We start from the raw sequence: 55,626 nt of genomic DNA on the forward strand, positions 1-55,626 counted from the left end.
CAGTCGTACTCGGTGAGGAACCGGCCCGCGGTGCCCGCCCAGACGGCGCCGAGCATCGGGAGCACGGCGACGAGGGCGGCCCAGGGGCTGGAGCTGACCCACCACACGACGACCGGCACGGTCAGCCCGGGGACCAGCAGGGCCCAGACGCCGAGGTTGAGCAACAACGACACGACGATCTCGCGCGGGGTCACGCGCAGCAGTTCGCGTTCGGGGGCCTCGCCCAGGCTCACGGCCTCCTCGGGGGCGAAGCCGGCCGCGCGGGCCAGGAGCTCGGCGCGCAGGGCGACGGCCTCCTTCTCGCCGAGGAAGGCCAGCTGGTCCTTCTCCTCGGTGCCGATGACGTCGAGCCGCAGGCTCGCGACGCCGGTCAGCCGGGCCAGGAGGGGCCGGGTGACGTCCACGGCCTGGAGCCGGTCGAGGCGGATGTGCGCGGTGCGGCGGAAGAAGAGCCCGCTGCGGATGCGCAGTTCGGTATCGGTGACGGCGTAGTGGGTGAACCACCAGCTGAGGAATCCGTAGGTGCCGAAGACGATGATCAGGCCGGCCACGGAGGCCACCCGCAGGAGGGCGGGCAGGTCGGCCACCCATCTCCCGGCCTGGTCGCCCTGGTGGGCGAGCATGCCGACGGTCGCGGCGATCGGCACCCAGGCGCGGCGCAGCGGGGTGAAGGGGTGCAGCCGGCGCTCCACCGGGCCGCCCGCGGCGAACTCGGCGGGGGGTTCCCCGGGGACGGGCCGGGGCGCGTGAGCGGCGGAGGCCCCGCCGGCGGCGGGCTTCGCCCGCACGGGGTCGTCCGGCGCCGACGGCTCGGGCGCGGTCTGCGCGTCGCGTGCCTCGGGGCGGGGATCCGAGCCCTGCGGACCGGGGCTCACAGGCCCGCCGACCTTGCCTGGCCGAGGGCGGTGAGCCGGTCGCGCAGCCGCTCCGCCTCGGCCGGCGCCAGCCCGGGGATCTTGGCGTCGCTGGCCGCCGCGGCCGTGTGCAGCTGTACGGACGCCAGGCCGAAGCGGCGCTCCAGCGGGCCGGAGGTGACCTCGACCAGTTGCATCCGCCCGTACGGCACCACGGTCTCCTCCCGCCACAGCACGCCCCGGCTGATCAGCAGGTCGTCCGCGCGTTCGGCGTAGCGCCAGGACCGCCAGTTCCGGCCGAGGAGGACCCAGCCCCAGGCCAGGACCACGAGCCAGATCGCCCCGAGGGCCGCCCATGCCGGGCCGAGCACGAGCCCCGGTACGACGGCGGTCACGACGGCGAGCGACAGCGTCCATATCAGCAGCAGCGTCCGCCGCAGTGTGAGCAGCCCGCCGGGCAGCCCGACCCACGCGGGACCGTCCGTCTCACCCATTGTCCCCGTTTCCATGCGCCCACCCTAGGGCTGAGACAATGCCCGCATGACGGAGACCACGGTCGGTATCGGCGGCGCGGCGGAGAGCACCGACATGGTGCTCAACATCGGCCCCCAGCACCCTTCCACGCACGGCGTGCTGCGCCTGCGCCTCGTCCTGGACGGCGAGCGGATCGTCAGTGCCGAACCGGTGGTCGGCTACATGCACCGCGGTGCGGAGAAACTCTTCGAGGCCCGCGACTACCGGCAGATCGTGATGCTCGCGAACCGCCACGACTGGCTGTCCGCGTTCTCGAACGAGCTGGGCGTGGTCATGGCCGTCGAGCGGATGCTCGGCATGGAGGTCCCCGAGCGGGCCGTGTGGATGCGCACCCTGCTGGCCGAGCTGAACCGGGTGCTGAACCACCTGATGTTCCTCGGCTCGTACCCCCTCGAACTGGGTGGCATCACCCCGATCTTCCACGCGTTCCGCGAGCGCGAGGAGCTCCAGGCCGTGATGGAGGAGATCTCCGGCGGCCGGATGCACTACATGTTCAACCGGGTCGGCGGCCTCAAGGAGGACCTCCCGGCCGGCTGGCTCGGCCGGGCCCGTGCGGCGATCGCCGACGTCCGGACCCGGATGGACGTCTACGACAAGCTGGTCCACGGGAACGAGATCTTCCGCGCCCGTACGCGCGGGGTCGGCGTGCTGTCCGCCGAGGCGGTGCACGCGTACGGGGTCTCCGGCCCGATCGCCCGCGCCTCCAGCGTCGACTTCGACCTGCGGCGCGACGAGCCGTACCTGGCCTACGGCGAGCTCCAGGACGTCCTGAAGGTGGTCACGCGCACCGAGGGCGACTGCCTGGCCCGTTTCGAGTGCCTGCTGGACCAGACCCACAACGCGCTCGACCTGGCCGTGGCCTGCCTGGACCGGATGGACGACCTCCCGCCGGGGCCGATCAACCAGCGCCTGCCCAAGGTCCTGAAGGCGCCTGAGGGGCACACGTACGCGTGGACGGAGAACCCGCTCGGCATCAACGGCTACTACCTCGTCTCCAAGGGCGAGAAGACCCCGTACCGGCTGAAGCTGCGCAGCGCCTCGTACAACAACATCCAGGCACTGGCGGTGCTGCTGCCGGGGCAGTTGGTCGCCGACATGGTGGCGATCCTGGGCTCGCTCTTCTTCGTGGTCGGCGACATCGACAAGTAGCCCCGAGCCCCGTGCCGTGAGAGGTCCGACCTAATGTAGGTTCATGATCATCTCTGGCACATATGCCGCGTACCTGGGGCGGATCGGCATCACCGAGCCCGGATCCCCCTCCGTCGAAGGGCTGTTCGCACTCACACGGGCCCACCTGGAGCGGATCCCGTTCGAGAACACGGAGATCCAGCTGGGCCGGCCGCCGGGCATCGACCCCGAGCTGTCCGTGCGCCGCATCGGCGCCGGGCGCGGCGGCTACTGCTTCCACCTCAACGGCGCCTTCGCGGCGCTGCTGGAGCACCTCGGGTACGACGTGACCCGCCACGTCGGGGGCATGTGCGCGGACGCGGACTCGCGGGAGGTGAGCGGCGACCACCTCACCCTGACCGTACGGATCGACGGGGAGGCGTACTTCGTGGACGTCGGCCTGGGCGACGGCCCGCCCGAGCCGCTGCCGCTGCGCGAGGGCCGCTACGAGCGCGGCTTCCGGTACGGCCTGCGGCCGCTCGGGAGCGCGGACGGGCCCGACACGGGCTGGACCTTCCTCAACGAGGACTCGCCCTTCCCGGCGATGAACTTCCGCTCGGCCCCCGCCACCATGGCCGACTTCGAGGCCGAGCACCTGCGGTTGTCCACCGCCGAGGACTCCCCCTTCCTGCAGTCCTTCTTCATGCTGCGACGCGACGCCGGGGTCATGAACCGCCTGCACGGCAGGATCCTGCTGACCCTCGACCCGCAGGGCGGGCGCGGCGAGCGGGACCTGGCCTCCCCGGAGGAGCTCTTCGAGGTCATGGCCACGGTCTTCGGGCGGGAGCTCGACGACCTGACGTCCGCGGACCGGGCCGCGCTGTGGGACCGGGTGCAGCGGGCGCACGAGGCCTGGCTCGCCGCACAGCCGAGCTGAGCCCGCCGGCCGGCCGAGCTGATGTCGGTGCGGCAGGGCACACTGGGCGGCATGTCCCATTCTCCCCGCCGGGCCTGCCCCTCCTGCGGCCGCGACTGCGCCGTCACCGCCGGACGGATCGCCCGCCACGATCCGCCGTCCGGGCGGGGGCGCGGTGACCTGGTGTCCTGCCCCGGATCCCGGGCCCGGGTGGTGCTCGGCGCCTCCGCGCCGACCCTGGACGGTTTCGTCCTGTCCGAACACCCGGGGCAACTCCCGCTGTTCTGACGGCACCTGCCGGGCGGGGGTTAACCCCCGCGACCGCCGGGTGCCGCCCGGATGTCGAGCCGCCGCGGGCGTCCGTAGCGTTCCCGACATGACGATCACGCAGCACAGCAAGCAGCGGCGCCGGCAGTGGCTGCGGCGCGGCGCCGCGACGGTGGCCCTCGCCGCCGTACTGGGTGGGATCGCCGCCCCTGCGGCGTCGGCCGCGCCCGCCGCACGGACCGCAACGGCCGCCCCCGCCCGGGGCGGACTGCTCTCCGTCGCCCCGCTGGACACCCTCGACCGCGGGCAGGTCGTCGCCGAACTCGCCACCCTGGGCATCGACCCCGCGACCGTCCGGTACGGCGTGCGCGCCTACCGGCTGACCTACGCCACCGTGGACCCCCAGGGCCGGCCCACCACCGCCACCGGGTTGCTCGTCCTGCCGCGCGGCGGCCCGCACCGCCTCGACCTGGTCTCCGACACCCACGGCACGGTCGCCACCCGCGACGACGCCCCGTCCGGCGGCCCCGGCGCCAACCGCCTCACCCCGTACCTGCACGCTTCCGCCGGGCGGGCCGTCGCCGCCCCCGACTACCTGGGCCTGGGCGGCGGCCCGGGCAACCACCCGTACATGGACACCCGGTCCTCGGTCACGGCCTCCGTCGACATGCTGAAGGCCGCCCGCACCGCCGCCGACCGGCTGGGGCGCCCGGTCAGCAGGGATGTGTACGCCACCGGCTTCTCCCAGGGCGGCCAGGTGGCGATGGCTCTGGGCCGCGAACTCTCCCGCGGGCGGGACGGCCTGCGGCTGCGGGCGCTGGCCCCGATGGCCGGGCCGCACGACCTGCTCGGCACCGAGTTCCCGGGGCTCACCGACGGCCGGGTCGATCCGCGCGTCGGCGTCTTCTACCTCTCGTACTTCCTCACGGCCCAGAACCGGCTCCACCCGCTGTACAAGGACCCCGCCGAGGTGTTCCGCGCGCCCTACGCACAGGCTGTGGAAGGGTTGTTCGACGGGAGCCACCCGGTGCAGGACATCGTGGCCGCGCTCCCGGCGACGCCGCAGGAGCTGCTGACCCCGCAGTGGACCGAGAACGTCCGGAGCCCGCACGGCGCCCTGCTGGAGGCCGTCCGGGCCAACGACGGGGTCTGCGACTGGAAGCCCGCCGCGCCCGTACGCCTCTACGCGGGCGAGGGCGACACCGACGTACCGATCGCCAACTCCCGCGCCTGCGCCGCCGATCTGGCCCGCCACGGGGTCCGGGCGAAGGTCGTGGACCAGGGCCCGGACGCCGACCACACGGCCACCGCGGTCCGCTCGGCACCACAGGTGGTCCGCTGGTTCGACGCGATCCGCCAGGGCCGGACCGGCTAGGCGGTTCCGGACCTGCCGCCCAGCAGGCCGATCAGGCGGGAGCTGCTGTCGGCGCCGAAGCCCGCCTCGACACCGCGCCGGTAGAGCTCGGCGTGCGCGGTCAGGATCCCGGTGTCCACACCGGAGTCGGCGGCCGTGTGCAGGATGTGCTCGACGCTCGCGGTGCACATCGCGAGGCGCTCGTGCTCGCCCCCGTGCTCGTCGGCGTCGATGAGCGGGGCGCCCGCGGTGTAGAAGCCGCGCATGGTGTCGGCCGTGTAGCCGGCGTACGGAAGGATGTCGGCCGCCGTCAGCCCGTTGGCGCGGGCCACGGCGACGGCCTGGTACCAGCCGGTGTAGGCGGTCCAGAAGAGGATCATGTTGAGCTGGTAGTAGAGCTGCGCGTGGCCGGGGTCGGCGCCGCGGTGGTCGGTTGCGGCGAGCAGGTCGAGCGTCGCGCGGTGCTCCTCGTAGACCTCCCGCGGGCCGCTGATGAAGATCGAGGACCCCTCCTGCCCGATGCCGGTCGGCGGTACGTTGACCCCGCCGGTGAGGTACGCGGCCCCGCGCTCCTCGGCCCAACGGGCGGCGGCGCGGGCCTTGTCCGGGACGTCCGAGGACAGGTTCACCAGCACACGGCCGCCGAGGTCGGTGTCGCCGAGCGTGCCGTACATGGCCTCGACGTCGATGAGGCTGAGCACGGTCAGCGGGCTCGCGGCGACGGCCTCGGCGATGCCGGCGGCGCGGTGGGCCCCGCGGGCGACGAGCTCGTCGTCCTTGCCCGCGCTGCGGTTCCACACGGTGACCCGGTAGCCGGCGTCGAGATAGGCGGCGGCCATGGCGCGGCCCATCGGGCCGAGCCCCACGACGGTGACCGCGGCGACCGCGGCGCCCCCGGCGCCCTGGGCTCGGGTGGTACGGATCTGGTTCATGACGGAGTTCTCCCCACACATCGTCTAGAACGAACGCTCTATCCAGCGCTCGGGACGACCGTAACATGAGCTAGAACGAACGCTCTATCCAGATTCGGCGGTAGCATCACGCCCATGGCGACAGCAGCGACGACGACAGCAGCGGCACCCGGGACACGCGAGCGGCTGGTGCGCACCGCATCGCGCCTCATGCAGCGCGGCGGATACGAGAACACCCCGGTCAAGCAGCTCGTCCGCGAGGCCGAGGCCACCCTCGGCTCGCTGTACCACTTCTTCCCGGGCGGCAAGCAGGAACTCGCGGTGGCCGCGATCCACTTCGGCGACGAGGAGTTCGCGGAGCTGCTCCGCGAAGGGCTCGCCGCCCACACCGACCCGGCCGAGGCGGTCGAGAGCGTGGCGACCGCGCTCGCGCGGGCACTGGAGGACTCCGACTGGCGGGACGGCTGCCCGGTGACGGCCACGGCCCTGGAGACGATCGGCCGCCTGCCGGAACTCCAGGCCGCCTGCGCGCAGGCCTTCGCCAACTGGCAGCACCTGGTGGCCGCGAAGCTCCTGGCCTCGGGCTATCCGGAGTCGGAGGCCCGCGATCTGGCGATCACCGTGATCAACACCTTGGAGGGCGCCGAGACGACCTCACAGGTCACCATGAGCCGCACCCCGCTCCTCGTGGCGGGCCGGCACCTCGCCCGGCTGGTGGCCTCGTACCGGGACCGACCCCTGGCCGGCTAGGAGATGGCGGTGCGGAGCCGGACCACGTCGATCGGCTCGGTCTCGTCGTGGGCCGTCAGGTCGATGACCTGACCCACCGCGCGGGTCTCGTCCGTCGCCGGCTTGAACTCCGGCTCGACCACGGCCTGGACCGACTCGGCCTTGTGCACGGCGAGGGCCTCCGCGCCGACCACGTCGGCCAGGTCCTCGTTCTGCACCGCCTCGATCACCGCGCGGGCCTGCGCCGCGTTCTTGGTGCCGAAGAAGTCGAAGCCGCCCTCGATCCGCGAGGCCGTCCGCCGCTGGGCCGCGTACGGGGCCACCGCGGCCGCCGGGCGACGCGCGGGGAGCGAGGCGGCGGGGGCGGGAGCGTGGCCACGCCCCGGACCGGGGCCGGGATCGGGCTCCGGGGCCGACGGCCCCGCGGGCAGCGCCCGGGCCTCCTGCCGCCGGCGGGCCAGCGCCTCCAGGGCCGAGTGGGCCCGGGCGTAGCCGACCCCGGTGGGCGCGCCCGCCGAGGTGCGCTCCTCGGTGACGGCCGGAAGTTGCTTCTGCGCGGCGGCCGGCGCCGCAGAGGCCTCGATGGCCAGCAGCCGGCGGCCCTCCAGGGCGCTGGCGCGCTCGGTCTCGGCGGTCGCGTACCGCCGCAGCAGCGCCGCGTGCTCGCCGCGCAGGCCCGCCAGTTCGACCCGCTTGGCGCGCAGCTTGGCGTCGAGCCGGGCCCGCAGCATCCGAGCCTCTTCGAGGTCGGATTCGAGCTCGGCTATCCGCTCGTCCGTCTTCCACTCGTCCTTGACCCGCTCGCGCGCGAGTTCGGCGACCCGGCGGCCCGCCGAGCGGTCCCAGGCGCGCATGACGACGGCGCCGGCGACCCCGGCGGCCGCCGTGACGGCCACGAGGAGCCGCAGCGCCATCGGTTCCGCCAGGAGCCAGGCCGCGCCGGCGCCGACGACGGATACACCGGCCACGGTCGTCGGCGTGAGCAGCCGGTGCAGGGGTTCGGGATTGCGGTGGCGTCCACGGGGCATGGCCCGAAATTTACAGTGCATGGAGGTCGAGTGGGATACCCGCCCGGCAAACTCTTCCCGGGCAGTTAAGCCACTTTTCTCCATCAACCCGTGCGCGCTACTTCTTCAGCAGGCCCTTGGACTCCAGGTAGGCCTTGGCGACGTCGGCCGGCTTGGCGCGCTCGGCGTCCACCTTGCGGTTCAGATCGACCAGATCGGCCGTCGTGAGCGCCTTGGTCAGCTTGTCGAGCGCGGCCGCGACCTCCGGGGTTCCGGCGTCCTTGGCGTTGACCACCGGCAGGACGTTGTCGGCGTTCTGGAGCTTCTTGTCGTCCTCCAGCAGGACCAGACCGAAGCTGTCGAGGGTGGCGTCGGTGGTCGTGGTGAGCACGAGCTGGTCGGCGCCGTCCTTGACCGCCTGCTTGGCCTGGGGGGTGCCGACGCCCTTCGGGTCGATACCGGAAACTTGAATTCCGTACGTCTTGGTCAACCCCGGCGCGCAGAAGGGCCGGACGTTGCATTCGTCGCCCGCCGCGATCTTCACCTTCAGTCCGGACTTACCAAGATCGGAAAGCGTCTTCAGGTTGTTCTTCTCGGCGAATTCCTTGGTCACGGCGAATGCGTTCTGGTCGACCGCCTCACCGGCGGCGAGCGCCTTCAGCCCGAGCGGGCCCGCGAGCTTCTCCAGGCCCGCCACCGTCGCCGCGACGTCGCTGGAGGCGACCGGCTTCTCCTCGGGCGCCTTCGGGCCGTTGACCTTGGCGTTGAGGAACTCCGCGAGCGTGGCCGCGTACTCCGGGACGACGTCGATCTCGCCCTTCTCCAGCGAGGGCTCGTACAGCTCGCGGTTGTTGACCGTCTTGATCGAGGTGCTGTAGCCCGCGTCCTTGAGGACCTGCGCGTACAGCTCGGCGAGCACGTTCGACTCGGTGAAACCGGCCGCGCCGATCACCAGGCCGCCCTTGGCGCCGCCCGCGCCGGAGGAGGAGTCGGCGGAGGCCGAGCCGCCGTCCTTGCTCTTCTCCAGGCTGTCACCGCCGCACGCGGCGAGCGACACCGTCAGGGCCAGGGTGCCCAGGGACGCGCCGAGGACGCGCGTGGTCTTGGTCATGGAGGTACTCCGTTCGAGGCGATGGACAGGAATCAGCGGGACGCCGCCGCCCGCGGCAGCAGCAGCCGGTCCGCCGCCACCAGCACGCCCTCCACCAGCAGGGCGAGCGCGGCCACCAGCAGGGCGCCCGCGACGACCTGCGGGGTGTCGTACGTGTTGAAGCCGGCGGTGATGATCCGGCCGAGGCCGCCCTGGCCGACCATGGCGGCGATCGTGGCCGTGGCGATGACCTGGACGGCACCCGAGCGCAGCCCGGTCATCACCATGGCTCGCGCGAGCGGAAGTTCGACGCGCAGGAAGAGCTGGATCCCGGACATGCCCATGCCGCGGGCGGCCTCCACGACCGAGCGGTCCACCTCGCGCATGCCGACGTAGGCGTTGGTCAGCAGCGGCGGGACGGCGAAGAGCACGAGCGCGGCGATGGTGGGGAGGTAGCCGGCGTTGCGCAGCGGGGAGACCATGAACAGGGCCAGCACCGCGAAGACGGGGACGGCCCGGCCGATGTTGGAGATGTTGATCGCGAGGGTGCCGCCCTTGCCGAGGTGGCCGAGGAACAGGCCGATCGGCAGTGCCACCGCGCAGGCGATCGCGAGCGCGACCGCGCTGACGTAGACATGCTCGCCGAGCCGGTGCCAGACGCCGCTCTCCCCCGACCAGTTGGCGCCGTTCGCCAGCCAGTCCCAGGCCCCTCCGATGACGCCTCCCACGGTCTCAGACCCCCTTCGCCGGAGCCGGGGCCGAGGTCGTCTCCCGGGTCGGTGCCGCGGATCGGCCCCGGCCCCGGGCACCGGCCCGGGTCCACGGGGTGAGCAGCCGCTGCACGCCGAGCAGCAGCAGGTCGGCCACGAGCGCGAGCAGCACGCACAGCACCGAGGCGGTGAGCACCTGGGCCTTGAAGGAGCTGTTCACGGCCGGGGCGATGAGGTTGCCGAGGCCGCCCTTGCCGATGATGGAGCCGACCGTGGTCAGCGCCACCGTCGAGACGGTGGCGATCCGTACGCCGGCGAGCAGCGCGGGCAGCGCGAGCGGCAGTTCGACCTGCCACAGCAGCCGCCCCGGGCCGTACCCCATGCCGCGCGCGGCCTCCCGTACGTCCTCGGGGACGGCCTCCAGGCCGGCCAGGACGTTGCGGACCAGGATCGTCAGCGAGTACAGCACCAGCCCGGTCACCACCAGGGCCGCCGAGAGTCCGAAGACGGGCAGCAGCAGGGAGAACATGGCGAGCGAGGGGACCGTGTAGAGGAGGGTGGTCAGGCCCAGGACGGGCGCCGCCCAGTGACGGCCGCGGCGGGCCAGCAGGGCGAGCGGCACGGACACGGCGATGCCGATCAGGACCGACACGCCCGTGAGCCAGATGTGTTCGAGGGTGGCGTCGGTCAGTTCCTGGGAGCGGGAGGTGACGTAGTCCCAGCAGATCCAGTCGTTCGCCACCAGGCAGTTCGGTGCCGCCACGCCCCTCACCCCCCGTCATTCGAACGCACGTCTTCACACTCACCCGTTACAGCGACCCTAACCCCCACCACCCTCAATGGCCGGAATCCTTCGCACCGGGGCAACACGCCCTTCACAAATCAGCGACCGGCGTGCGGAAGGATGGGTTTGTGATCCGATTCGAGCATGTGACCAAGCGCTACCCCGACGGGACCACAGCCGTCGAGGACCTGTCCTTCGAGGTGGCGGAGGGGGAGCTGGTCACGCTCGTGGGACCGTCCGGCTGCGGCAAGACGACCACGATGAAGATGGTCAACCGGCTGATCGACCCGACCTCCGGCCGGATCCTGCTGAACGGCGAGGACATAGCGGCCGCCGACCCGGTCGAGCTGCGCCGCCGGATCGGGTACGTCATCCAGCAGGTCGGGCTGTTCCCGCACAAGACGGTGCTGGAGAACACGGCGACCGTGCCGCAGCTGATCGGCACCCCCAAGGCGAAGGCCCGCGCCCGGGCGGCCGAGCTGCTCGAACTGGTCGGCCTGGACCCGGCCGTGTACGGGGGCCGCTACCCGGAGCAGCTGTCCGGCGGGCAGCGCCAGCGCGTCGGCGTGGCCCGCGCCCTCGCCGCCGATCCGCCGGTACTGCTGATGGACGAGCCCTTCGGCGCGGTCGACCCGGTGGTGCGCGAGCGGCTGCAGAACGAGTTCCTGGCCCTGCAGAAGACGGTGCGCAAGACGATCCTGCTGGTCACCCACGACCTGGAGGAGGCGATCCGGCTCGGCGACCGCATCGCGGTCTACGGCACGGGCACCATCGAGCAGTTCGCCCACCCAGCGGCGGTCCTCGGGGCTCCCGCCACCGCGTACGTGGCCTCCTTCGTCGGCTCCGACCGGGGGCTCAAGCGGCTCGCCGTCACCCCGGTCGAGGCGGCCGACCTGGCCGAGGCGGACGGGAAGGCCCCGGCGGCCTCGGTGGCGCTGGGCGCGACGCTGCGCGAGGCCCTCGCCGCCCTGTTGCAGGAGGACTCGGGGCGGATCGGGGTCACGGACCCGCGCTCCGGTGAGCTGGTCGGCGTACTGACCCCGGAGGGGGTCCACCGGGCGCTGCGCCGGGCCCAACTGCAGGAGGCCTGAACCCCGAACGACCGTGACCGGCCCCGAAGGGCCGGTCACGGTCAGGTCGGCGCCGGATGTCGGCGGGCGGCGGATCAGGCCTCGATGCGGCCGCTCATCCACGTCAGCATCGGCGGGATCTCACGTCGCCACGTGTTGAAGTTGTGGCCACCGCTGTCGAGGATGATGGAGGAGACCCGGTCCGGGCCCTTCACCTTCTTGATGAACTTCTTGGTGTCGGCGAGGTTCGGCTCGCCCTTCTCGCTGCTGGTCACGAGGAAGGACGTACCGGCCGGCTTCTTGTTCTCCATGACGTGCAGGATGTCCGCGCGCTTCTTCAGCTTCTCGTCGCCGTGGAACAGGTCACCGGTCGTCGGGTCGTCCGGAGCGTCGTAGTAGGCGGACAGGCCGGCGGCGGCACCGAAGGTCTGCGGGTAGTGCGCGGCGATCTTCAGGGCGCAGTAACCGCCCGTGGAGTTGCCGATGAAGCCCATGTTCTGGGGCTTCTTGCCGACCCGGAAGGTGTCCTGGATGGCTTGCGGGAGATCCACCCCGAAGAAGGTCTCGGTCTGCGGGCCGCCGGGGACGTCGACGCACTCGGTGTCACGCGGCGGCGCCACGGTCGGGCGCAGCATGACCAGGATCATCGGCTTCATCTTGCCCGACTTGGACAGGCTGAAGGCCTTCATCGGGTAGTCGAGCCCTTTGATCAGGTTCTCGGCGGTGCCCGGGTAGCCCGTCAGGACGACGGACGCCGGAAAGTTCTCGTCCTTGTGCTGCGGCTGGAAGTACTCCGGCGGGAGCCACACGTAGCCGGGGCTCGTTATCTTCGACTTCTGCCCGGATATGGCAACCTTCAGGATCTGACCGCCCACCTGGGGCTTGGCGCCACCGGGTACGTCCAGCTTCTGCTTGTCGACGACCTTGATGTCCTTGCTGCTCATCGAGTGGTCGACGACCTTGCCCATGGACGTCTCCTGGCCGAACAGGTCGGCCCAGGAACCGTAGAAGAGGAACGACTTGTTAGCCGCGAGCCCCACAGCCGAGAACAGCGCCAGCTGGGTCGCCAACAGCAGACCGATACGGCCGGCGAACGCGCGCCAGGTGCGGCCCGAGAGCTTCGGCCAGAACCACACCGTGGCCGCGAAGAGCAGCACACCGGCGATGATGGCCAGCGCCAGAACCGTATTACTGGTGAGACCCATGAGCAGTCAGTCGACTTTCTTGTGGCAGGACTGTTTTTTTCCGACGAAAGAGTGAACCCGCTCCTCGTCGATGTCGTCCTAAGGGACGCACCACACACCGGAGGCTGTCGCGGCCTTCGGCCACTTGATCTCTCGCGGAGCAACGGGAAGCGATGTCTAGCAGGATAGATGGCGATAAGTCGGGACAGGTTCCGAGCAGGGTCCGCCGAATCCTCCGAGGTCCACAGCCGGAGTCGGTGCCCGGCCTGGTAGGTACGGCCGTCATGATCGTCGGCCTTCTGGACATCGCGGCAGGGGTGTTCCCGCGGTTCCGGCACAGCCGGATCCACGCGGTCGCCGAGGTGCTGCCGGTGTTCGGCCCCTTCGCAGCGGCCCTCGCCATCAGCGCGGGCGTACTGCTCCTGCTGCTCGCGCACGGCCTCAAGCGCCGCAAGCGCCGGGCCTGGCGGGCGGCGGTCGTGCTGCTGCCGGCGGGTGCCGTGGCGCAGTTCCTCTACCGGCACTCGATCGTCGGCGTGATCATCGCGGCCGCGCTCTTCGCGCTGCTGCTGCGCCACCAGAGTGAATTCAAGGCGCTGCCCGACCCCCGCAGCCGCTGGAAGGCCCTCGCCAACTTCGTCCTGATGAGCGCCGGCTCCATCGGGCTCGGCCTGCTCATCGTCAACGTCCACCCGAACCGGGTCGTCGGCAACCCGGGCCTGTACGAGCAGATCACGCACGTCGTCTACGGCCTCTTCGGCTTCGAGGGCCCCGTCGACTACGCGGGCCAGGTGTCCTGGACCGTCGGGTACTCCCTCGGCGCCCTCGGCATGCTGACCGCCCTCACCACCATCTACCTGGCCTTCCGCCCCGAGCACCCGGCCGCCCGGCTCACCGCCGACGACGAGGGCAAGCTGCGCGAGCTGCTCGCCAAGCACGGCGGCCGCGACTCGCTCGGCCACTTCGCGCTGCGCCGCGACAAGGCCGTCGTCTTCTCCCCCAGCGGCAAGGCCGCCGTCACCTACCGCGTCGTCTCCGGCGTGATGCTCGCCTCCGGCGACCCCATCGGCGACGTCGAGGCCTGGCCCGGCGCGATCGAGCGGTTCATGGAGGAGGCCAAGGCCCACTCCTGGACCCCGGCCGTCGTGGGCTGCAGTGAGACCGGTGGCGAGGTCTGGACCCGCGAGACCGGTCTGGACGCCCTGGAGCTGGGTGACGAGGCGATTGTCGATGTCAAAGACTTCTCCCTCGCGGGCCGTCCCATGCGCAATGTCCGCCAGATGGTGAAGCGCATCGAACGCAACGGCTACACCACCCAGGTCCGCCGGGTCAGCGAGCTGACCGAGGAGGAGCTGGAGCGGGTCCGCGGCGCGGCCGAGGCCTGGCGCGGCACCGACACCGAGCGCGGCTTCTCGATGGCCCTGGGGCGGGTCGGCGAGGAGGGCGACGGCGACTGCTTCATCGCCACCGCGCACCGCGTGGAGGAGGGCGACACCAGCCCCTTCGGCGACCTGAAGGCCGTCCTGCACTTCGTCCCGTGGGGCAAGGACGGCATGTCGCTGGAGCTGATGCGCCGCGACCGCGCCGCCGACCCCGGCATGAACGAGCTGCTGATCGTCGCCTCCCTCCAGGCCGCCCCCGACCTGAAGATCGAGAAGGTCTCGCTGAACTTCGCGATGTTCCGCGCGGCCCTCGCCCGCGGCGAGAAGATCGGCGCCGGACCGGTCCTGCGGATGTGGCGCAACCTGCTGGTCTTCCTCTCCCGCTGGTTCCAGATCGAGTCGCTCTACAAGTTCAACGAGAAGTTCCGCCCCCGCTGGGAGCCGCGCTTCATGGTCTACCGCAACAGCCGCGACCTGCCCCGCATCGGCTTCGCCGTGATGCAGGCGGAGGGCTTCGTCACCGTGGCCCTGCCCCGGCTCTTCGCGAGCCGCCGCCGGCCCAAGCCGGTGCGCACCTGCACGCACACCCACATGACGTCCGTGCCCAAGCAGCAGGAGCGCGAGGTCCAGGCGGCGTAACCACCCGCGCACGCCCGTCCAGGGCCCCGGCGGTCGCGAGACGCCGGGGCCCTGTCGTATCCAGGTCAGCCCTACCCTTGGACCTATGAACACGAAGCGCGGAGCCACCGGCAGGGGCCGGGTCGCAGGTCTGCCGGACTGGGACCGTTGCGCGGTCATGGGCGTCGTCAACGTCACGCCCGACTCCTTCTCCGACGGCGGTCGCTGGTTCGACACCACCGCCGCGGTCAAGCGCGGCCTCGACCTCGTCGAGCACGGCGCCGACCTCGTCGACGTCGGCGGCGAGTCCACCCGCCCCGGTGCCTCCCGCGTCGACGAGGAGGAGGAGCTGCGCCGGGTCGTCCCCGTGGTCCGGGGCCTGGCCTCCGAAGGCGTCACCGTCTCCGTCGACACGATGCGCGCCGTCGTCGCCGCCCGGGCCGTCGAAGCCGGCGCGGCCCTGGTCAACGACGTCAGCGGCGGCCTCGCCGACCTTGGGATGATCCCGGCCGTCGCCGCCGCCGAGGTGCCGTTCGTGGTGATGCACTGGCGCGGCTTCAGCGCCGGCATGAACAGCCTCGCCGTCTACGAGGACGTGGTCGGCGAGGTCACCGCCGAACTGCGGGCCCGGATCGACGCGGTCGTGGCCGGCGGCATCGCCCCCGAGCGGATCGTCGTCGACCCCGGGCTGGGCTTCGCCAAGAACGCCGAGCACGACCTGGCCCTCGTGGCCCACCTGCCCGAGCTGCGCGCACTGGGCTTCCCGCTGCTGGTCGCCGCGTCGAGGAAGCGTTTCCTCGGCCGGGTCCTGGCCGGCGGCGCCGACACCACCCCGCCGCCCGCCCGCGAACGCGACGCCGCCACGGCCGCCGTCTCCGCGATCGCCGCCCACCAGGGCGCCTGGGCCGTGCGGGTGCACGAGGTACGGGCGACCGCGGACGCCGTACGGGTGGCCCGCGCCGTCGAAGGGGCACTCTGATCCTCACCCACCGACAAGGAGCACCGTGAGCAGAACCGACATCGAGGCGGTCGAAGAGGTCAACACGGCCTTCTACGAGGCAATGGAGCGGGGGGACTTCGACTCACTGTCGGCGCTCTGGCTGGAGGACGAGATCTCCTGCGTCCACCCCGGCTGGCCGGTGCTCTCGGGCCGCGGCGAGGTCCTGCGCTCGTACGCGCTGATCATGTCGCACACCGACTACATCCAGTTCTTCCTCACCGACACCAAAGTGGCCGTAATAGGTGATACCGCCCTGGTGACGTGTACGGAGAACATCCTCAGCGGCGGCCCCGCCGAGGACGGCGGGGAACTCGGCCCGCTCGTCGGTCAGCTCGTCGTGGCGACGAATGTGTTCCGACGCACATCCGAGGGCTGGCGGCTCTGGTCCCACCACGGTTCTCCCGTCCTCACGGAGTCCGACGACGACGAGGACGAGGACGCCTCCTGACCCCTCCGGCGGGAGCCGGAGTATTTCGCAGGTAAATTCGAAGACGGACGACGCCGACCGCACTCGGCGCAGCCATGGCCCTGGGGAGCCCCGGGACCGGAAGCACCTACGAAAGCAGGAGTGATTCGCGTGGATCGTGTCGCGCTGCGCGGCCTCAAGGCTCGCGGGCACCACGGCGTCTTCCCCCGGGAACGCGAGGAAGGCCAGACCTTCATCGTCGACCTCGTGCTGCACCTCGACACCCGCCCCGCGGCGGCCGGAGACGACCTGGCTAAGACCGTGCATTACGGGGTAGTCGCGGAGGAAGTCGTCGACGTGGTCCAGGGTGAGCCCGTCGACCTCATCGAAACCCTGGCCGAGCGGATCGCCCAGCAGTGCCTCAAGCACGAAGCGGTGGCGCAGGTGGAGGTCGTCGTCCACAAGCCGGACGCGCCCATCACCGTCCCCTTCGACGACGTGACCATCACGATCACCCGGAGCCGCGCATGAACAACGCACTGAACGCTCAGAGCGACCCCACCGTCCAGCCCGTACCCGCCTCCGTCGTCGAGACGGTCGACGCGGCGGACGTGACCCTGTCCAACCCCAAATGGGCCGTGATCGCGCTCGGTGCGAACCTCGGTAACCGGCTGGAGACCCTGCAGGGCGCCATCGACGCCCTCGGTGACACCCCCGGCATGCGGGTCAAGGCCGTCTCCCCCGTCTACGAGACCGAGCCGTGGGGCGTCGAGCCCGGCTCGCAGCCCTCGTACCTCAACGCGGTCGTCGCCGTGAAGACCACCTTGCCGCCGTCCTCGCTCCTGGAGCGCGCGCACGCCGTCGAGGAGGCCTTCGACCGCGTCCGCGAGGAGCGCTGGGGCCCGCGCACGATCGACGTGGACATCGTCGCGTACGCCGACCGCGTCTCCGACGACCCGGTCCTCACCCTCCCGCATCCGCGCGCCCACCAGCGTGCCTTCGTGCTGGCCCCCTGGCACGACATCGACCCGGAGGCCCAGATCCCGGGCCGCGGCCCGGTCACGGCGCTGCTGGCCGAAATCGGCCTGGTCGGCGTGACGCCGCGCCCCGACCTGGAACTCCACCTCCCCGAGTAGTCGTTAGCCTGTTCACGGCTACTCGCTGAAAGTGGGGAACGGGCAAGTGAAGCAACTGAGGCCGGCGGTCCTGGCGGGCATCTTCGTGGTCGCCGGGATCCTGTCCTGGGCGGGCGCGCGCCTGTGGAACGCCTACGGCACCCTGCCGGGCGTTCCGCTGGCCGCGCCGATCGTCCTGGGCGTCATCGCGGCGGTGCTGCTGGCGACGGCCCTGTCCCTGCGCGCCCGCCTCAAGGCCCAGCGCGAGCGCCGCCCCGGCGCCAAGGGCGTGGAGCCGCTGATGGCGGCCCGCGCGGTGGTCTTCGGCCAGGCCAGTGCCCTCGTGGCGGCGCTGGTGGCGGGCATGTACGGCGGTGTGGGCGTCTTCCTGCTGACCGACGCCCTCGACGTCCCCGCCCGCCGCGACCAGGCCTGGTACGCGGGCTTCTCGGTCCTGGCGGGTGCGGCGGTCATCGCCGCGGCCCTCTTCCTGGAGCACGTCCTGAAGCTCCCGGAGGACGAGGACCCGACCGCCAAGGCCCCGGCCAAGGCCTAGGGGCCCCCGCGGCGACGGCCGTCCGCTCGTCCGTCGGCACCGCCGCCACGGCTTCGGTGTCCACGCGCAGGTACACGCACGGACATGCGCAGTCGCTCGCTCGCATCCGGGTGTGCGGGATCCGGTCCTGGAAGCGCCGTTCGGCGTCCGGCTCACCGGCCGGCAGCAGTTCGAGGGTCCGCCGGACGTCCTCGCTCAGCGGCTCCCAGCCGTCCGCCCGGGCATCGGCTCAGCGCGCCATGATCAGGCTCATGGCCTCGTTACGGGTGGCCGGGTCGCGGAGCTGGCCGCGGACCGCCGAGGTGATGGTCTTCGCGCCGGGCTTGCGGACCCCGCGCATGGTCATGCACATGTGCTCGCACTCGATGACCACGATGACCCCGCGCGGGTCCAGGATCTCCATCAGGGAGTCCGCGATCTGCGTGGTCAGCCGCTCCTGCACCTGCGGACGGCGGGCGAACACGTCCACGAGACGGGCCAGCTTCGACAGTCCGGTGATCTTGCCGTCGGTGGACGGGATGTAGCCGACGTGCGCCACGCCGTGGAAGGGGACCAGATGATGTTCACAGGAACTCATGACTTCGATGTCCTTCACGAGGACCATCTCGTCGTGGCCCAGGTCGAACGTCGTCGTCAGGACCTCTTCGGGCTTCTGGTACAGGCCCGCGAATATCTCCCGGTACGAGCGCGCCACGCGCGCCGGGGTCTCCAGGAGGCCCTCGCGGTCCGGGTCCTCGCCGACCGCGATCAGGAGCTCACGGACCGCCGCCTCGGCGCGCTTCTCGTCGAACACGCCGATCGTGCCCTCGTCACCGGTCAAGGTCACTGGGTCGGTCATCTCATCCTCGTTCCTGTCCGCACACGCGGTCGTACAAATGAGCCGCGCCCCCCAGGCTAGAACCTGGGGGGCGCGGCTTCCATTCCGGGTGGGTCGAGCCGCCGGTTACTCGGGGCGGTCCTCGGGAGCCACTTCGATGCCCTTCTCCGTGGAGACCGGCGCGACGGTGGCCGACGTGCCGTTCGCCGAGTTCGTCAGCTGGAGCTCCTTGGGAGAGAGCACCGGCGGACGGGTGGAGGGGGTGCGGCGGGAGGAGCCGGTCCACGCGGGACGGGCCGGACGCTTCACGATCGTCGAGAAGATCTCGGCGATCTGCTCCTTGTTCAGCGTCTCCTTCTCCAGCAGCGCGAGGACCAGGTTGTCGAGGACGTCGCGGTTCTCGACCAGGATCTCCCAGGCCTCGTTGTGCGCGGTCTCGATGAGCTTCTTGACCTCTTCGTCGACCAGCGCCGCGACCTCTTCCGAGTAGTCCCGCGGGTGTGACATCTCGCGGCCCAGGAACGGCTCGGTGTTGTCGCCGCCGAACTTGATCGCACCGAGACGCTCGGTCATGCCGTACTGCGTGACCATGGCCCGCGCCGTGGCGGTGGCCTTCTCGATGTCGTTCGCCGCGCCGGTGGTCGGGTCGTGGAAGACCAGCTCCTCCGCCGCGCGCCCGCCCAGCATGTACGCCAGCTGGTCGAGCATCTCGTTGCGCGTGGTCGAGTACTTGTCCTCGTCGGGCAGGACCATGGTGTAACCGAGGGCCCGACCACGGGACAGGATCGTGATCTTGTGGACCGGGTCGGAGTTCGGGGAGGCCGCCGCGACCAGGGCGTGTCCGCCCTCGTGGTACGCGGTGATCTTCTTCTCCCGGTCCGACATGATCCGGGTCCGCTTCTGCGGGCCCGCCACGACGCGGTCGATCGCCTCGTCCAGCGAGTGGTTGTCGATCAGCTTCTTGTCCGAGCGGGCCGTGAGCAGCGCGGCCTCGTTCAGGACGTTGGAGAGATCGGCACCGGTGAAGCCGGGCGTGCGACGGGCGACGGCGCCCAGGTCGACGTCCGGGGCGACCGGCTTGCCCTTCTGGTGGACCTTGAGGATCTCCAGACGGCCCTGCATGTCCGGGCGGTCGACCGCGATCTGCCGGTCGAAACGGCCCGGGCGCAGCAGCGCCGGGTCGAGGATGTCCGGACGGTTCGTGGCGGCGATCAGGATGACGCCGCCCTTCACGTCGAAGCCGTCCATCTCGACCAGCAGCTGGTTGAGGGTCTGCTCGCGCTCGTCGTGACCGCCACCGAGACCCGCACCGCGGTGCCGGCCGACGGCGTCGATCTCGTCGACGAAGACGATCGCCGGCGCGTTGGCCTTGGCCTGTTCGAACAGGTCACGGACACGCGAGGCACCGACACCGACGAACATCTCGACGAAGTCGGATCCGGAGATCGAGTAGAAGGGGACGCCGGCCTCGCCCGCGACGGCACGCGCCAGCAGGGTCTTGCCGGTGCCGGGCGGGCCGTACAGCAGCACGCCCTTGGGGATCTTGGCGCCGACGGCCTGGAACTTCGCCGGCTCCTGGAGGAACTCCTTGATCTCGTGGAGTTCCTCGACGGCCTCGTCCGAGCCCGCGACATCGGCGAACGTGGTCTTCGGGGTGTCCTTGGTGATGAGCTTGGCCTTGGACTTCCCGAAGTTCATGACCCGGGAGCCGCCGCCCTGCATCTGGTTCATCAGGAACAGGAAGACCAGGACGATGAGCACGAAGGGCAGGAGCGAGAGCAGCACGCTCAGGAACGGGCTGGTCTTGTCCGGCGTGACGGAGTACCCGTCCGGGATCTGACCGGCGTCGTACTTGGTCTGGAGGCTCTGGGCGAGCTGGACGCCCTGATCCCCGATGTAGTTGGCCTGGAACTTGGTGCCGTCGTGCTTGCCGAGCTTCTCGCCTTGCTTGAGCTCGATCTTGATCATCTGGCTGTCGCCGGTGGTCAGCTTGGCTGTCTCCACCTGGCCAGTGTTGATCGCCTTGATGACCTCGCTGGTGTCCACCGACTTGTAGCCGCCGCCGGAGCCGACGACATTCATCAACACGACCACGGCGAGGACGGCCAGCACGATCCACATGACCGGCCCACGGAAGTATCGCTTCACGTCCATCCATACGGGACGCCAGGCGTCCCGTCCCTCCTGCCCGTAGGTAAATGCTGCTGTGAGTAAAGACTGTTCTTCGGAATGTACCCCTGAATTGTCACCCGCGGCCCTGTGGGACGGCTGACAGACCCGCCTTCCCCTGCTTCAACGGCGGGAATCGCCCCCAGGTTCCCCGCAGGCTCGGCGGGGTTCCCGGGGACGGGGCGGAAGCGGGAGTGGATCAGCCGCCGTAGACGTGCGGGGCGAGCGTGCCGACGAACGGCAGGTTGCGGTACTTCTCCGCGTAGTCCAGGCCGTAGCCCACGACGAACTCGTTGGGGATGTCGAAGCCGACCCACTTCACGTCGATCGCGACCTTCGCGGCCTCGGGCTTGCGCAGCAGCGTGACGACCTCCAGGGAGGCCGGCTGGCGGGAGCCCAGGTTCGACAGCAGCCAGGACAGCGTCAGGCCCGAGTCGATGATGTCCTCGACGATCAGGACGTGCTTGTCCTTGATGTCGGTGTCCAGGTCCTTGAGGATCCGCACCACACCGGAGGACTGGGTCCCGGCGCCGTACGAGGACACCGCCATCCAGTCCATGGTGAGCGGGGTGGACAAGGCACGCGCCAGGTCCGCCATCACCATCACGGCGCCCTTGAGCACACCGACGATGAGCAGGTCCTTGCCCGCGTACTCCGCGTCGATCTTCGCGGCCAGCTCGGCCAGCTTCGCGTCGATCTCTTCCTTGGTGATGAGCACCGACTGGAGGTCGTTGCCCATGTCCTTCTCGTCCACCCGCATCACTTTCGTTGTCGGCCGGGGCTCCGGGGGCGACCCCGGAGGACTCAGCCGTGTTTCAGCACCAATCAGCCCTGCCGGATGACAAGTCTGCCACCCTGCCGCTGGGCCTCGACCCGGCCGGGCAGGTTGATGGCGCCCTGACCCCGCCATCCGGTGATGAGGCGGTCGACTTCTTCGATGTGGCGGGCGAAGAGTGAGCCCGCGGGAGACCCCGCCGCGACGACGGCCCTGCGCAGCACGCGGCGGCGGACGGCCGGGGGCAGGGCGTAGAGCTTGGCGCACTCCAGGCGGCCGTCCGCGTCGCGTACGCCGGTCTCCGCCTCGGCCGCCCAGGCGTCCAGGGCGTCGGCGTCGTCGCGGGAGAGCTGCGCGGTGCGGGCGAGCGCCTCGACGACTCCCTTGCCGAGCGCCTTCTCGAGGGCGGGCAGCCCCTCGTGGCGCAGCCGGGAGCGGGTGTAGGCGGGGTCGATGTTGTGCGGGTCGTCCCAGACGGGGAGGGACTGGACCATGCAGGCCTTGCGGGCGGTCTGCCGGTCGACCTGGAGGAAGGGGCGGCGGTAGCGGTTGGTGCGGCCGGCGGATCCGCCGGAGACCTCGGGCATGCCGGAGAGCGAGCGGATGCCGGAGCCGCGGGCCAGGCCCAGCAGGACGGTTTCGGCTTGATCGTCCCGGGTGTGGCCGAGCAGCACGGCGGCGGCGCCCAGTCGGTCCGCGGCCTCGTCCAGGGCTCCGTATCGGGCGTCGCGGGCGGCGGCCTCGGGTCCGCCGTCGCGGCCGACGCGCACGGCGACGGACTCCACCGGGTCGAGGCCGATGGCGGTCATGCGGGAGACGACCTCGGCGGCGCGCAGGTCGGAGCCGGGTTGCAGTCCGTGGTCGACGGTGATGCCGCCGGCCCGGATGCCGAGCTTGGGGGCCTCGAAGGCGAGGGCGGAGGCGAGCGCCATGGAGTCGGCGCCTCCGGAGCAGGCGACGAGGACGAGCGGCGGCGAGCCCCCGGGGCGGCGGGGGGCGGCGGCGGCGCCTGTGTGGTCGGTGAGGTCGGTGAGGACGTCGTGGAGTACGCGGCGGACCGCCAGGCGTATCGCCGCGACCGCAGGATGGGGACCCATGTCCGGTGCCCTTCGATGGAGTTCGGATGCCTCGGAGGCGTCGGGGTGGTGTGCTGAGGTGCTGCTGCCCGGCTGCCCCCGCGGAACGGGAGGATGTCACTCAGAGTGCGTCGATGGTGACAGAACCGAGCCGTTCCCCGAGCATCGCACGCCCTTCCACGGCCCACGGTCCCTCGGACGGGTGACGCTGCTTCCCCCAGTGAGACATGTTTACGCCCCTTGTGTCACTCCGCTTCGCTCGGTTCGCTCCCCTTGCGGTGCACGCGTGCGACCCAGTCGGCGGGGCTGGCGATCTCGGCCTTGGTCGGCAGTGTGTTCGGGGAGGTCCACACCCGGTTGAAGCCGTCCATGCCGACCTGGCCGACGACGGCGCGGACGAAGCGCTCGCCGTCGCGGTACTGGCGCAGCTTGGCGTCGAGGCCCAGCAGTTTGCGCAGCGCGGCGTCGAGACGGCCGGCGCCGCTGGCCCGGCGCTGCTGGAACTTCTCCCGGATCTCGGCGACGGAGGGCACCACCTGCGGACCGACCCCGTCCATCACGAAGTCGGCGTGGCCCTCCAGCAGGGACATGACGGCGGTCAGTCGCCCCAGGATCTCCCGCTGCTCCGGGGTCTGGACGAGCTCCACGAGGGAGCGTCCCTCGTCACCGTGCTCGGCGTCGGGGCGGGCGCCCGCGAAGGACTGGGCGGCCTCGCGGATGCGTTCCAGGACGGTGGACGGGTCGACCTCGGTGGCCCCGAGGAACGTCTGGATTTCGCCTTCGAGGTGCTCGCGCAGCCACGGGACGGCCGTGAACTGTGTACGGTGCGTCTCCTCGTGCAGGCAGACCCAGAGCCGGAAGTCGTGGGGGTGCACCTCCAGCTCGCGCTCGACGTGCACGATGTTGGGCGCGACGAGCAGCAGCCGGCCCCCGCCGGCGCCGGGCAGGTCCCCGGTGACCGGCGCGAAGGTCTCGTACTGGCCCAGGACCCGGGAGGCCAGGAAGCTCAGCAGCATCCCCAGCTCGACGCCGGTGACCTTGCCGCCGACCGCGCCGAGGACGGCTCCGCCGGCGGCTCCCGCGCGGCGGTCCTGCATCTTGCCGAGGAGCGGCTGGAGCAGCTCGCGGAATCCGGCGACGTTGGCCTTGACCCAGCCGGCCCGGTCGACGACCAGGACGGGCGTGTCGGGGACGGCCGACCCCTCGGGGATCATCCGGGTGAACTCGCGCACGTGCCGTTCCGAGGTCCTGGCGTGCCGCCGCAGCTCGGCGACGACGGCCCGCGCCTCGTCCCGGGTGACCTCCGGGCCGGGTCGTACCAGTCGGGTCGCGGTCGCCACCGCGAGGTTCCAGTCGACCATCTCCGCACCACCGATGCTCGTCATGCGTCAACCGTACGTGGACCGGCCCTCCTACGGACCCCCTACGAGGCGGTCGCCACGGCCGCGGCCAACTTGTCGAGGGCCTTCTCCGCGCCCTCGGCGCCGGGGCTGTTCGCCGTGAGGAAGGCGAAGGCGAGGAGTCGGCCCGAGGAGTCGACGACCGTGCCGGAGAGGGAGTTCACCCCGGTCAGGGTGCCGGTCTTGGCGCGGAGCAGGCCGGCTGCCGGGGAACCGCCGGAGTTGCGGGCCTTCAGGGTTCCGGTGAAGCCGGCGACGGGCAGGCCGGTGAGGACCGGGCGCAGTTCGGGGCTGCGGGGGTCGGCGGCCTTGGTGAGGAGCCCGGTCAGCAGGCCGGCGCTGACCTTGTCGGCGCGGCCCAGGCCGCTGCCGTCGGCGAAGCGGGAGCCGGCGGTGTCGATGCCGAGGGCGGTGATCCGGTCGGTGACGGCCTTCTCGGCGCCCTCGAAGCTCGCGGGTCGGCCGGAGGCGAGGGCGGTCTGCCGGGCGAGGGCCTCGGCGATGTCGTTGTCGCTGTTGGTCAGCATCCGCTCGACGAGCCCGGCGATCGGGGTGGAGAGGGTGACGGCGAGCGGCTGGACGCCGGCGGCGGCCTTGGCCTTCGCCGGTTCGCCGGTGACCTTGATGCCGCGGTCGGCCAGCAGGGTGCGGAAGGCCCGGGCGGCGTCGCGGGAGGGGTCCTCGGCGCGGTCCACGGGGCCGGAGGTGGAGTCGTCGGGGCGGCCCTCGTCGGCCGTCAGGGCGGTCACCGGAGCGATGTTGGGGTTGCCGCCGATCGGGTGGCGGACGGGGCCGGTGTAGAGGCTGTCGTCGTATCCGAGGGTCACGGTGTCGGTGCCGGCGGCCTTGAGCGCCTGCGCGGTGTCACCGGCGAGGGCGACGAGGCTGCCGCCGGATCCGGCGGGGCTCTTCTTCTTCGCGGTGAGCGAGGGGTCGCCGCCACCGACCAGGACGATCTGTCCGGGGGTGGCGCCGGGCGTGACGGTGGTCCTGATCCGGTGCTCGGGTCCGAGGGCGGCCAGCACGGCCGCGGCGGTGACGATCTTGACGGTGGAGGCGGGGGTCATCGCGTCCCGGGCCCCGGACTCGTAGAGGACCTGTCCGGTGGCGGTGTCGACGACGGACGCCGTGCGGACGGTGCCGAGCGCGGGATCGGCGAGCAGCGGCTTCAGCGCGGCGCCCAGGCCCGCGGCGGAGGCGGGCTCGGCGGGGGCGTCCTGCGCGCGCGGGACGCCGGGGCCGATCGCGCCGAGCACCCCGGGGGCGCTCGGGGCGGCTTCGGGCAGGGCTCCGGAACCGGGCCCTCCATCGTGATCTGCGCCACCCGTGCGGCCCCAGGAGGCGGCTCTGTCCCGCTCGGCCTTACGCTGGCCGGAGTCCCAAGGACCGGCCGCGGTCACCGCTGCCACCGACAGGGCGAGGCCGGCGACGGCCGACCCTGCGATGAGCTGCCAGGTCTTGACCAATGGCACCTCGGACCAGCCCCTTTCGCGATCACACATATGCGTGAGGGACACTTAACCACTGCGTCTTGCCGCGAGCATGGCACCCCACCCGGCAGGGCTGGGACGGACGCGCACGCGGATCGATCGACGCAGTCCCGAAGCAATGCAGCTGATCATGGAGGAGCAGGACGTGGAGTTCGACGTCACCATCGAGATCCCCAAGGGTTCGCGGAACAAGTACGAGGTGGACCACGAGACCGGCCGGATCCGTCTGGACCGTCGCCTCTTCACCTCGACCAGCTACCCGGCCGACTACGGCTTCGTCGAGAACACCCTCGGCGAGGACGGCGACCCGCTGGACGCGCTGGTCATCCTTGACGAGCCGACCTTCCCGGGCTGCCTGATCAAGTGCCGCGCCATCGGCATGTTCCGCATGACGGACGAGGCGGGCGGCGACGACAAGCTGCTGTGCGTGCCGGCCTCGGACCCGCGTGTCGAGCACCTGCGCGACATCCACCACGTCTCCGAGTTCGACCGCCTGGAGATCCAGCACTTCTTCGAGGTCTACAAGGACCTGGAGCCGGGCAAGTCCGTCGAGGGCGCGAACTGGGTCGGCCGCACCGAGGCCGAGGCCGAGATCGAGGCCTCGTACAAGCGCCTGGAGGCGCAGGGCGGCCACCACTGAGCTCGCGCTCCGCGGTGACGGGCCGGGGTTCTCCCCCGCGCCCCTCGTGACATGGCGGGCGGTATCCCTACGGGATGCCGCCCGCTGTCGTGTTCCCGGGCCGGTGCGGAGGGCGGCCGCGGGTATGCGGTGGGTGTGGAGCGGGTGCGCGCCGGCGGTACGGCGGGTGCGCGCTGGGTGTGCGGCGGGAGGAAACGATTCCGCATACTGATACCCCGGGTGATCACGAACTGGAGGACGCGTGGCGGAGGCCGACGGGGCAGAGGACAGGAAGCCCCAGTCCGACGAGGCGCACAGCGCCTTCACGCCGCCGCCCGGCATGGAGCCGGACGTCTTCGAGGAGGACCAGCCCACCTCGGAATTCGCCCGTCCGGCGGGCGCCGATCCGGTGGAGCCCGAGCCCGAGGGATCGGCCTTCGCCGCCCCGGCCACCTATCGGGCCGCGCAGTCCCCGCCCGCCTACACCCCCGGCCAGGGCTTCCCCGTCGCGCGGATGAAGGAATCCCCCTGGCAGGACCGCATGCGCACGATGCTGCGCATGCCGGTCGACGTGCGGCCCGTACCGGAGCTCGTGCAGCGCCACAGCGAGACCGGACCGGCCGTGGGCCGCGTGCTCGACCTGACCCTGCGCATCGGCGAGCTGCTGCTCGCGGGTGGTGAGGGCGCCGAGGACGTCGAGGCCGCGATGTTCGCGGTGGCCCGCTCGTACGGGCTGGACCGCTGCGAGCCGACCGTCACCTTCACCATGCTGTCGATCACCCACCACCCCTCGCTGGTGGGCGACCCGGTCTCGGCCAGCCGGACCGTGCGCCGCCGCGGCACCGACTACAACCGGCTCGCGGCCGTGTTCCGGCTCGTGGACGACATCAGCGCCCACGAGATCGACGTGACGCTGGAGGAGGCCTACCGCCGCCTCGCCGAGATCCGCCGCAACCGGCACCCCTACCCCGGCTGGATGCTCACCTGCTCCGCCGGACTGCTCGCCGGCGCCGCCTCCACGCTCGTCGGCGGCGGGGTCCTCGTCTTCTTCGCCGCCGCGATCGGCGCGGTCCTCGGCGACCGCCTGGCCTGGCTGTGCGCCGGGCGCGGGCTTCCCGAGTTCTACCAGTTCGTGGTCGCCGCGATGCCGCCGGCCGCCCTCGGGGTCGCGCTCAACATGACGGGCATCGACGTCAAGGCCTCCGCCGTGATCACCGGTGGGCTGTTCGCGCTGCTGCCGGGACGGGCCGTGGTCGCGGCCGTGCAGGACGGCCTGACCGGCTACTACATCACCGCGTCGGCCCGACTGCTGGAGGTCATGTACCTCTTCATCGGCATCATCATGGGCGTCCTGGTGGTGCTCTACGTGGGCCTGCAGTTCGACGCCTCGCCGCGACCGGAGGAGGTCCTGCAGATCCAGCAGCGGCCGCTGATCCAGATCGCCGCCTCGATGGTGCTGGTGTTCACCTTCGCGATCCTGCTCCAGCAGGAACGCTCCACCGTCCTGATCGTGACGCTGAACGGCGCGGTCGCCTGGGTCACCTTCGGGGCCCTGCACTACGCGGGAGGCATTCCGCCCGTCCCGTCCACGGCCATCGCGGCCGGGCTGGTGGGCCTCTTCGGGCAGCTCTTCTCCCGCTACCGCTTCGCCTCCGCCCTGCCGTACGTGACGGCCGCCATCGGCCCGCTGCTGCCCGGCTCGGCGGTGTACTACGGCCTGCTGCTGATCGCCGAGAACCGGCTGAACGAGGGCCTGGGCTCGCTGGTGAACGCCGCGGCCATCGCGCTGGCCATCGCGATCGGGGTCAACCTCGGGTCGGAGGCCTCGCGGCTGTTCATGCGCATCCCGGGGGCCACGAGCGCCGCCAAGCGCCGCGCGGCGAAGCGGACCCGCGGCTTCTGAGCGGCGGCGCCGCCGCCCGTACGTGTGCCCGTACGTGTGCCCGTACGGGGCCTCGTCCGGGCACACGTACGCCCCGGGGCCTCAGATGGGCCTCCGGGGCGGTACGGGCGTGCGGGGTGCTTCGGGCGGGCCTCAGCGCTTGGCGTGGCGGCCGCGCGTGCCCGGCGCCTGCGGGGCGGAGCCGTCGGCCACGTCCTCGGCGCCCGCGCCGGCGTTCGCCTTGCTCTCCTTGCGGGCCTTCAGGACCTCGAAGACCACCGGGATGACCGAGATCAGGACGATGCCCACCAGGATCGGCTCGACGTTCGTCTTGATGAACTCGATCTGTCCGAGCCAGTAGCCGGCGATCGTGACGCCCGCACCCCAGCCGATGCCGCCGATGATGTTGTAGGTCAGGAAGGTGCGGTATTTCATCGTGCCGGCGCCCGCGACCATCGGGGCGAAGGTGCGGATGATCGGCACGAAGCGGGCGAGCACGATGGCCTTGGGGCCGTGCTTGTCCATGAACTCGTGCGCCTTGTCCAGATTCTCCCGCTTGAAGAGCTTGGACTTGGGGCGGTTGAAGAGCTTCGGCCCGAAGAACTTGCCGATCATGTATCCGACCTGGTCGCCGATGATCGCGGCGGCCACGATCAGGGTGCAGACCAGCCACAGCGGCTGCTTGATGTACTGCCCGTCCGCGACCAGCAGACCCGCCGTGAAGAGCAGGGAGTCGCCGGGAAGGAAGGCGAAGAGTCCCGATTCGGCGAAGACGATGACCAGGATGCCGATCAGACCGAAGTGCGAGATCAGGTAGTCCGGGGACAGCCACTCTGGGCCGAGCGCAAGCGTATACACGGGTTCCGGGCTCTCCTGGAATCGGGGGGCGTAAGGCGGAAGGAGCGGTTTCAATTATCAACGCACACGACCCCCGCCCGGTTCCAGGGACCGGAGGGGGTCGCATGCGTGACATTCCGCTTAAACCTTGCGGACTCCGTTCGCGAGGATCGCGTCGCGCAGGTGCTCGGCGAGACCCGGCTTCATCGCGTCGTAGAACGCGGTGAACCGCTCGTCCGCCACGTACATCTCGCCGAGGCACGTGTGCATCTCGTACGGGCAGTCGTAGAACCACTTGTGGATGTGCAGGCGGTGCTCCTCGGCCAGGTCCATCGCGCGTTCACCGTCCGCCGGTTCCCCCGCCTCCATGGCCGCCACGTAGCGGCGGCCCCAGTCGGCGGCCTCGTCCTGGATCCGCTGCCAGTCGTCCTTCGTGTACGAGGCCGCCCGGCGCTGCGACTCGGCGTACGCCTCGGTATCGCCCCAGCGCTCCTCGACCTCCTGTGCGTACTGCTCCGGGTCCTCGTCCCCGAAGACCTCGAACTTCTCCTCCGGCGTGAGGTTGATGCCCATCTTCTTCGCCTCCATGGCGTGCTCGACGGCCTTGGCCATCTGCTGGAGCCGGGCGATCCGGTCGGTCAGCAGGGCATGCTGCCGGCGCAGATGCTCCTGCGGATCCGTGTCCGGGTCGTCCAGCAGGACCGCGACCTCGTCGAGGGGGAAGCCGAGCTCCCGGTAGAACCGGATCCGCTGCAGCCGGTCCAGGTCACCGTCGTCGTACCGCCGGTGCCCGGCATGGCTGCGGCCCCTCGGGGACAGCAGTCCGATCTCGTCGTAGTGGTGCAGGGTGCGCACCGTCACTCCGGCGAATCCGGCGACCTGGCCCACGGAGTAGCTCATCTCTTCCGCCCTCTGGTTGGGTACGCCCCTCACTGTGGGTCCTCACGTGGCGTGAGGTGCAAGTCCGCTGCGCGAGCTACTTGCCCATGCCCCGGAACCTGCCCACCGCCAACGGGAAGAAGATCGCCAGCAGCAGGACCGGCCAGGCCACCGCGAGCAGCGCCGCGTGATCGGCGGCCCACGACGGCGCGGCCGCGGCCGGGTTGTCGAACAGGTCGCGGACGGCCGTGGCCGTCGCCGAGAGCGGATTCCATTCCACCACCGTCCCGAGCAGGCCCGGCATCGCCGCCGGTGTGGCGAAGGCGTTGGAGAGGAAGCCCACCGGCCACACCAGGATCTGCACCGCCTGCACCAGCTCCGGGCGGCCCGCGACCATCCCGAGGAAGATGCCGATCCACAGCATCGCGAAGCGCAGCAGCAGGAGCAGGGCGAAGGCCGCCAGGGTGGCCGTGGGCGAGCCGTGCGGGCGCCAGCCCAGCACCACTCCGACGCCCGCGAGGACGACCAGACCCACCGCCGACTGCAGCATGTCCGCCGCGCTGCGGCCGACCAGGACCGCCGCCGAGGACATCGGCATGGCGCGGAACCGGTCGATCACCCCTTTGCCGAGGTCCTGGGTGACGGCCGTCATCGTCGCCTCCAGGCCGAAGGCCATGGTCAGCGCGAGCATCCCGGGCACCAGGAACTCCACGTACTCGCCGTCGATCCCGCGTCCGCCGCCGATGAGGAAGCCGAACATCAGCAGCATCATCACCGGGAAGACCAGTCCGACGACCATCTGGACCGGCCTGCGGGCCCAGTGCGCGAGCTCGCGCCGGGTCATCGTCCAGGAGTCCGAGACCACCCATGCCGTACTCATGCGGCCACCTCCGTGGCGTCCGTGCGGTCGGTCAGGTGCAGGAAGACCTCGTCGAGCGTGGGGCGGCGGACCGCGAGGTCGAGCGCCTCGATGCCGGCCCCCTCCAGCGCGCGCAGGGTCAGGGTCAGGCCCGCCATCCGGTCCCGCACCGGGAAGCTCAGGGTCAGGGAGTCCGGGTCCACGGTCGGGTCCGGCAGCAGGCGCACCGCCTCCGCCAGCCGCGCCGCGTCCCGCAGGACGACGACGATCCGGTCCGCCCCGACCAGGGCCTTCAGCTCGTCGGCCGTGCCCTCGGCGGCCACCCGGCCCGCGTCGATCAGCGTGATGCGGTCCGCGAGCCGGTCGGCCTCCTCCAGGTACTGCGTGGTCAGCAGGACGGTGGTGCCGCCGCCCACCAGGGAGCGCACCGCGCTCCACACCTCGGTGCGGCCGCGCGGGTCGAGCCCGGTGGTCGGCTCGTCCAGGAAGAGCACCTCGGGGTCGGTGATCAGGGACGCGGCGAGGTCGAGCCGGCGCCGCATGCCGCCGCTGTACCGCTTCACCGGCTTGCGACCGGTGTCCGCGAGGCCGAAGCGGTCCAGCAGTTCGTCGGCCCGCAGCCCGGCCCGTCGTGCGCCGAGGTGGTGGAGGCGGGCGAACATCTCCAGGTTCTGCCGTCCGGCCAGGTCCTCGTCGAGCGCCGCGTGCTGGCCGAGCAGCCCGATCCGGGCGCGGACGGCCGGAGCCTGGGTGCGTACGTCGTGGCCGGCGACCCGGACCACGCCCTCGTCGTGCCGCAGCAGGGTGCTCATGACGCGCACCGCCGTGGTCTTTCCGGCTCCGTTGGGGCCGAGGACGGCGTGCACCGTGCCGGGCTTCACCTCCAGGTCGAGCCCCGCCAGCGCGGGCTTCTCGCCGTACCGCTTGTGGACACCTTCGACGAAGATCGCCAAAACCGCTCCTCCAGTAATCAAATTTGAGTAGTTGGGCGCGCCCAAGGTAATGCCCACTCTCAGGCTAGTCAAACTTGATTACACATCCTGGTGCGCGGCGTACGGATTCTCCTGGCCGTCCGCGAGGACCCCCACGAACGGAGCCCCGCCCTCACCCGCGAAGGAGTACGCGCCCCCCTCGATCCGGGCGACCAGCCCGCGCGTCCACTCCGCCTCGGCATCCGCGGAGTGGACCCACATCTGCATGATCTCGCCGATGTGGCCCAGCACCTCCGGGCCACCCTCCGGCGTGTAGTGGTCCGTCACCGACGACCGCCACAGCGCCAGCTTCGCCATCCGCTCCCGGAGCAGCGCGAGCACCTCCGCCCGCGGCAGGTCGACCATGAAGCCGATCGCCGCGGACAGCACGTCCGTCTTCTGGTCGTACGCCGCGAGGGCCTCGCGCAGCAGCCGGAAGTACTCCTCGCGGCCCGCGTCCGTCACCTCGTACTCGGTACGCGGGGGCCCGCCCGCCGCGCTCGGCGCCACCTCGTGGGCGTGCAGGACGCCTTGCTTGGCCATCTGCTTGAGCGCGTGGTAGATCGATCCGGGCTTCGTGTTCGACCACTCGTGGGCGCCCCAGTACTCCAGGTCGTTGCGTACCTGGTACCCGTGGGCCCGCCCGTGCTGGCGGACCGCACCGAGGACAAGAAGCCGGATCGCTGACATGGGGCCAGGCTATGCCCCCGCCCTCTAGCCCATCGCCTTGGTGCCGTCGAGGGATTCGCGGACGATGTCCGCGTGGCCCGCGTGCCGGGCGAACTCCTCCACCAGGTGCAGGAGCATCCAGCGCATCGAGACCTTGGCGTCCTTGGGGAACCAGGGCGCCGGCGGCAACGGGAAGGTCTCGTCCAGGTTCGGGAGGGCGGCGACGAAGGCCGCCGTCTGCTCCGCGACCTCGTCCCAGAAGGCGAGCACCGACGGGATCGACTCGCCCTCGACCAGGCGGAAGGCCTCGCCCCAGGTCTCCTCGGTGCGCTGCCGCTCGTTCGGCGCCTGCTGGGCCAGCCGCAGCCAGTTCAGCTCGACCTCGGCCACGTGCTTGATCAGACCGGACAGGGTGAGTTCGCTGACGCTGGGGCGGCTCGCGGCCTGCTCCTCGCTGAGCCCGAGGAGGGATTCACGGATCGCCGTGCGCTGGGCTTCGACGAAGGCGAGGAGAGTGCCGCGCTCGTCGCCGAGGACTTCGGGGGAGATCTGAGCCATGATCGACCGCCTTGTGCGTGAGATGCCGTGTCGGGGGGCTTCTTCCCCCCGACACGACCCACGCTACGGAGCATCGAGGTCAGATCCTGTCCTCGATGGCCGTTCAGTTGCCTTCGATCTCGCCGTCGGGGCGGATCGCCGGCAGCGCGGTGGCGGGCTGGGGGAGCAGGGCCTTGGAGAGGTCCTGCTTGCCCGTCGGGTCGAGGCCGTACATCGCCTCGTAGATGTTGCGGACGGCCGGACCCGAGGCACCCGAGCCGGTACCACCCTGGGAGATCGTCATCACGATCGCGTAGTCCTCGGTGTACGAGGCGAACCACGAGGTCGTCTGCTTGCCCTGGACCTCGGCCGTGCCGGTCTTGGCGTGCATCGGGATCTGCTTCTGCGGCCAACCGCCGAAGCGCCAGGCCGCGCTGCCGTCGGTGGCCACGCCCGCGAGGGCCTCGTCGATGTTGTCGCGGGTCTTCGCGTCCATCGGCAGCTTGCCCGTCTCCTTCGGTGCGATCTCCTGGACCGACTTCCCGTCGGCGCTGACGATCGCCTTGCCGATGCTGGGCTGGTGGAGCGTGCCGCCGTTGGCGATGGCCGAGTACACGGAGGCCATCTGGATCGGGGTGACGAGCGTGTCGCCCTGCCCGATCGAGTAGTTGATCGCGTCACCCTCGCGCAGCTGGTTGCCCTGGCGGCAGTTCTCGTAGGCGATCTTCTCGGCGAAGCTGCCGTTCTTCTTGCCGTCGCGGCACCAGGCGTCCTTGTTCGCGTCGAAGAAGTCCTGCTTCCACTTGCGGTCGGGAACCCGGCCGGGGACCTCGTTCGGCAGGTCGATACCGGTGCGCTTGCCCAGCCCGAACTCGTGGGCGGTCTTGAGGAACCAGTCCTTCGGGTCCTTCTTCGGCTTGATGCCGCCGTCCTTCTTCCACTCCTGGTCCGCGAGGGCGTAGTAGACGGTGTCGCAGGAGACCTCCAGCGCCCGGCCGATGGTGATGTCGCCGTGGCCCTGGGACTCGAAGTTCGTGAAGGTCTGACTGCCGACCGAGTACGAGCTGGGGCACGGGTAGCGGTTGTTGAACGGGTACCCGGCGTTGACCGCGGCCGTCGAGGTGACCACCTTGAAGATGGAGCCGGGCGCCGCCTGGCCCTGGATGGCCCGGTTCAGCAGCGGGTAGTTCGACTTCTTGTCGGTGAGACCGGCGTAGTCCTTGGCGGAGATGCCACCCACCCAGGCGTTGGGGTCGTAGGTCGGGTTCGAGGCCATCGCCACGACCCGGCCGGTCTTGGTCTCCATCACCACGACGGCGCCCGAGTCGGCCTCGTAGTTCCTGCCGGTGTTCTTGTCGTTGACCTTGCGGGCCTCGATCATCGCGTTGTTCAGCTCGCGCTCGGCGACGGCCTGCACGCGGGAGTCGATGGAGGTCACGATGTTCGATCCGGGCTTCGCCGGGTCGGTCTCGCCCTGGCCGATGACCCGGCCGAGGTTGTCCACCTCGTAGCGGGTGATGCCCGCCTTGCCGCGCAGCTCCTTGTCGTACGTGCGCTCCAGACCGGAGCGGCCGACCTGGTCGGAACGCAGGTACGGCGAGTCCGACTTCTTCGCCTTGGCGATCTCCTCGTCGGTGACCGGGGAGAGGTAGCCCAGCACCTGGGAGGTGTTGGCCTCGTCCGGGGCCGCGTACCGGCGCAGGGCGGTCGCCTCGGCCGTGATGCCCGGGAAGTCCTCGGGGTGCTCGCGGATCTGCAGGGCCTGCTCGGTGGTGGCCTCGTTGCTGACCGGGATCGGCTGGTAGGGGGAGCCGTTCCAGCAGGGCTGCTTGGTCTTGGCGTCGCAGAGCCGGACCTTGTCGATGACCTCCTGGGGGTCCACGCCCAGGACCCCGGCGAGCCGGGTCAGCACGGACCGACCCTTGTCCTTCATGGTCAGCAGTTCGGTGCGGCTGGCGGAGACCACGAGGTGGGTGGCGTTGTCGGCGAGCGGGACCCCGCGCGAGTCCAGGATCGAACCGCGCACGGCGGGCTGGACCACCTGCTGGACGTGGTTGTTCTTCGCCTCGTCCGTGTACTCCGAGCCATTGCGTATCTGGAGGTACCACAGGCGTCCGCCCAGGGTGAGCAGCAGCGAGAAGACGACGATCTGGATGACGACGAGCCGGTTCTGGACCCGAGGGGTCCGGCCGGTCTCCGGTATGTTGCTCAACTCGTTCTCCCCCGGGCGGCTGCGTACGCCCGGCCGAGTCTAGGGGGTGTCCTTCGGGCCGGGTCGGGTCGGGGAGGCCCGCACGAGACCCCCTGGGGGGCGAACTGTGAGCTCTAGAACGGGAAGGTCGTCCGCCCGTGCTGGACGGAGATCCACTTCTGGGTGGTGAACGCCTCGACCGTGGCTTCGCCGTTCAACCGGCCCAGGCCCGAGGCCTTCTCGCCGCCGAACGCGGCCAGCGGCTCGTCCCCGATCGTGGAGTCGTTGACGTGGATCATGCCCGTCTCGATCCGCTGGGCGAAGCGGACGCCCCGCTCCACGTCCCGGGTGTGCACGGCGCCGCTCAGCCCGTAAGGGGTCGCGTTGGTCAGCCGTACGGCCTCGTCCTCGCCGTCGAAGACCACCAGCAGGGCCACCGGGCCGAAGATCTCCTGGCTCAGCAGCGGGGAGTCCTCGGGGATTCCTGCGAGCACCGTGGGTTCGACCAGGTTGCCGCGCGTAGACCCCCGTACGAGCGCCTGCGCGCCGGATTCCACGGCCTGGTCCACGAGCGCGGTCAGTGCGTCGGCCTGGAAGGAGTTGATCAGGGGGCCGATGTGGGTGTCGGCCTCGCGCGGGTCGCCCGTCCGCAGGCCGCGCACGCGCGCGACGAACTTCTCCGTGAACTCCTCTGCGACGGAGGCGTCGACGAGGATCCGGTTGGCGGCCATGCAGACCTGGCCCTGGTAGACGAAGCGGCTGAAGACGGCCGCGTCCACCGCGTAGTCGAGGTCGGCGTCGTCGAGCACGACGAGCGCGCTGTTGCCGCTCAGTTCCAGGACGGTCCGCTTGAAGTGGCGGGCGGCGACGGCTCCGACGTGTCGGCCGACCCGATCCGACCCCGCGAACGAGATGACCTTGGGGACGGGGTGGGTCAGGAGCGCGTCGCCTATCTCGGCGATGTCGGTGACCAGGACGTTCAGCAGGCCGGCCGGCAGTCCGGCGTCCTCGAAGATCTTGGCGATCACGCCGCCGCCCACGACGGGGGCGTTCTGGTTGGGCTTGATGACGACCGCGTTGCCCAGCGCCAGGGCCGGGGCGACCGACTTCAGGGTCACCAGGAAGGGGAAGTTGAAGGGGCTGATCACCGTGACGACACCCACGGGGAGCCGCTGGACCCGGTTCTCCTTGCCCTCGACCGGCGAGGGCAGGATCCGTCCCTCGGGCCGGACGGCGAGCTGGAGGGACTCGCGGATGAACTCCATCGCGAGGTGGACCTCGTACTCGGCCTTGGGACGCGTCCCGCCGAGCTCGTCGATCATCGCCTCGACGATTTCCTTCTCGCGCTCCTCGGTGATCCGCAGGGCGCGCTCCAGGACGGCGCGTCTGATGTAAGGGCTGGTGGCGGCCCACTCACGCTGGGCGCGTTCGGCGCCGCGGTAGGCCTGGTCCACCTGCTCGACGGTGGCCACCGTGATGGCCGCGAGCTTCTCCCCGTTGTAGGGGTTGACGTCGATGATGTCCCACGAACCGGTACCGGCCAGCCATTCGCCGTCGATGTACTGGTGAGCCAGGTCGCTGAATATGGACATGCCATCCCTTACTGCGAGCGCGCACCCGTGCGCTGCACCGGAGACCGATCGGTCATCATGCACTGATCAGACGTCATACTACGTGCGGATCAAGACAGTTGGAGCAGGCCGCGGAGAAGATCCCGGGTCCGCTCGGCATCGGGGCAGTCCGCCTGGAGTCGTTCCATCGCCCGCTCGTACTGCCCCACTTCCTCGCCCTTGTCCAGGTAGAGGGCGCTGGTGAGCTGTTCCAGATAGACGATGTCCTGGAGGTCGGACTCGGGGAAGCGCAGCAGGGTGAAGGCTCCGCTCTCGCCCGCGTGGCCGCCGAAGGAGAAGGGCATCACCTGGAGCTGCACGTTGGGTCGCTGCGAGACCTCGATGAGGTGCTCCAGCTGACCGCGCATGACCTCGCGGTCGCCGTACGGGCGGCGGAGCGCGGCCTCGTCGAGGACGGCGTGGAAGATGGGGGCGTTCTCGGAGACGAGGACCTTCTGGCGTTCCAGGCGCAGGGCGACGCGGCGGTCGATCTCGGCGCCGGTGGCGCCGGGCATGCCGCGGCTGACGACGGCGTGGGCGTAGGCCTCGGTCTGCAGCAGTCCGTGGACGAACTGGACCTCGTAGATCCTGATGAGCGAGGCGGCGCCCTCCAGACCGATGTACGTCTGGAACCATCCGGGCAGCACGTCGCCGTAACTGTGCCACCAGCCGGTCGCGTTGGCCTCGCGGACCAGTCCGAGCAGCGACTCGCGCTCCGTGCTGTCCGTGACTCCGTAGAGCGTGAGGAGGTCCTCGACGTCTCTGGCCTTGAAGCTCACCCTTCCCAACTCCAAGCGGCTGATCTTCGATTCGGATGCGCGGATCGAGTAGCCGGCCGCCTCACGGGTGATGCCGCGGGATTCTCGGAGTCGCCTGAGCTGGGAGCCCAGGAGGATGCGGCGCACCACAGAACCGCTTGCTTCTGCGGTCACTAGTACTGCCCTCCCCATCGCATTGGCGTGCGCGTGGTGTGCGCGAGCGTCTCAGGGCCCCCGTACCCCAGGGGCCGCAGTCTGCCACCAAAACGCATCGGCCCGTACTCGTTCTGTAACGGAATCCCGTCTCCGGGAAAAGAAGTCCGTAAGTATGCGTAGGAAGAAATGAGTCAGAACCGTCACGGGAGGGGACAGGTCCGGCGCGTGCACGTGCATCTGCCCTTGCATCCGGCCCGAGCATTCGGAACGATGGTCCCCGCGCACCTGCGTGCTGTTCGCGCCGGCGCCGGACCCACCCCGCAGTTCTTTCTGGACGGAGATGACCGCTCCGCCCGCGAATCCCGGGAGTGCCTCGCATGGGGACGAATGGATCGACCATGCTCGAGCCGTTACGGCAGGGGCTGCCCCCGGTCGACCCCACGGCTGTCTCCGGGTCCGCCTCCTGCGCCCTGCCCGCCCGCTACGACGCGGTACGCGGCGCCCGTTCCTTCTGTCGTTCGACCCTGTCCCAGTGGGGCCTCGACGACCGTTTCGACGATGTGGCCCTGGTCGTCTCCGAACTCGTCACCAACGCGCTGCGCCATGCCCTGCCCGAGGACGCGCGGGGTGCGGACGCCGAGCCGGAGCCGCCGGTCCGGCTGCACCTGATGCGGTGGAGCACGCGCCTGGTGTGCGCGGTGCGGGACCCCAGCGAGGACCGGCCCGGTGGGGCCTTCTCGCCGGAGCGGACCGAGGAGAACTTCGACCTGGAGTCCGGGCGCGGGCTGTTCCTGGTGGACTCGTACAGCGACAGCTGGGGCTGGCACCCGCTCGCGGGACGACTCACCGGCAAGGTGGTCTGGGCGCTCTTCCTGCTCCAGGACTGAGCCGCCGCCGGCCGCCGACGGCCGCAGCGCGCCGTCGAGCACCGTCGATCAGGGGTGCGGATCAGGACGACCGGCACGACGACCGGCCGGGATCGATCGTTGCGATCGATCCCGGCCGGTGCACGTGCATGGCCTGATGGATGCGCTGTTCCGTCAGCTGATCAGGTGATCGAACTCGCCGTCCTTGACGCCCAGCAGCAGGGCCTCTATCTCGGCCGGTGTGTAGACGAGCGCCGGTCCGTCGGGAAAACGCGAATTGCGCATGGCGACATCGCCTCCCGGCAGCCGTGCGAACTCCACGCAGGAACCCTGCGAGTTGCTGTGTCTGCTCTTCTGCCACGTCAGCTCAAACAAGGTAGCGAGTTCTGCAGCTGCCATCCCGTTGTACGCGTGGTCCACAGGAAGCCCCCGATAGTGCAGATGTCAACTCCTCCGGATCATAGCTGTGTTCATGAGCTGCTGCATGGGCAGATGCACGTGCACGCGGGGTGGTCCGTTGATCACAGACAGGTCCCTACTCAGGAGTAAGGGCCTCGGACACCTCGTCCAGCGCCTCCAGGAGCTGCGCGGCCGCCCCGCGCAGCACCGTCCGCTCCGGTGCGCCCCACTCCGCCAGCACCGCCCGAACCCCCTCCCACCGCGGCGCGCGCCGCTCCCGTACCGCCTTCGCGCCCGCCTCGGTGTCGCCGCGCAGCGCCTCGGCCAGGGCGGCGGCGCGGGGCTCCGGGGCGTGCCCGCGGTCCGGGAGGTGGGCCTCCAGCAGCATGGAGCACCGGCCGAGCGCGGCCAGGGCGTCCCCCGCCCCGTCGGCGGCCGCCCGGGACAGCCCGCGGTGGCGCACCGGCTCCCCGGCGGCCCGGTCCAGCGCCTCCTGCCAGGCGATCCGGGCGTCGCGGGCCGCCAACAGGGCCTCGCGCACGTCGGCGCGCCGGGCCCCGGCCGGGTCGCCGTACTGCTCCAGCACCGCGGCCGCGTACCGTCCGCCGGCGGCGAGCCAGTCGGCGAGCCGGGACCGCAGCCGCGGGGTCTCCCAGGCCGGGTAGAGGGCGTAGCCGATCATGGCGAGCAGTCCGCCGACCAGCGTGAGGGTGACCCGGTCGGGCACGGTCTGGTCCCAGCGGACGCCGCCCATGCCGAGCAGGAAGACCACGTAGGCGGAGACGAAGAGCTGGGCGACGGCGTACCCGGTGCGCAGCAGGGTGTACATGAGCCAGGCGCTGACCACGGCGAGGAACCCGGACAGGTACATGCCGGGCTGGGCGAGCTGGACGATGCCGGTGGCGACCGCGACCCCGCCGAGGGTGCCGGCGAAGCGGGCGACGGCGCGCGCGTAGGTCTGCCCGAAGTCCGGCCGCATGATCATCACGGAGGCCATCGGGGCCCAGTAGCCGTGCCCCAGGGGCAGCGCCTGGCCGATGACGTAGCCCGCGCTGGTCACGGCGGTGACCCGCAGGGCGTGCCGCAGGATCGGCGATCCGGGGCGCAGTTCGGCCCGTACGGCGGCCAGGACCGACGGCACGAGGGCGAGCAGACCGGGCCGCAGCATCGACTCGGCGGCGTCGGCGGTGCGCCCGGATCCCGGCTCGGCCGTCTCCAGTACGTCGTCCAGCAGGGCGGCGAGCCGGCGCGCGGCCCGAAGCGGCGCGCCGGTGAGGAGATCCGCCGTGTCGGGGGACCTCAGGACGGCGAGCGACGGTCCGGGGAGCCGCACGGGTTCCCCGCGGCGGATCGCGCGCGCGGCGGCGTCCAGGACCTCCCCGGCGGCGGCCAACAGCTCGCGCACCCGGTCCCGGCCCGGGCCCTCGGCCGGGGCTCCCACGGCCGGATCGGCGAGCGAGGCCAGCACCGGCCGGATGCGCTCCGCGAGCCCCCGCGCCCCGTGCAGCTCGGCGGGGCGCCGCCGGGCCTGGCGCGAGGTGACGGTGGCGGCGGCCCGTGCCCGCATCAGGGGCTCGGGGTCGAAGGGCGAGACGGGGTCCTGGCGCAGCCGGCGGGCGTAGTCGCCCTCGGCGGCGAGCGCGTCGGCGAGGGCGTCGCGCTGGGCGCCCCAGCGGCGGACGGGGAAGAGCACGATCAGCAGGGCCTGGACCGCCCCACCGGCGGCGATGATCACGGCGTGTCCGGCCGCCTGCGCCGCGGAGGTGGGCAGGGTGACCGTGACCAGCATGACCGCGACGTTGCCGGAGGCGATGGTCCCGGCGGTGGGGCCGGCCGCCCACAGCAGGCCCGCCCCGAAGGTCCAGACGGCGAGGAGGGCGAGGAACAGCCCGGTGTGCGAGGCGCCGACGAGGTAGCCGACGAAGGTGGAGACGGCCAGGGTCAGACCGGAGGCGAGGGCGAGCGCGGGGCGCGGGCGCCAGCTCCGCTGGAAGGTGGCGATGGCGGCCATGAAGGCGCCGAGGGCGGCACTGGCCGCCGATCCGGGACCGAGGAGGGCGAGTCCGGCGGCGATGACGATCGCGAGGCCGGCGGCGGCCCGCAGGGCGGCGAGGGGTTCGAGGCGGGCCCGCTCGACCGTCAGACCCGAGCGGGCGGTGCCCTTCAGTGCCCGGAGCCAGCTCATGGCGCCGAGCGTAACGGTTTTCAGGACTTCTTCAGATTTGTCCTGACCCCGGATGTGCCTGTTCCATGAGGCGGTCGTTCGAAAAGACGCCGGCTCGTCCGAAAGGTGGAACGCCCGTGCTCCGCAACGCCGTCCAGCCCTGGCACCTGATCGTGGTCCTGGTGGTCTGCCTGCTGGTGTTCGGTTCCAAGAGGCTGCCCGACATGGCCCGCTCGCTGGGCCGGTCGATGCGCATCCTGAAGTCCGAGGCACGCGCCCTGCGCTCGGAGGAGACTCCTTAGCGGCTGTCCGGCAGCGGCTTGCGGCGGCCGCCGCCCATGTGGGCGCGGTCGGCGGCCGCCGTGCCGTCCTCCCAGCCCGCGTGGTCGGTGGCGCCCCGCAGCCGGGTCGTGGTGGTCCGGGGGAACATCTCCTCCGCCCGTGAGGTGACCGCCACGTCGCGGGCCACCAGGGCAGGCAGGTTGTCGGGGGCCTCCGTCGCCGTGTGCTCGGCGGTCTCGGCGAGCCGGTGGCCGAGCCGACTGGCGTAGGCGAGCAGGAACGACTGCCTGAACGTCTTCGTCCGCTTGCGGCCGCCGGAACGCTGCGCGGCCTCCGCGCGGGTCATCGCCGCCGTGCCCTGCACGAGCAGCGAGGTGTAGAGCAGCTCCACCGCCTCCAGGTCGCTCTCGAAGCCGACCACCGTGGAGAACTCGAAGCCGCTGTTCCACACCGCCCGACAGCGGTTGGCGCCGGCCACCGCGTCGAGCAGCACCGCCTTCGCCTCCTCGTACGGCGGCTCGACACCGATCCGGCAGGCGCCGGGCACCTGGGCGGGGCCCTTGCCGCTCGCCGCGAGCAGCGCCTCGTCCACGGTGTGCCGGGCCATCAGCTCCTGGGCCTTGGCGCTGAGCGCCTCCGCCTCCTCCGGATAGGTGGTCGCCTCGGCCTTGGCGAGCAGGGCCCGGATCCGGCCCAGCATGCGCGGCTCGATGTGCGCGTGCTCCGCGAGGGCGTCGACCGGATCGCCGGGCAGCGCACCCACCGGCTCGATCGAGGGCAGCCGGATCAGCAGCCGCAGCACCTCCAGGAATGCGGTGGCCAGCGTGAAGCGGTCGGACCGTTCCCGCTGCGCGAGCCGGTCGGCGTACGTGTCGTCGCCGCCCCACCACACCTCGTCGGCGCCCCAGCGCGCCGGGAGTCGGGCGTAGCGGCGGGCCTCGGCGGCGATCAGGTCGCCCGTGATCCGCAGGTGCCGTTCGTCGAGGTCCCGGCGGACCAGCCGCAGCACGTCGGCCGGCTGCCAGCCCCGCTCCCAGCCCTGGCGTACGTACGCCTCCCCGCGCGCCAGCAGCTCCCGCCCGACCGCGGGCCAGCCCGCCTGGTCCGCGACGAGCAGCGAGGCGCCGGTGTCCAACCCGGCGTCGTCCTGGGCGTGGAGGGCGGCGGCGAAGGCTCGGTCGACGGTCTCGGCAAGGTCTCTCACACCCCTCAGCTTGGCATGTCCGCCTTCGCGTCCCCTTCCCGGCGCCGGAGGTGTACGTGGCAACGGCCGCCCCCGCCGGCGTCCGAGGCGCTGTTCTCAGCCCCGCCGGTGATCGAGGCGCGGAGGTCCGGGGGCAGCGCCCCCGCAACGGCGCCGCGCCCGGCCGACGGCCACCGCACAGCCACTGTCGGACCCCGGTGGGACACTCGCACCCATGAGCGACCGCACTCCCCGGTGGGCCCTCGCCGAGGACGGCGACGGGTGGTGGCACGCCGCGCCCGTACCTCCCTGCGACGGAAACCGGATGCGCGTCCGCGACCCCGCCGAGGCGATCCGCGCCGCCCCGCCCGGCACCCGCTGGGTGTGGCGGTCCACCGCGGCCGTCTACCCCCGGCTGCTCGCCGCCGGCGCCCGCGTCGAGCGGTGCCACGACATCGAGGCCGCCGAGCTGCTGCTCCTCGGCCACGAGGGCCGCTTCGGCGAACCCCGCTCGGCGGCCGCCGCCTGGGCCCGGCTCAACGACGCCCCCGTACCGCCCGATCCGCGCCCGCGCGCCGCCGAGCCCCGCGCCCAGGACTCCCTCTTCGACCCGCAGCCCACCCCGGTCCCCCTGGACGCCCTGCTCGCCGTCCACGCCGACCAGACGAGGCGGATCGACGCCACCGCCCACCCCGACCGGATGCGGCTGCTCACCGCCGCCGAGTCGGCGGCCTTCCTCGTCGCCGCCGAGATGAACCGCGCGGGCCTGCCCTGGCGGGCCGACGTGCACCGCGCGCTGCTGACCGAGCTGCTCGGTGAGCGGTACGCGGGCGGCGGGGAGCCCCGGCGCCTCGCCGAGCTCGCCGACCGGGTCTCCGGCGCCTTCGGCAGACGGGTGCGCCCCGATCTGCCCGCGGACGTGATCAAGGCCTTCGCCGGGGCCGGCATCAAGCTCAGGTCCACCCGCCGCTGGGAGATCCAGGAGCTGGACCATCCCGCCGTCGAGCCGCTGATCGAGTACAAGAAGCTCTACCGGATCTACACCGCCCACGGCTGGGCCTGGCTCGCGGACTGGGTCCGGGACGGCCGCTTCCGCCCCGAGTTCATCCCCGGCGGCACCCTCACCGGCCGCTGGGTCACCAACGGCGGCGGGGCCCTGCAGATCCCCAAGGTGATCCGCCGGGCCGTGGTCGCCGACCCGGGCTGGCGGCTCGTCGTCGCCGACGCCGACCAGATGGAGCCGCGCGTCCTCGCCGCGATCTCCCGCGACCGCGCGTTCATGGAGGTCGCCGGGGAGGCCTCGGACCTGTACACCGCGGTCTCCCGCCAGGGCTTCTCCGGTGACCGGGACAAGGCCAAACTCGCCGTGCTCGGCGCCGTCTACGGTCAGACCTCCGGGGACGGCCTGAAGAACTTGGCCGCGCTCCGCCGCCGCTTCCCCCGGGCCGTCGCGTACGTGGACGACGCGGCGAAGGCCGGGGAGGAGGGTCGGCTCGTACGGACCTGGCTGGGCCGCACCTGCCCGCCACCGGCCGGCTCCGGCGAGGGGGACGAGGCCGGTGACGGCGGTGTCGACCCGGGCGAGGGGTACGGGGAGGGCGGGGGCCGCACCGCGCAGGACCGGGAGGACGGCTGGACCCCGAGCTACGCCTCGACGAACACCCGGGCCCGCGGCCGGTTCACCCGCAACTTCGTCGTCCAGGGCAGCGCGGCCGACTGGGCCCTGCTGCTGCTCGCGGCCCTGCGGCAGGCGACCGTCGACATGCGCGCCGAGCTGGTGTTCTTCCAGCACGACGAGGTGATCGTGCACTGCCCGGCCGAGGAGGCCGAGTCCGTCGTGGAGGCGATCCGCGCCGCCGGCGAACGGGCCGGCCGGATCGCCTTCGGCGACACCCCGGTCCGCTTCCCGTTCACGACGGCGGTCGTGGAGTGCTACGCGGACGCCAAATGAGGCCGTCAGCCGACGGGCGTGGTGAGCTTCCATTCCGCGGCGAGCGCGATCTGCCGTAGCTGCTTCATCGTCAGCGCGGGTGCGGGGCGGGTGGCCGGGCCGTTCTGGTCGGCCGTGTTGAAGGCGGTGACCAGCACGCGCAGCCCGTCCGTGCGCAGGGTGTCCACCTTCCACTGGGTCACGCCCTTGTTCTTCTCCCCGGGCCCCGTCACTTCCCGCACCTTGGTGCCGTCGGACTGCGTGGTGAAGGCGGCGTTCCCCGAGAACCCCGAGGGGCTCGCGGCCGGCTGGACGTTGATCTGGACCAGGGACCTGCCCTTGCCGTCGTCGAGCACGACGAAGCCGTACGAGTCCTGCCCGCCCCGGGAGACGATCGGGACGGTGATCCTGAGCCGGGTCATCAGCTGTTCCAGGGCGTCCACGGCCTTCCGGTCCCGCAGGACGATCGACTCCGGCGGGGGCGCCGGCTCGGGCTCGGCCGCCGGCAGGTCGTTCAGGGCCGCGTGCCAGGTGGCCGAGGTGACCAGGCCCTTCAACTGCTCGACGGACAGCGGCGGGTCGGTCCGGGAGACGGGGGCGCCCTTGTCGGCCGCCGCGTTCCACTCGGACGCGTCGACCAGGAAGCCCTGCACGGTCACGAGCACGGCCCGCCAGACCTTGGTGTCCTCCCGGCGGTCCGGGTACTCGTACCCCTGGTACAGCAGCAGCCGTGAGCCGTCGGGCAGTTGCTCGGTCCGGCAGGCGTCGTAGCCGTGCAGGTTCTTGTCCTCGCACTCGGTCTGCGCGCGGGCCCCGCTGCCGAACGGGTCCACCCGCTGGAGGCTGAGGAAGACGGCCGCCGGGCCCTTGCCGTCGTCGTACACGACGCGGACCCTGGGGCCGAGCTCGTCCTGCGTGCCCCGCGCCTCGGGCGCGTCGATCCGGCCGCCCGGCAGGAGCGCCCTCATCGCGGCGATCATCTGGTCGGCGGTGACCGCGCCGGTGCCGGTCTGCCGCCCGTCGGCGGGCGGGGTCGGGGTCGGGGCCGTGACGTGGACCGCGCCCTCGGCGTCGGAGCCGCCGAACAGGCCGCCGGAGTAGGCCCCCGCCGTGGCGATCAGGAGCAGGGCCAGCACGGATCCACCGGCCACGGCGGCCCGGCGGCGCGCCACCAGGCGCCGGCCGCGCGCCCCGCCCGCTTCCGCGAGGGCCCCGGGGTCGGAGGTGAAGCCCTCCCCCGTGCGCCGGAGGGCTTCGGCGAGTTCGTCTTCGAAGGACATCAGGAGCCAGGCCTTCCGTGTGCCGGTCGGAGTGCGGGAGAGGGAGAGGAAGCGGGAGCGGGAGGGAGCGGGGGCGAGGGAGCGGGGGCGAGCCTGCCGGGGCGGGCCGGTGCTCTCAGCGGTCCACGAAGGCGGTGAGGTCGCCGCCGAGCTGCTCCCGCAGCCGGGCGAGCGCCCGTGAGGTCCGCGTACGGATCGCCGCCGAGCCGGTGTTCATCGCGTCGGCGGTCTCCTCCACGCTGCGGTCCTCCCAGTAGCGCAGCACCAGCACCGCCCGGTCCTTGGGCGCCAGCCGCCCCAGCGCCTCCAGCAGCGTCGGCGCAACCGCGTCGGGGAGCTCCCCGACCGGCCGCTCCCCCGAGGGCCGGCGGCGCTGGTGGGTGAGGAAGACCCGGACCAGCACCGTCTGCGCGTACGCCGCCGGATCGTCGACCCGGGAGATCCGGCCCCACCGCAGGTACATCCGCCCCAGGGTCTCCCGCACCAGGTCCTCCGCGAGGCGGGTGTCCCCGCCCACGAGCAGGCAGGCCGACCGGTGCAGATGGCCCGAACGGCTCGCGGCGAACTCCCCGAACCCGTCCCTGCGCGCCTGGCGCATGTGCTCCCCCCTCACGTCTCTCTCCCCCTCTGACGCGAGGGCGGCGGAGAATGTTTCACCTCCCCGCCGCCGATCCCGTCGCACTCCCGCCGGAGGCCGCTCAGCCCAGGTCGTGGAAGTACACGTGGAACTCCTCGCGGACGAAGCCCTCCGTCTCGTACAGCCCCTGCGCGACGGTGTTGTCGTACGCGGTCTCCAGCTGCACGCCGGACACCCCGGCCTCGCGGGCCCGGCGCAGCACCTCGCGCAGCAGCGCCCGGCCCGCTCCGGTGCGGCGGCCGGCGGGGGCGACGTAGAGGTCGTTGAGGACCCAGGCGGTCTTCAGGGAGAGGGAGGAGAACCCGCGGTAGACCTGCGCGAAGCCGACCGTGCCGAGCTCCGGGACATCGGCGAGCAGGACCAGCGACTCGTCCTTCGCGATCCGCTCCGCCAGGAACGCCCGTGGGGCGTCCGGGTCCTCGATGTCCACCTCGTAGAAGTCGAGGTAGCCGCGGAACAGTACGGCCGCCGCGTCGACGTCCGCCTCGCCGGCGGCGCGGACCGCGACCGCGGAAGGGGATTCCTCCGCCGGGGACCGGCCGTCCCGCTGTGCTGCCTGACCGTTCATGTGCGTCTCCCTCGTGGGTGTTTCGCGCGCCGCGGACCATTGTGCGTGGAGGGTGCCGAGCCGTCCGGGACTCTCCACGCCCTCGACTGCCTACGCTACGGCCGGAGTCGGCCGTGACGAAGGACGGGACGCACAACGCGACAACGGACCCCGGGACCGAAGTCCCGCGGTCCGCAGCTCACATGGCTCTGCCGTCGGCCCTGCTCACGAGGCCGGCTGGGCGGGGAGCGTGTAGACCCGGTCCGGGGTCACGATCTTGGTGATCGCCTCGCCGACCAGGGTGCTGGGCTCCTGGCCCTGGTATCCGATGTCCGTGTTGAGCAGCACGACGAGCGTGGCCTTCGCCTCCGGCAGGTAGAGGACCAGCGAGCCGTAGCCCGGCAGCGAACCGTTGTGCCCGATCCAGCCCTGGACGTCGAAGATGCCGAGGCCGTAGCCGGTGCCCGGGAGCGCGTCGACCACGTCGAGGCGCTGGGCCTGGGTGGCGGGGGTCAGCAGGGTGCCGGTCGCCAGGGTCTTCGCCCAGCTGCGCAGGTCGGAGAGGTCGGAGATCATCGCGCCGGCCGCCCAGGCCCAGGAGGGGTTCCAGTCGGTGGAGGTCTCGACCTTGCCGGAGGCCGTCTGGTCCGTGTAGCCCTGGGCGTGCGGGCTGGGGAACTCCGGGCCCGTGGGGAAGAGGGTGTGCTTCAACCCGGCCGGTCGGACGACCTCCTGGTCGACGAACGTGTCGAGGGGGACGCCGCTGACCTTCTCCACCACCAGCCCGAGCAGGATCAGGTTGGTGTTGCAGTAATAGAATTTCGCGTTCGGTTCGAAGAGCACCGGGTGCTCGAAAGAGTAGGCGAGCAGCTCCTGCGGGGTGAAGGGCCGGTCAGGGTTGCTGGTGAACGCCTTGTAGAAGCCCTCGTCCGCCGAGTAGTTGAACAGGCCGCTGCGCATGCCGGCGAGCTCGCGCAGGGTGATCCGGTCGCCGTTGGGCACCCCGTCGACGTACTTGCCGATCGGGTCGTCCAGACCGACCTTCCCCCGGTCCACCAGCTCCAGCAGGGCGGTCACGGTGAAGGTCTTCGTCACGCTGCCGATCCGCATGTTCAGGTTCGGGCTCATCGGCGCGCCCGTGGCCTTGTCGGCGACGCCGAAGGCCCGTACGTAGTCGCCCTTGCCGGGGGCCGACACGGACACGATCACGCCGGGGATCTTCGCCTCCGCCAGGACCTGCTTGATCGCGGTGTCCAACTGGCGGGTGACGGCCGGGGTCAGCTGCGCGAACTCGTCCGAGGCGGCGGGGTTCGGGGTCGGCGCGGGGACCGTCGCGGCCGGTACGGGCGCCGTGGGCGCCGCCGCGTCCCAGGCGTACGCCGCGCCGGCCCCCGCCCCCACGGGCCCCATCAGGAGTCCGACCGCCGCCAGGGTCACGGCGGCACTGCGCCGGCGTGTCGTCATGCCCGGCCTCCTCACCCGCCAAGCCAAGGAACCATCCCTCCACGCTAGACCTGCGCACCCGGCCGGGCGACCGGAGCCCGCGGCGGCGGAATCGTCCAAAAATCTATTCTAGAAATATCTCCGGATCGGCCAGACTTCCCCCATGACCGGTCGTACCTCCGGCCCACGGCCGGAACCCGACGAGCGGCGGACCGCCGGCTTCGGCCCGCCGCCCGCGCCGTTCGCCCCACCCCCACCGCCCGCACCACCCGCACCACCCGTACCGCCCACCGTGACCGCCCCGCTGCCCGGCGGCCGGAGCCGACAGCGGCTGCCCCGGCCCGTGGTCGCCGTCGGCGCCGCCCTGGCGCTGCTCTCCGCCCTGCTCGTGATCGGCGGCGGCGCCTACCGGCTCACGGTCCGCGGCCACAGCGCGGAGCCCCTGGCCGGGCCCACCGGTACGCCCCCGGTCGACCAGGGCGACGGCAACGGCGACGGCAAGGGCCCGGGCGGGGGCCCTGCCGGGGGCCCCGGGGCCTACGACCCCAACGCCGGCATCCGGGCGGGCGAGGCCCGCGTCTGGCTGCGCGACAACCAGGCCGAGGTGGCCGGGGCCGGGACCTCGCAGTACGGCCCGTGGCGGGTCGGCGACACCGTGGTCAGCGCGATCCTGAACGGTTTCACCGCGTACGCGGCGGCCGACGGCCAGGAGAAGTGGAAACTCCCGCTCCAGACACCGATGTGCGGGATCCCTCCGGCCCCGTCCACGACCGGCAAGCTCGTCGTGGGGGTGAAGGAGAGCACCTCGGAGAGCTCGCGCTGCACCCACCTCCAGCAGATCGACCTCACCACGGGGCGGGCGGGCTGGAAGGTTCCGCTGCCGGCCGAGAACGCGTACGACAGCTCGACCCAGTTCGAACCGGCGATCAGTGGTGACACCGTGGTCGTCGTCCGGTCGGCCGTCATGAGCGGGTTCTCGGTCACCGACGGCCGCAAGCTCTTCGGTACGTCGAGCCCGAACGGCTGCTACCCGTACGGCGTCGCCGGGGGCTCGCGGCTGATCGCCGTCCGCCAGTGCCCCGACCCGAAGGACGTCGTCGCCCGCGGACAGGCGATGGTCGAGGAGCTGGATCCGGCCACCGGCGCCGCCCGGTGGAGCTACACGTACGCCCCGGACTGGACCGTCGGCCGGGTGCTGTCCGTCGACCCGCTGGTGGTCGCCGCGCACCACAAGGACAAGAAGACCTGGAACCTCACGGCGTTCGCCGCAGACGGCACGGTGCGCTCGCAGAGCAACCCGGCCTTCGGGGTCAGCGGCCGCTGCAACGGCTTCGGCAACGCGACCGGTTTCCAGGAGTGCTACGCCGTCGCGGCCGACGCCGACTCGCTCTACATCGGCGCGGGCAAGCCCGGCAGCACGCTCGGCATCGACGTCACGAACCAGGTCGTCGCCGTCGACCTGAACACCGGCAAGGAGCGGTGGCGCACCGCCGAGCAGCCCAAGGGGCGCACCATGTGGCCGCTCGCGGTCGAGGACGGCAAGGTCCTCACCTACGTCACTCCGGGCAGCGGCGAGGCGGGGGCGGTCGTCGCCCTCGCCGCGGCCGACGGGGCCTCGCGGCCGGTGCTGCAGAGCCCGGCGGCGGCGGCCGGCCCCGAGGGCGTCTTCTACACCCACGGCATCCGCATCGCGTGGGCGGGCGGACGGCTGTTCCTGCTCAACGGCCGGGTCTACAGCCCGGAACCGCGCAAGGCGAGCCGCGCGATCCTGTCCTTCGGCAAGTAGGGCAGGCAGGTACCAGGAGGGGCACCGTGCAGAACCCGTACCAACAGCCGACCGAGCCCGGCGGCCTGTACCGGCCGCCGCCCTTCGAGGCGCCGCGGGAGCCCGACACCGGCCGGGGCCGGATCAGCCGGAAGCGGCTCGTCGTCGGGATCGGCGCGCTGACCGCCCTGGCGGTCGGCGCCGCCGCGACCGGTGTCGCGCTCGGCGCCCGCGAGAACCGGCACCGCGCCTCGGCGGCGGCCGCGGCGCAGGCGGCCGACCCGACGAAGCCGCTCGTCGCGGGCTGGAAGACCGTGATCAACCCCAAGCACGGCACCGCCTTCGACGTCCCGCCCGGCTGGGAGGTCCTCGAACCCCAGATCTTCAGCGGCCACGTGGACGACAAGGACTCGGAGAAGATCATCATCGGGCACTCGGCCCCCGCCTTCTACAAGTCCAAGTGGTGCAGCGTCGACGGCGACGGCGACGGCCAGGTCGTGGACGTCCGGCTCGCCAACACCGGCACCAAGGGCGCCGGCGGCGCCAAGGACCCCGCCGACATCGCCGTGAAGGAGGCACCCACCTGGGTCTACGCCGCCTACACCCAGCCGGACAAGAGCGTGGTCACCTCCGACAAGCCGGTGGCGTACACCACGAAGTCGGGGGTCAAGGGGAGTTACGTCAAGGCGCGCTCCTCGGGCGCCCCGCGGAGCGACCGCTGCGCGGGCGACGGGCAGGCGATCGTCTTCGGCTTCCGCAACTCCCGCGGTGACCTGGTCTCCTGGGACTTCTACGGCCGTACCGGCGTCCCGGGGGCCGTCGACGACGCCCTGATCATGCGCATCCTGAGCACGGTCCGCCTGGCGGGCGAGCCGCAGGACCCCGGCACCGGGCCGTGACCGCCCGGGGCCGTGATCGGCCCGGGCCGTGATCGCCCGGGGCCGTCCGCCGGGCGGTCCGGACGGGCGCCTCAGCCCTTCAGGAGGCGGACCTCGGCCTCCTCGGTGAGGCCGTCCGCGAGCTTCAGCTGCAGCGCGACCGGCTCCCCCCGGACGCGTCACCCGGGACAGGTGACCCGGGACAGATGACGGGCCGGCCGGGCCGGCGCACGCTCAGGGGGCGCTGGTCCGTCCACACCTCGTCGATGTGCGCGAGGCACTCCTCCTTGGTCCCGGTCACTCCCGTGTCCCGCCACTCCAGGGGCAGTTCGCGCCCTTCCGGCCAGATCGAGTACTGCTCTTCCCCGTTGACGACAACGGGGAACCGCCCCACTGCGCATCTCCACCTACGCGCCGGCCCGACAGCCCGGCGACCTCATCTGCGGGCCCCAACCTCCTCGGCCCGCCCCGCCACCACAACACCCACCCCATACCGGCTCCCGAACCGCGCGATCGCCCCGGCCGATCGCCGGCGGCCGCACACCCCATTGAGTAGACGCAACGCCTAGTCTAATGTCTCGCCCAGACGCAACGCATCGTCCAGTCTCACGCCGGAGGTCATCCCGTGCCGAACCGAACCGACCGCGCCGACTCCCCGCCCGACGCGGCGACTTCACCCCGGCCCCGCAGGGGACTCGCGACCGCCGCTGTGGCCTTCGCCTTCTGGATCACCATGGCGGGGACCACCGCGCCCACCCCGCTCTACCCCGTGTACGGCGAGGAGTTCGGCTTCTCCCCGATCACCGTCACCGTGATCTTCGCCGTCTACGCCCTCGGGGTCGTCGTCGGACTCCTCGCCTTCGGGCGCCTGTCGGACCAGGTCGGGCGGCGCCCCGTACTGGTCGCGGCGACCCTGCTCTCCATCGGCGCCGCCGGGGTGTTCCTGACCGCCGACGACGTGGCCGTCCTGCTCGTCGCCCGCGTGCTCTCCGGCTTCTCCGCCGCCCTCGTCACCGGCGCCGCCACCGCCGCGCTCACGGAACTCCTCCCGCGGGAGGGCAGGGTCCGGCCCGCGACGCTCGCGCTGTTCGCCAACATGGGCGGCCTCGCCTGCGGCACGCTGCTCGTCGGGATCCTGGCCGATGTCGCGCCCGCACCGCTGCGCACACTGTGGATCGTGATGCTCGCCCTGGCGGCGATCGGGCTCGTCGGCGTGGCCTCGACCCGGGAGACCGCCACTCACCGCTCCGGATTCACCCTCCGGTTCCAGCCGTTGCGCATACCGTCGGAGATCCGCTCGGACTTCCTGCGCTCCGCGATGGCCGCCGGCGCGGGCTTCGCGGTGCTCGGCGTACTCACCGCCGTCACCGGCCTGTTCCTCGGCACGGCCTTGCACCGGAGCAGCCACACGCTCACCGGACTCGTCGTCTTCACCGCCTTCGCCTGCACCGCCCTGGGGCAGCTGCTGGTCCGCCGGATCACGCCGGGCGCCGCGCTCCGGGTGGCCTGCCAGGGACTGATCCTCGCCGCGGCACTGATCGGCCTGGCCATGGCGACCACCTCCCTGACCCCGCTGCTCGCCGGCGCCGCGGTGAACGGCCTGGCCACCGGCATCGCCCTCGGCCACGGCCTCGCCGACATCACCACCCGCGGCAACCCGCGGCACCGCGGCGCGTCGGTGTCGACGTTCTTCGCGGTCCTCTACTCCATGCTCGCCGTCCCCGCGATCGGCGTCGGCGTACTGATCCGCGCCACGAGCCTGCGCCCGGCCGGGGCGATCTTCAGCGCCGCGGTCGCCCTGCTCGCGCTCACGGTCCTGCTGAGCCTCGCCCGCACCCGCAGGACGTCCGCGTGATCAGCCGATCGCGACCCCGATCCGGTGTGCCAGAATCGCGGCATTCGCACGAAACAAGGGGTGACCGAGCATCAGCGCCGCACGGAAGACCGAAGGCCGCCGCGCCCCCTCCCCCGTCGTGAGCCGCACGGGTCCGCGGCGCAGTGAGAGCATCCGCGTCGCGGTGCTGAACGCCGCCGACGACCTGCTGGTGGAACAGGGCTTCGCCGCGACGACGATCGAGGGCATCGCCACCCGGGCGGGCGTCGCCAAGCAGACGATCTACCGCTGGTGGAAGTCGAAGGTCGAGATCCTGCTCGACGCCCTGGAGGAGGACGCCCTCGAAGGCCTGGCCTGGGCCGAGCCGGCCGGAACCCCCGCCGAGGACCTCACCGCACACCTGCACCGCGTCGCCGACTTCTTCCAGGAACCGGCGGGCCGGGTACTCCAGGCCCTCCTCGGCAACGCCCAACTCGACAAGGACGCCGCCGCCGCCCTGCGCGAGGGATTCCTCCTCCAGCAGCGCGCACGCGACCTGACCGGCCTGGCCGCGATCATCGAACGCCACACGGGCACCACCCCGGACGAGGACCACCTCGCCCACCTCGCCGACCTCCTGCTGGGCCCGATCTACTACCGTGCCCTCACCTTCGGCACCCCGCCACCCAAAACCCTCATCGAGACCACGGCCCACCTCACCCTGACCCTCGCGACCCCGCCCACCAAGTGAGCCCACCCGGCTGCCGCATGCTCGTCGCCCGATCCGTCGCGCCGAGCAGGCTCCCGAAGCGGTGCCCGAGCAGGACGGCCTCACGGCGGCATCACATGAGGGCGCGAAGATCATCGCATTCCGCCCCCGATCGGTCGGGGCATGAAAAAGCCCCAGGTCACGGCGAGTGAGTCCTGGGGCTGATCCGAGCCGCCTTCGGGATTCGAACCCGAGACCTACGCATTACGAGTGCGTTGCTCTGGCCAACTGAGCTAAGGCGGCACCGCTGGTCAGACAAGTATTCCCTCGAAGAGGGGCGCTCATCAGCAGCGGCGCCAAGTCTACAGGGTGTGGACGGGTGCCCCGAACCAGGTTTCGCCGAGCGGGTACGGAGGCCGCCTATCGGGGTGATCCCGGCATGTCGGGCGCGCTTCGCCGGCTGGGCCGGCGGCCGTGGGTGCTCGGCGTTCGTGCGCCGTGAGGCGGCGGTCTCAGCACTTCTTGCCGTCCTGCGGGGGCTTGCCCTCCAGCAGGTAGCGGTTGATCGCGGTGTCGATGCATTCGCTGCCGCGCCCGTACGCCGTGTGGCCGTCGCCGTCGTAGGTGAGGAGCGTGCCCGATTCGAGCTGGCCGGCCAGCGCCTGGGCCCACTTGTACGGGGTCGCCGGGTCGCGCGTGGTGCCCACCACCACGATCGGCGCGGCGCCCTTCGCGGTCAGCTCCCTCGCCTTGCCCGTGGCCTTCACCGGCCAGTACGTGCAGTTCAGCGCGGCCCAGGCGAGGCCCGCGCCGAAGACCGGGGAGGCCTTCTCGAAGGACGGCAGGGCGGTGTCCACGGCCTCCGGGCCGGTGAAGGCCGCGGGCTGGTCGAGGCAGTTGACGGCGGCGTTCGCGAACATCAGGTTGGCGTACTTGCCGTCCGCCTCGCGCTCGTAATAGCTGTCGGCCAGGCTCAGCAGCCCCGATCCGTCGCCGTTCATCGCCGAGCTGAGCGCCTCGCGCAGCTGCGGCCAGGCGCTCTCGTCGTACAGCGCCGCGATCACCCCGGTCGTCGCCAGGGCCTCCCCCAGCGGGCGGTCCGGGTCGCCGCTCGCGACGGGCTGTGCGTCGAGCTTGCGGAAGAACTCCTTCAGGCGCGCCGCCACCGCGTCCGGGTCGCCCTTGCCCAGCGGGCAGTCGGGCTGCTTCGCGCAGTCCTTGGCGAAGGAGGTGAAGGCCGTCTCGAAGCCCTCCGTCTGGTCCCGGTTCAGTTCGAGCGCGGGCCGGGCGGGGTCCATCGCCCCGTCCAGGACCAGCCGTCCGACCCGGTCCGGGAAGAGGTCCGCGTACGTGGCGCCCAGCAGGGTGCCGTACGAGGCCCCGACATAGTGGAGCTTCTGGTCACCGAGCACCCCGCGCAGCAGGTCCATGTCCCGGGCGGCGTCGACGGTGGAGACGTGCGGCAGGACCCGCCCCGACTTCGCCTCGCAGGCCCGCGCGAACTCCTTGAAGGCCGCCACCAGCTCTGCCCGCTCGGCCGCGTCGTCCGGTGTCTGGTCCACCTGCGTGTACTTGTCCATGGCCGGGCCGCTGAGGCACTCGACGGGGCTGCTGCGTTCCACCCCGCGCGGGTCGAAGGACACCATGTCGTACTGGGCCCGCACGGCCGCGGGGTAGCCGATGCCCGCGTACGCCTGGAGGTAGCCGATGCCGGAGCCGCCGGGACCGCCCGGGTTGACCACCAGCGAGCCGAGGCGCTTGCCCGGCCCGGTGGCCGTACGGCGGGACACCGCGATGTCGACGTCCTGGCCGGAGCCGGGGTTCGCGTAGTCCAGCGGCGCCTTCATCGTGGAGCACTGGAATCCCGGGACACCGCAGTCGCGCCAGGTCAGCTTCTGCGCGTAGTACGGGCGCAGCGCGGCGGCGTCGGGGGACGGCGGCGCCGAAGGCAGGGAAGCCGCGGCGGCCCCGGGTTCCCCCGACCCGCCCGAGGTGCACCCGGAGAGCAGCAGCCCGGCGGCTGCGATCACGGTTCCGGTGGTACGCAGCAGGCGACTGGTGTCCATCCCCGGAGCCTACGTCCTGCCGGTGGACCTGGGCCGGCGCTCCGGGACCGGACGGCCGCACGCCTTCCGTGGCCGGTGCCGGGCGTGGCACGGACCGGGCACTGCCCGGCCCCGACGGCCGGTTCGCCCGCACGGGTGAGCCGGTCAACCGGGTGTGGACCGCCGCCCCGCGGACCGGCCCCGGCCAGGCCTCGGCACAGCCCGCTCGGCCACCGTCAGCCCGCGCGCAGGGCCATCGTCATCGCCTCCACCGCGAGGAGCGGGGCGACATTGCGGTCGAGGGAGTCGCGGCAGGCGATGATCGCCTCGATCCGGCGCAGGGTCCGCTCAGGCCCCGAGGCGCGGGCGATCCGGTCCAGGTCGTGCCGTATCTCC

54 protein-coding genes and 1 tRNA gene (2 of these 55 running past the window's edge) are annotated in these 55,626 nt (G+C 71.8%); 21 read left to right on the forward strand and 34 right to left on the reverse strand.

The window, feature by feature from the left end; all coding sequences use genetic code 11:
* Together ACWG52_RS16895 and ACWG52_RS16900 are read right to left on the reverse strand one after the other, a co-directional pair.
* On the reverse strand, nucleotides 1-875 hold the 5' portion of the coding sequence (locus tag ACWG52_RS16895; RefSeq protein ID WP_389803491.1) for a PH domain-containing protein. 625 nt of this gene lie to the left of the window's left edge; 875 of the gene's 1,500 nt are visible here — the first part of the coding sequence; its start codon is at nucleotides 873-875; its stop codon lies beyond the left edge, outside the window.
* Entirely contained in the window at nucleotides 872-1,363 is a 492-nt protein-coding gene (locus ACWG52_RS16900; protein WP_389803494.1) for a PH domain-containing protein, read from the reverse strand. The genes ACWG52_RS16895 and ACWG52_RS16900 overlap by 4 nt, the downstream gene beginning before the upstream one ends.
* Nucleotides 1,364-1,394: 31 nt before the next feature.
* Between ACWG52_RS16900 and ACWG52_RS16905 the strand changes: the two genes are divergently transcribed.
* From ACWG52_RS16905 to ACWG52_RS16920, 4 genes are all read left to right on the forward strand, one after another.
* Complete coding sequence (locus tag ACWG52_RS16905) at nucleotides 1,395-2,537, forward strand: NADH-quinone oxidoreductase subunit D (protein ID WP_453128938.1); 1,143 nt, start codon at nucleotides 1,395-1,397, stop codon at nucleotides 2,535-2,537.
* A 43-nt stretch (nucleotides 2,538-2,580) separates the two neighbouring features.
* Nucleotides 2,581-3,432, forward strand: a complete 852-nt coding sequence (locus ACWG52_RS16910; protein WP_453128939.1) for an arylamine N-acetyltransferase family protein — start codon at nucleotides 2,581-2,583, stop codon at nucleotides 3,430-3,432.
* A gap of 51 nt (nucleotides 3,433-3,483) precedes the next feature.
* Entirely contained in the window at nucleotides 3,484-3,699 is a 216-nt protein-coding gene (locus ACWG52_RS16915) for a hypothetical protein (protein WP_030727007.1), read from the forward strand.
* Between the two features lie 88 nt (nucleotides 3,700-3,787).
* Nucleotides 3,788-5,053, forward strand: a complete 1,266-nt coding sequence (locus ACWG52_RS16920) for an alpha/beta hydrolase family protein (protein ID WP_390139456.1) — start codon at nucleotides 3,788-3,790, stop codon at nucleotides 5,051-5,053.
* Here the strand turns inward: ACWG52_RS16920 and ACWG52_RS16925 are convergent.
* Nucleotides 5,050-5,964 (reverse strand): NAD(P)-dependent oxidoreductase, encoded by a 915-nt coding sequence (locus tag ACWG52_RS16925; protein ID WP_389803503.1) that lies wholly within the window; start codon nucleotides 5,962-5,964, stop codon nucleotides 5,050-5,052. The genes ACWG52_RS16920 and ACWG52_RS16925 overlap by 4 nt on opposite strands.
* Nucleotides 5,965-6,078: 114 nt before the next feature.
* Here ACWG52_RS16925 and ACWG52_RS16930 point away from each other — a divergent pair, with 114 nt between their 5' ends.
* Nucleotides 6,079-6,693, forward strand: a complete 615-nt coding sequence (locus tag ACWG52_RS16930; protein ID WP_389803506.1) for a TetR/AcrR family transcriptional regulator — start codon at nucleotides 6,079-6,081, stop codon at nucleotides 6,691-6,693.
* Here ACWG52_RS16930 and ACWG52_RS16935 read toward each other — a convergent pair.
* From ACWG52_RS16935 to ACWG52_RS16950, 4 genes are all read right to left on the reverse strand, one after another.
* Nucleotides 6,690-7,700 (reverse strand): hypothetical protein, encoded by a 1,011-nt coding sequence (locus tag ACWG52_RS16935; protein ID WP_389803509.1) that lies wholly within the window; start codon nucleotides 7,698-7,700, stop codon nucleotides 6,690-6,692. The two genes, ACWG52_RS16930 and ACWG52_RS16935, sit on opposite strands and share 4 nt — an antisense overlap.
* Before the next feature lie 97 nt (nucleotides 7,701-7,797).
* Nucleotides 7,798-8,790, reverse strand: a complete 993-nt coding sequence (locus ACWG52_RS16940) for an ABC transporter substrate-binding protein (RefSeq protein ID WP_389803512.1) — start codon at nucleotides 8,788-8,790, stop codon at nucleotides 7,798-7,800.
* Nucleotides 8,791-8,822: 32 nt separating this feature from the next.
* Nucleotides 8,823-9,497 (reverse strand): ABC transporter permease, encoded by a 675-nt coding sequence (locus ACWG52_RS16945; protein ID WP_033219208.1) that lies wholly within the window; start codon nucleotides 9,495-9,497, stop codon nucleotides 8,823-8,825.
* 4 nt (nucleotides 9,498-9,501) lie between these two features.
* Nucleotides 9,502-10,242, reverse strand: coding sequence for an ABC transporter permease (locus tag ACWG52_RS16950; protein WP_453128940.1), 741 nt, complete (start codon nucleotides 10,240-10,242; stop codon nucleotides 9,502-9,504).
* 149 nt (nucleotides 10,243-10,391) lie between these two features.
* On the opposite strand from ACWG52_RS16950, the gene ACWG52_RS16955 reads away from it, so the two are divergent.
* Nucleotides 10,392-11,354 carry an ABC transporter ATP-binding protein gene (locus ACWG52_RS16955; RefSeq protein WP_389803521.1) on the forward strand — a complete coding sequence of 321 codons (963 nt, stop codon included), beginning with the start codon at nucleotides 10,392-10,394 and terminating at the stop codon, nucleotides 11,352-11,354.
* Between the two features lie 74 nt (nucleotides 11,355-11,428).
* On the opposite strand, the gene ACWG52_RS16960 is transcribed toward ACWG52_RS16955, so the two are convergent.
* A complete protein-coding gene (locus tag ACWG52_RS16960; protein WP_389803524.1) occupies nucleotides 11,429-12,538 on the reverse strand; it encodes an alpha/beta hydrolase in 1,110 nt (369 codons plus the stop codon).
* Between the two features lie 152 nt (nucleotides 12,539-12,690).
* Here ACWG52_RS16960 and ACWG52_RS16965 point away from each other — a divergent pair, with 152 nt between their 5' ends.
* The 6 genes from ACWG52_RS16965 (at nucleotide 12,691) to ACWG52_RS16990 (ending at nucleotide 17,594) form a co-directional block, all read left to right on the forward strand.
* Nucleotides 12,691-14,538 carry a phosphatidylglycerol lysyltransferase domain-containing protein gene (locus ACWG52_RS16965; protein ID WP_389803527.1) on the forward strand — a complete coding sequence of 616 codons (1,848 nt, stop codon included), beginning with the start codon at nucleotides 12,691-12,693 and terminating at the stop codon, nucleotides 14,536-14,538.
* An 85-nt stretch (nucleotides 14,539-14,623) separates the two neighbouring features.
* Nucleotides 14,624-15,496, forward strand: coding sequence for a dihydropteroate synthase (gene folP / locus ACWG52_RS16970; RefSeq protein WP_453128941.1), 873 nt, complete (start codon nucleotides 14,624-14,626; stop codon nucleotides 15,494-15,496).
* Between the two features lie 25 nt (nucleotides 15,497-15,521).
* Entirely contained in the window at nucleotides 15,522-15,965 is a 444-nt protein-coding gene (locus tag ACWG52_RS16975) for a nuclear transport factor 2 family protein (protein ID WP_266483259.1), read from the forward strand.
* 129 nt (nucleotides 15,966-16,094) lie between these two features.
* Nucleotides 16,095-16,454: a dihydroneopterin aldolase gene (folB, locus tag ACWG52_RS16980; protein ID WP_030010912.1), complete on the forward strand. Its 360-nt coding sequence runs from the start codon at nucleotides 16,095-16,097 to the stop codon at nucleotides 16,452-16,454.
* Nucleotides 16,451-17,059 (forward strand): 2-amino-4-hydroxy-6-hydroxymethyldihydropteridine diphosphokinase, encoded by a 609-nt coding sequence (gene folK, locus ACWG52_RS16985; RefSeq protein ID WP_033219222.1) that lies wholly within the window; start codon nucleotides 16,451-16,453, stop codon nucleotides 17,057-17,059. Before folB ends, folK begins: the two co-directional genes overlap by 4 nt.
* Before the next feature lie 46 nt (nucleotides 17,060-17,105).
* Complete coding sequence (locus ACWG52_RS16990; protein WP_389803532.1) at nucleotides 17,106-17,594, forward strand: DUF3180 domain-containing protein; 489 nt, start codon at nucleotides 17,106-17,108, stop codon at nucleotides 17,592-17,594.
* Between the two features lie 229 nt (nucleotides 17,595-17,823).
* Here the strand turns inward: ACWG52_RS16990 and folE are convergent, their stop codons facing one another.
* From folE to dacB, 6 genes are all read right to left on the reverse strand, one after another.
* A complete protein-coding gene (folE, locus tag ACWG52_RS16995) occupies nucleotides 17,824-18,432 on the reverse strand; it encodes a GTP cyclohydrolase I FolE (RefSeq protein WP_030756162.1) in 609 nt (202 codons plus the stop codon).
* Nucleotides 18,433-18,537: 105 nt separating this feature from the next.
* Nucleotides 18,538-20,565 (reverse strand): ATP-dependent zinc metalloprotease FtsH, encoded by a 2,028-nt coding sequence (gene ftsH, locus ACWG52_RS17000; protein ID WP_389803536.1) that lies wholly within the window; start codon nucleotides 20,563-20,565, stop codon nucleotides 18,538-18,540.
* 214 nt (nucleotides 20,566-20,779) lie between these two features.
* A complete protein-coding gene (gene hpt / locus ACWG52_RS17005; RefSeq protein ID WP_030010907.1) occupies nucleotides 20,780-21,340 on the reverse strand; it encodes a hypoxanthine phosphoribosyltransferase in 561 nt (186 codons plus the stop codon).
* A gap of 65 nt (nucleotides 21,341-21,405) precedes the next feature.
* The gene (tilS, locus tag ACWG52_RS17010) at nucleotides 21,406-22,452 is read right to left on the reverse strand and encodes a tRNA lysidine(34) synthetase TilS (protein WP_389803540.1); all 1,047 of its coding nucleotides are present in this window, start codon (nucleotides 22,450-22,452) and stop codon (nucleotides 21,406-21,408) included.
* A 224-nt stretch (nucleotides 22,453-22,676) separates the two neighbouring features.
* A complete protein-coding gene (locus tag ACWG52_RS17015; protein ID WP_389803543.1) occupies nucleotides 22,677-23,816 on the reverse strand; it encodes a zinc-dependent metalloprotease in 1,140 nt (379 codons plus the stop codon).
* A gap of 38 nt (nucleotides 23,817-23,854) precedes the next feature.
* On the reverse strand, nucleotides 23,855-25,333 hold the full coding sequence (dacB, locus tag ACWG52_RS17020; protein WP_389803546.1) for a D-alanyl-D-alanine carboxypeptidase/D-alanyl-D-alanine endopeptidase: 1,479 nt from the start codon (nucleotides 25,331-25,333) through the stop codon (nucleotides 23,855-23,857).
* A gap of 133 nt (nucleotides 25,334-25,466) precedes the next feature.
* Between dacB and ACWG52_RS17025 the strand changes: the two genes are divergently transcribed.
* Both ACWG52_RS17025 and ACWG52_RS17030 read left to right on the forward strand, forming a co-directional pair.
* Nucleotides 25,467-25,961 carry an inorganic diphosphatase gene (locus tag ACWG52_RS17025; protein WP_008742522.1) on the forward strand — a complete coding sequence of 165 codons (495 nt, stop codon included), beginning with the start codon at nucleotides 25,467-25,469 and terminating at the stop codon, nucleotides 25,959-25,961.
* A 241-nt stretch (nucleotides 25,962-26,202) separates the two neighbouring features.
* A complete protein-coding gene (locus ACWG52_RS17030; protein WP_389803549.1) occupies nucleotides 26,203-27,843 on the forward strand; it encodes a threonine/serine exporter family protein in 1,641 nt (546 codons plus the stop codon).
* Between the two features lie 132 nt (nucleotides 27,844-27,975).
* Here ACWG52_RS17030 and ACWG52_RS17035 read toward each other — a convergent pair whose 3' ends face one another.
* From ACWG52_RS17035 to ACWG52_RS17075, 9 genes are all read right to left on the reverse strand, one after another.
* Complete coding sequence (locus ACWG52_RS17035) at nucleotides 27,976-28,680, reverse strand: VTT domain-containing protein (protein ID WP_389803552.1); 705 nt, start codon at nucleotides 28,678-28,680, stop codon at nucleotides 27,976-27,978.
* Nucleotides 28,681-28,800: 120 nt separating this feature from the next.
* Nucleotides 28,801-29,559, reverse strand: coding sequence for a MerR family transcriptional regulator (locus ACWG52_RS17040; protein WP_389803555.1), 759 nt, complete (start codon nucleotides 29,557-29,559; stop codon nucleotides 28,801-28,803).
* Nucleotides 29,560-29,635: 76 nt separating this feature from the next.
* A complete protein-coding gene (locus ACWG52_RS17045) occupies nucleotides 29,636-30,418 on the reverse strand; it encodes an ABC transporter permease (RefSeq protein WP_453128942.1) in 783 nt (260 codons plus the stop codon).
* Complete coding sequence (locus ACWG52_RS17050; protein WP_390166471.1) at nucleotides 30,415-31,350, reverse strand: ATP-binding cassette domain-containing protein; 936 nt, start codon at nucleotides 31,348-31,350, stop codon at nucleotides 30,415-30,417. Before ACWG52_RS17050 ends, ACWG52_RS17045 begins: the two co-directional genes overlap by 4 nt.
* A gap of 78 nt (nucleotides 31,351-31,428) precedes the next feature.
* The gene (locus ACWG52_RS17055; protein WP_389803564.1) at nucleotides 31,429-32,058 is read right to left on the reverse strand and encodes a PadR family transcriptional regulator; all 630 of its coding nucleotides are present in this window, start codon (nucleotides 32,056-32,058) and stop codon (nucleotides 31,429-31,431) included.
* 24 nt (nucleotides 32,059-32,082) lie between these two features.
* Nucleotides 32,083-32,595: a DinB family protein gene (locus tag ACWG52_RS17060; protein WP_389803567.1), complete on the reverse strand. Its 513-nt coding sequence runs from the start codon at nucleotides 32,593-32,595 to the stop codon at nucleotides 32,083-32,085.
* Between the two features lie 103 nt (nucleotides 32,596-32,698).
* Nucleotides 32,699-34,786 carry a penicillin-binding protein 2 gene (mrdA, locus tag ACWG52_RS17065; protein WP_389803570.1) on the reverse strand — a complete coding sequence of 696 codons (2,088 nt, stop codon included), beginning with the start codon at nucleotides 34,784-34,786 and terminating at the stop codon, nucleotides 32,699-32,701.
* Between the two features lie 113 nt (nucleotides 34,787-34,899).
* Nucleotides 34,900-36,357 carry an aldehyde dehydrogenase family protein gene (locus ACWG52_RS17070; protein WP_033219249.1) on the reverse strand — a complete coding sequence of 486 codons (1,458 nt, stop codon included), beginning with the start codon at nucleotides 36,355-36,357 and terminating at the stop codon, nucleotides 34,900-34,902.
* 89 nt (nucleotides 36,358-36,446) lie between these two features.
* Nucleotides 36,447-37,325, reverse strand: a complete 879-nt coding sequence (locus tag ACWG52_RS17075; RefSeq protein WP_051763140.1) for a helix-turn-helix domain-containing protein — start codon at nucleotides 37,323-37,325, stop codon at nucleotides 36,447-36,449.
* Nucleotides 37,326-37,666: 341 nt separating this feature from the next.
* Between ACWG52_RS17075 and ACWG52_RS17080 the strand changes: the two genes are divergently transcribed.
* Nucleotides 37,667-38,176 carry an ATP-binding protein gene (locus tag ACWG52_RS17080; RefSeq protein WP_078851551.1) on the forward strand — a complete coding sequence of 170 codons (510 nt, stop codon included), beginning with the start codon at nucleotides 37,667-37,669 and terminating at the stop codon, nucleotides 38,174-38,176.
* A 153-nt stretch (nucleotides 38,177-38,329) separates the two neighbouring features.
* On the opposite strand, the gene ACWG52_RS17085 is transcribed toward ACWG52_RS17080, so the two are convergent.
* Together ACWG52_RS17085 and ACWG52_RS17090 are read right to left on the reverse strand one after the other, a co-directional pair.
* On the reverse strand, nucleotides 38,330-38,575 hold the full coding sequence (locus ACWG52_RS17085) for a DUF397 domain-containing protein (RefSeq protein WP_030726905.1): 246 nt from the start codon (nucleotides 38,573-38,575) through the stop codon (nucleotides 38,330-38,332).
* 115 nt (nucleotides 38,576-38,690) lie between these two features.
* Nucleotides 38,691-40,739, reverse strand: coding sequence for an FUSC family protein (locus ACWG52_RS17090; RefSeq protein ID WP_389803576.1), 2,049 nt, complete (start codon nucleotides 40,737-40,739; stop codon nucleotides 38,691-38,693).
* A gap of 116 nt (nucleotides 40,740-40,855) precedes the next feature.
* Here ACWG52_RS17090 and tatA point away from each other — a divergent pair, with 116 nt between their 5' ends.
* On the forward strand, nucleotides 40,856-41,020 hold the full coding sequence (tatA, locus tag ACWG52_RS17095) for a Sec-independent protein translocase subunit TatA (RefSeq protein ID WP_033219251.1): 165 nt from the start codon (nucleotides 40,856-40,858) through the stop codon (nucleotides 41,018-41,020).
* On the opposite strand, the gene ACWG52_RS17100 is transcribed toward tatA, so the two are convergent.
* A complete protein-coding gene (locus ACWG52_RS17100) occupies nucleotides 41,017-42,204 on the reverse strand; it encodes a DUF2786 domain-containing protein (protein ID WP_389803580.1) in 1,188 nt (395 codons plus the stop codon). The genes tatA and ACWG52_RS17100 overlap by 4 nt on opposite strands.
* A 214-nt stretch (nucleotides 42,205-42,418) precedes the next feature.
* Between ACWG52_RS17100 and ACWG52_RS17105 the strand changes: the two genes are divergently transcribed.
* Nucleotides 42,419-44,134, forward strand: coding sequence for a bifunctional 3'-5' exonuclease/DNA polymerase (locus ACWG52_RS17105; protein ID WP_389803583.1), 1,716 nt, complete (start codon nucleotides 42,419-42,421; stop codon nucleotides 44,132-44,134).
* Between the two features lie 5 nt (nucleotides 44,135-44,139).
* On the opposite strand, the gene ACWG52_RS17110 is transcribed toward ACWG52_RS17105, so the two are convergent.
* From ACWG52_RS17110 to ACWG52_RS17125, 4 genes are all read right to left on the reverse strand, one after another.
* Nucleotides 44,140-45,393, reverse strand: a complete 1,254-nt coding sequence (locus tag ACWG52_RS17110; RefSeq protein WP_389803585.1) for a hypothetical protein — start codon at nucleotides 45,391-45,393, stop codon at nucleotides 44,140-44,142.
* Nucleotides 45,394-45,508: 115 nt separating this feature from the next.
* Nucleotides 45,509-45,991: a SigE family RNA polymerase sigma factor gene (locus ACWG52_RS17115; protein WP_389804892.1), complete on the reverse strand. Its 483-nt coding sequence runs from the start codon at nucleotides 45,989-45,991 to the stop codon at nucleotides 45,509-45,511.
* A 100-nt stretch (nucleotides 45,992-46,091) separates the two neighbouring features.
* Nucleotides 46,092-46,598, reverse strand: coding sequence for a GNAT family N-acetyltransferase (locus ACWG52_RS17120; RefSeq protein WP_161295737.1), 507 nt, complete (start codon nucleotides 46,596-46,598; stop codon nucleotides 46,092-46,094).
* 204 nt (nucleotides 46,599-46,802) lie between these two features.
* Entirely contained in the window at nucleotides 46,803-48,041 is a 1,239-nt protein-coding gene (locus ACWG52_RS17125; RefSeq protein ID WP_453128943.1) for a serine hydrolase domain-containing protein, read from the reverse strand.
* A 142-nt stretch (nucleotides 48,042-48,183) separates the two neighbouring features.
* On the opposite strand from ACWG52_RS17125, the gene ACWG52_RS17130 reads away from it, so the two are divergent.
* Both ACWG52_RS17130 and ACWG52_RS17135 read left to right on the forward strand, forming a co-directional pair.
* The gene (locus tag ACWG52_RS17130) at nucleotides 48,184-49,806 is read left to right on the forward strand and encodes an outer membrane protein assembly factor BamB family protein (protein WP_453128944.1); all 1,623 of its coding nucleotides are present in this window, start codon (nucleotides 48,184-48,186) and stop codon (nucleotides 49,804-49,806) included.
* Nucleotides 49,807-49,832: 26 nt separating this feature from the next.
* A complete protein-coding gene (locus tag ACWG52_RS17135; protein ID WP_389803595.1) occupies nucleotides 49,833-50,684 on the forward strand; it encodes a hypothetical protein in 852 nt (283 codons plus the stop codon).
* Nucleotides 50,685-50,808: 124 nt separating this feature from the next.
* Here the strand turns inward: ACWG52_RS17135 and ACWG52_RS17140 are convergent, their stop codons facing one another.
* Nucleotides 50,809-51,057: an MbtH family protein gene (locus ACWG52_RS17140; protein WP_453128945.1), complete on the reverse strand. Its 249-nt coding sequence runs from the start codon at nucleotides 51,055-51,057 to the stop codon at nucleotides 50,809-50,811.
* A gap of 231 nt (nucleotides 51,058-51,288) precedes the next feature.
* Between ACWG52_RS17140 and ACWG52_RS17145 the strand changes: the two genes are divergently transcribed.
* Nucleotides 51,289-52,518 carry an MFS transporter gene (locus tag ACWG52_RS17145; protein WP_453128946.1) on the forward strand — a complete coding sequence of 410 codons (1,230 nt, stop codon included), beginning with the start codon at nucleotides 51,289-51,291 and terminating at the stop codon, nucleotides 52,516-52,518.
* 118 nt (nucleotides 52,519-52,636) lie between these two features.
* Nucleotides 52,637-53,227 carry a TetR/AcrR family transcriptional regulator gene (locus ACWG52_RS17150; RefSeq protein ID WP_453128947.1) on the forward strand — a complete coding sequence of 197 codons (591 nt, stop codon included), beginning with the start codon at nucleotides 52,637-52,639 and terminating at the stop codon, nucleotides 53,225-53,227.
* 187 nt (nucleotides 53,228-53,414) lie between these two features.
* Here ACWG52_RS17150 and ACWG52_RS17155 read toward each other — a convergent pair.
* The 3 genes from ACWG52_RS17155 to ACWG52_RS17165 all read right to left on the reverse strand — a co-directional run.
* Nucleotides 53,415-53,488, reverse strand: a tRNA-Thr gene (locus tag ACWG52_RS17155).
* A gap of 209 nt (nucleotides 53,489-53,697) precedes the next feature.
* A complete protein-coding gene (locus tag ACWG52_RS17160; protein WP_389803606.1) occupies nucleotides 53,698-55,251 on the reverse strand; it encodes an alpha/beta hydrolase in 1,554 nt (517 codons plus the stop codon).
* A 215-nt stretch (nucleotides 55,252-55,466) separates the two neighbouring features.
* Nucleotides 55,467-55,626 carry the 3' portion of a DNA polymerase III subunit delta' gene (locus tag ACWG52_RS17165; RefSeq protein WP_389803609.1) on the reverse strand. 1,052 nt of this gene lie beyond the right edge of the window, so only the last 160 of its 1,212 coding nucleotides appear in the window; the start codon falls outside the window, past its right edge — the gene reads right to left on this strand; it ends in the stop codon at nucleotides 55,467-55,469.

The organism is Streptomyces sp. CLCI03 (assembly GCF_053615355.1).

Excerpts from the sequence above, each read along its gene's own strand:
- ACWG52_RS17125 (WP_453128943.1), bottom strand. The coding sequence starts at position 48,041 with ATGACGACACGCCGGCGCAGTGCCGCCGTGACCCTGGCGGCGGTCGGA.
- dacB (WP_389803546.1), bottom strand. The coding sequence starts at position 25,333 with ATGTGTGATCGCGAAAGGGGCTGGTCCGAGGTGCCATTGGTCAAGACC.
- ACWG52_RS17130 (WP_453128944.1), top strand. The coding sequence starts at position 48,184 with ATGACCGGTCGTACCTCCGGCCCACGGCCGGAACCCGACGAGCGGCGG.
- ACWG52_RS16915 (WP_030727007.1), top strand. The coding sequence starts at position 3,484 with ATGTCCCATTCTCCCCGCCGGGCCTGCCCCTCCTGCGGCCGCGACTGC.
- ACWG52_RS16930 (WP_389803506.1), top strand. The coding sequence starts at position 6,079 with ATGGCGACAGCAGCGACGACGACAGCAGCGGCACCCGGGACACGCGAG.
- ACWG52_RS17115 (WP_389804892.1), bottom strand. The coding sequence starts at position 45,991 with ATGCGCCAGGCGCGCAGGGACGGGTTCGGGGAGTTCGCCGCGAGCCGT.
- folK (WP_033219222.1), top strand. The coding sequence starts at position 16,451 with ATGAACAACGCACTGAACGCTCAGAGCGACCCCACCGTCCAGCCCGTA.
- ACWG52_RS17015 (WP_389803543.1), bottom strand. The coding sequence starts at position 23,816 with ATGACGAGCATCGGTGGTGCGGAGATGGTCGACTGGAACCTCGCGGTG.
- ACWG52_RS17080 (WP_078851551.1), top strand. The coding sequence starts at position 37,667 with ATGGGGACGAATGGATCGACCATGCTCGAGCCGTTACGGCAGGGGCTG.
- ACWG52_RS16940 (WP_389803512.1), bottom strand. The coding sequence starts at position 8,790 with ATGACCAAGACCACGCGCGTCCTCGGCGCGTCCCTGGGCACCCTGGCC.
- ACWG52_RS16910 (WP_453128939.1), top strand. The coding sequence starts at position 2,581 with ATGATCATCTCTGGCACATATGCCGCGTACCTGGGGCGGATCGGCATC.
- tilS (WP_389803540.1), bottom strand. The coding sequence starts at position 22,452 with ATGGGTCCCCATCCTGCGGTCGCGGCGATACGCCTGGCGGTCCGCCGC.
- ACWG52_RS17120 (WP_161295737.1), bottom strand. The coding sequence starts at position 46,598 with ATGAACGGTCAGGCAGCACAGCGGGACGGCCGGTCCCCGGCGGAGGAA.
- hpt (WP_030010907.1), bottom strand. The coding sequence starts at position 21,340 with ATGCGGGTGGACGAGAAGGACATGGGCAACGACCTCCAGTCGGTGCTC.
- ftsH (WP_389803536.1), bottom strand. The coding sequence starts at position 20,565 with ATGGACGTGAAGCGATACTTCCGTGGGCCGGTCATGTGGATCGTGCTG.
- ACWG52_RS16920 (WP_390139456.1), top strand. The coding sequence starts at position 3,788 with ATGACGATCACGCAGCACAGCAAGCAGCGGCGCCGGCAGTGGCTGCGG.
- ACWG52_RS16965 (WP_389803527.1), top strand. The coding sequence starts at position 12,691 with ATGTCTAGCAGGATAGATGGCGATAAGTCGGGACAGGTTCCGAGCAGG.
- ACWG52_RS17105 (WP_389803583.1), top strand. The coding sequence starts at position 42,419 with ATGAGCGACCGCACTCCCCGGTGGGCCCTCGCCGAGGACGGCGACGGG.
- ACWG52_RS17160 (WP_389803606.1), bottom strand. The coding sequence starts at position 55,251 with ATGGACACCAGTCGCCTGCTGCGTACCACCGGAACCGTGATCGCAGCC.
- ACWG52_RS17055 (WP_389803564.1), bottom strand. The coding sequence starts at position 32,058 with ATGTCAGCGATCCGGCTTCTTGTCCTCGGTGCGGTCCGCCAGCACGGG.
- ACWG52_RS17060 (WP_389803567.1), bottom strand. The coding sequence starts at position 32,595 with ATGGCTCAGATCTCCCCCGAAGTCCTCGGCGACGAGCGCGGCACTCTC.
- ACWG52_RS16935 (WP_389803509.1), bottom strand. The coding sequence starts at position 7,700 with ATGCCCCGTGGACGCCACCGCAATCCCGAACCCCTGCACCGGCTGCTC.
- ACWG52_RS17110 (WP_389803585.1), bottom strand. The coding sequence starts at position 45,393 with ATGTCCTTCGAAGACGAACTCGCCGAAGCCCTCCGGCGCACGGGGGAG.
- ACWG52_RS16905 (WP_453128938.1), top strand. The coding sequence starts at position 1,395 with ATGACGGAGACCACGGTCGGTATCGGCGGCGCGGCGGAGAGCACCGAC.
- ACWG52_RS17045 (WP_453128942.1), bottom strand. The coding sequence starts at position 30,418 with ATGAGTACGGCATGGGTGGTCTCGGACTCCTGGACGATGACCCGGCGC.
- folP (WP_453128941.1), top strand. The coding sequence starts at position 14,624 with ATGAACACGAAGCGCGGAGCCACCGGCAGGGGCCGGGTCGCAGGTCTG.
- ACWG52_RS17040 (WP_389803555.1), bottom strand. The coding sequence starts at position 29,559 with ATGAGCTACTCCGTGGGCCAGGTCGCCGGATTCGCCGGAGTGACGGTG.
- ACWG52_RS16960 (WP_389803524.1), bottom strand. The coding sequence starts at position 12,538 with ATGGGTCTCACCAGTAATACGGTTCTGGCGCTGGCCATCATCGCCGGT.
- ACWG52_RS17090 (WP_389803576.1), bottom strand. The coding sequence starts at position 40,739 with ATGAGCTGGCTCCGGGCACTGAAGGGCACCGCCCGCTCGGGTCTGACG.
- ACWG52_RS16925 (WP_389803503.1), bottom strand. The coding sequence starts at position 5,964 with ATGAACCAGATCCGTACCACCCGAGCCCAGGGCGCCGGGGGCGCCGCG.
- ACWG52_RS17075 (WP_051763140.1), bottom strand. The coding sequence starts at position 37,325 with ATGGGGAGGGCAGTACTAGTGACCGCAGAAGCAAGCGGTTCTGTGGTG.
- ACWG52_RS17070 (WP_033219249.1), bottom strand. The coding sequence starts at position 36,357 with ATGTCCATATTCAGCGACCTGGCTCACCAGTACATCGACGGCGAATGG.
- ACWG52_RS16900 (WP_389803494.1), bottom strand. The coding sequence starts at position 1,363 with ATGGAAACGGGGACAATGGGTGAGACGGACGGTCCCGCGTGGGTCGGG.
- folE (WP_030756162.1), bottom strand. The coding sequence starts at position 18,432 with ATGACCGACCCAGTGACCTTGACCGGTGACGAGGGCACGATCGGCGTG.